Source organism: Mycobacterium sp. IDUB_5 (assembly GCF_055419565.1).
Genome location: NZ_JBVAXX010000004.1, coordinates 392,816 through 450,486, shown reverse-complemented (window position 1 = coordinate 450,486; position 57,671 = coordinate 392,816). Strand labels below are relative to the sequence as shown.

Here is a 57,671-nt window from a genome sequence, read left to right as displayed (position 1 = left end):
CAGCCGGCGGGCAGATCGATGCCGGCCAGCGGATCGTTGATCGGTTCCGGTGGGCAGACGGTGACGCCGCCGACCGCGTCGACGAGGCCCGCGAACCCGCCGAAGCCGATCTCCGCGTAGTGGTCGATGCGCAGCCCGGTCGCCTCTTCGACGGTCTGGGTGAGCAGCGCGGGGCCTCCGAGGGAGAACGCAGCGTTGATCTTGTCGCTGTCGTATCCCGGGATCGGCACGTAGGAGTCGCGGGGAATCGACACCATCGTCGCCGGGGTGCTCGACCCGAGCCCGGGCAGATGGACCAGCAGGATCGTGTCGGTGCGCGCGGAGCCGCCGAAGCCCAGATCGCCGCCGGTCGCGAGCTCGGCCTGCTGCTCGGGCGTCAGGTCCGACCGGCTGTCGGAACCCACGAGGAGCCAGGTGGTTCCGGCGCCCTGGGCGGGTCGGTCGGCGTAGTCGGCCAGTGCGGGGACGCGTCGCAGCGTGGTGTCGATCCAGGCGCCGGCGCCGATCATCGACAGCACTGCCACCAGCAGCACGATCGGGATGAGACGCAGCCAGTGTATGCGGCGTCGCGGGGTGCGGCGCTGGGGCGGGACGGGCAGGGCCGGCGGGTGCGCGGCTGGTGGCCGCGCGGCTGGCGGGGGTCTGCGCACCTGGGCGGGGGGCGGAGCCGGGGGTCGGCGCGGCGGGACCGGAGGAGGCGCGGGGGGTCGGCGCGGCGGGGGCGGCGGAACGGCCTGCGCCGGGGGTGCCGGCGGACGGTAGCGCGGGTCGCGTCGCAGCTGTGGCGGCGGCTCCCGCCGCGGCGGATAACCACGCGGCGGGGGCGGTGGCGCCGGCCGGGGGACGGGCGGCCGCTCGTCGTTCACAGCAAGAACCTACTGCAGCCAGGTCAATCGACCGGCCAGCAACGAATACCCGACGTAGGCCACCGCGTCGATCAGCGTGTGCGCCACGATCAGTGGCCACAGCCGGCCGGTGCGTTGCCACGCATAGCCGAACACCAGGCCCATCGCGACGTTGCCCAGTCCCGCACCGAAGCCCTGGTAGAGGTGGTAGACCCCGCGCAGCAGGCTCGACAGCGCGAGCGCCGCCCACGGGTTGACCTGCAGCTGACGCAACCGGGTCAGCAGGAAGCCGACGACGACCACCTCCTCGGCCCACCCGTTGCCGAACGACAACAGCAGGAGCACCGGGATGCGCCACCAGGTGTCGTTGAGTTCGGCGGGTTCAACCGAGGCGTTGACGCCGAGGACACGAGCGAGCTGGTAGAGCGCCAGCCCGGGAATCCCGATCATCAGGGCCAGTCCGACGCCGCCGAGAAAGTCTGTGCGCCAACGGAATCGGGCCAATCCGATGCGTGCGGGGCTGTCGCCGGCGCGCCAGAGCAGGTACAGCGCGAGACCGCCCCAGGCCAGCAGCTGGAACAGTCCGGCGAGGTTGAGGCCGAGGTCGATCAGGCTGAACGGCGACCGGCGCGGGTTGAGTGCCACCGTCTGCCCGGACAGTCCCAGCAGGACCGCTTCGATCAGGCGCAGGAGCGCGGTGTAGCCGCTGAGCCCGAAGGTGACGGCCAGGACCACCGCGATCTCGATGCGCAGGGCGCGCCGCTGCGCATCGGTCGGCGGTTCGCTCACCGCAGCTACGGTAGCGGTGCGCCGGGCCTTTCGATCCGGGCGCGCGTCAGACGCGGCGGGCGCGCAACCCGTTGAGGAACGGGCACCCCATCAGGATCCGGATCGCCCGGCTCAGCCCCGTCACGTCGTCGACCGGCTGCGGGAACGGCAGCCGCACGTCGTGGTCACCGTCGGCGGACTCCACACGCAGCGCGACGCCGTAGCGGTCGAGTCCGAGCGGACGCACGTGGCCGTTGCGCAGCGTGCCGGGCAGCCGGCTCGCCAGCCGGTCGACGACGTCGCGGTGCTCGGCCTCCAGATGCTGCAGCCAGGCGGACTCCATCGCGCAGAACGGGTCGGGAAGTGCGCCGAGCAGACTCGCGACCGAGATCGATTCGGCGCCGGTCGAGTCCGCGGCGACCACGGACTCGATCTCGAGGCGCATCAGCTCGTCCTGCGCCTCGTCGCTGTTGACTTCCAGCAGAGCGGGGTGGGGGTTGGACGCGGCGATCAGATCGAGCAGCGCGGGCACCTCGCGGTCCGGAACGGTCCACAGCCGGCCCTGGATCCAGACCAGCGAGCGGACGGGTTCACGCAGCGGCAGCGGTGCGTAATCGGTCAGTTCGAGCACTGCCTGCACGCCGGCGGCACCGGCCGCGGCGACGGTCGCGGTGAGCGCGCTCGCGGCGGGGACGGTCAGGGCGACCGACCCGTCGCAGAGCAGGTGGACCACCGGGGTGGGAGTCGGGTCGATCCCGTCGGTGGCGACCATCGCGCCGGTTGCGCGCGCACACGCGCTGCGAATCCGCTCAGCCGTCGTCGGTGCCTGCACAGTCATCCCGCCTCCCAAAGTAAGGTGAGGCTAACTTATTCAAGTCAGGCAGATCTCGCAAGGCGTTCCGTCGTCGACCAGGACAACTGCGCCCACCCGATAGGCTGACCCCGTGTCCCGCATCGCTTACCTCGGCCCTGAGGGGACGTTCACCGAGGCGGCATTGCGGAAGCTCGACGCCGACCAGCTGATCCCCGCATCGGGCCCCGTCACCCGAATCGCCATCGACAGCACCCCCGCGGCCGTTGCCGCCGTGCGCTGCGGCGAGGCCGACTTCGCCTGTGTCCCGATCGAGAACTCCATCGAGGGATCCGTGCTGCCGACGCTGGACAGCCTCGCCGACGGACCGCCCGTGCAGATCTATGCCGAACTCACCCTCGACGTGTCGTTCACGATCGCGGTGCAGCCAGGAGTGACCGCCGCGTCGGTGCGCACCGTCGCGGGCTTCCCGGTCGCCACCGCCCAGGTCAAGAAGTGGCTGGCCGAGAACCTGCCCGACGCGACGCTGCTGCCCGCCCTGTCCAACGCGGCGGCCGCCGCGGACGTGGCAGCCGGGCGGGCCGACGCCGGGGTCACGACGGCGCTGGCCACCGAGCGGTACGGCCTGGACACGGTGGCCGCCGGCGTCGTCGACGAGCCGAACGCCAGAACCCGCTTCGTCCTCGTCGGAGCGCCTGCCGCGCCTCCGGCGCGCACCGGTGCCGACCGGACGTCGGTGGTGCTGCGGCTGGCGAACGTGCCGGGCTCCCTGGCGATGGCGATGACCGAACTGGCCATCCGCGACATCGACCTGACCCGCATCGAGTCGCGGCCGACCAGGACCGAACTGGGCAGCTACAAATTCTTCCTCGACTTCGTGGGCCACATCGACGACGGCCCGGTGGCCGAGGCGCTGCGTGCGTTGCATCGGCGCTGCGACGACGTGCGCTACCTGGGGTCGTGGCCCACCGGTGATCCGGCGGGCACCCCGCCCCCGACCACCGACGAGGCGACGACGTGGCTGGGGCGGCTGCGCGAGGGCACGCCGTGAGTGGTCGACTCCTGCTGGTGCGCCACGGACAGACGCACAGCAACGTGGCGCGACGGCTCGACACCCGCCCTCCGGGTGCCCATCTCACCGACCTCGGCCGCGAGCAGGCCCGCGGCTTCGCGAGCACGCTCACGCACGAGCCCGGTCTGATCGCGCACTCGATCGCGACCCGCGCCGTGCAGACCGCCCAGGAGATCAGCGCGGCGCTCGGCGCCACGCGACCGCCTTCGGAGTTCCACGGCCTCCACGAGGTACAGGTGGGCGACCTGGAAGACCGCTCCGACGAGGCTGCCCACGACCAGTTCACCGAGATCTACCGGCGCTGGCAGGAGGGGGAACTCGGTCTTTCGCTACCCGGCGGCGAATCCGGCCACCAGGTGCTGGAGCGGTACGTCCCGGTGCTCGACGACCTCCGGATGCGCTACCTCGACGACGACAGCTGGGGCAGCGACATCGTCGTGGTCAGCCACGGCGCGGCCATCCGGCTGGTGGCCGCCGTGCTCGCCGGCGTGGACAGCACCTTCGCGATCGACCACCACCTTGCCAACACCGAAGCAGTGGTGCTGGCGCCCGTCACCGACGGGCGCTGGAGCTGCCTGCAGTGGGGTGCTCTGACGCCGCCGTTCGGGCCCGATGTTTCGGTGGCGGCCGCAGGCGACGGTGGCGAGGCGTCAGCCGACCCGATGGGCTGAGACCCGCATGTCGTCGCACGCGCAGCCGACGGCACCGCAGTCGAGATGCATGTCGTGGGCGGCGGGTGGAGTGAGGCAGCCGTCCTCGGTGCACTCTTCCCGGCGGTAGGCGTGGTGGATCAGCGCACCGTGGCAGTGCTCGAGACCCGCCGCGCAGGCACGGCACTGATCGCTCATGGTCCGTTCATAGCACCGATCGCCGACAGGATCGGGTTGCCGCGCTCGAGTGACGTTCAGCCCCAGCCGAGTTCGTGCAGGCGCTCGTCGTCTATGCCGAAGTGGTGGGCGATCTCGTGGATCACCGTGATCGCGACCTCGTCGATGACCTCGGCGTCGGTGTGGCACATGTCGAGCAGCGCGTCGCGATAGATCGTGATGGTGTCGGGCAGCGCGCCGACGTACCACGAGTCGCGTTCGGTGAGCGCCACGCCCTCGTAGAGCCCGAGCAACTCCGGCTCGTCGGGATGGCGATCGGCCACCAGGATGACCACGTTGTCGATCGCCGCGGCCAGCTCGCCGGGAATCAGGTCGAGCGCGTCGCCGACCAGCTCGCCGAACCGCTGCGGACTCATCCGCACGGCCATCACGGGGCAGGCGGTGGGAACGGCACGGCCGGCGGAGGTACCTGGTCGACCGGAGCCGGCGCAGCCGGGGGTGCCTGCTCGGCGGGCGGCAACGGCACATCTGCCGGTGGCGCGGCCGGCGGGGGCGGTGGGCCGCCCAGGAACGTGTTGCCCTGCGGCGGCAGCTGATCGGTGGCCGGCGCCTGCTGGGTGGCCGTCGGCGCGGCTGTGGTCGCCAGCTGGGGCATGTGCTGCGTCTGCTGGCTGCTGTCGTCCGATTGGGTGGACTGGGAGCTCGAGCTCGACCCTGAACTGGAGCTGGAGCTGCTCGACTGCGACGACGTGTCCGGCACGTCCGGCACGTCGATCGGCGGCAGGTTCAGACGTTCCTCGGGGATGTCGGGCGGCGGCACCGGCGGCTGCCCGTTGATCATCAACGGGCCTTTCGCGCTGTTGAGCAGCGTCGACCAGCCGCCGTTGCCGAGCGTGGCGCCGATGCTGCACGACACCTGCCTGCTGCCGGCGGACCAGCTGGGCAGCGAGACCGTGCTGTAGATCAGCGTCAGCGTGGTGTTGCGCAGCTGGATCGGCGCCAGATAGGCGTCGGTCATCTTGGTGCAGGTGTCCTTGATGAAGGTGTCCTGCTCGGCCTCGAGCGGCAGCCCTCCAGGGAACTTCTCGGCGAGGTTCACCGCGCCGGTGACCTCCATCGCGTGCGGGGCCGCACAGTCGACGGGGATGTCGGTGGGCTGGTTCGTGGTCGGATCGATGCCCAGGCAGGTGCCGGCGGCCCACACCTTGGACTGGTCGATGTCGGCGACCTTGCCGGTGAAGGCCAGCTGCTGGTTGTTCGGGCCGGGCAGCTGCAGGCCACACAGCATCCGGCGCTCGCCGGACTGCTTCCAGGCCTTGTCGCCGGACCACAGCATGCTGATCGTGAACTTGCTGTTGGGGTCGAACTTCGCGCCGAGGTAGCGCCGGACCGCGGCCGTGCACTGTTCCTGGCTGATCTGCTGGATGCGCGCGGTCGACGGCGGCGCGGCGTCGGGACCGTACTCGCTCCCCGGGAACGTGCGCATGTCGACGGATTCGGCTACCTCGAAGCGGTGCTCGGCAGTGCAGTCGACGACCTCGGCGGCGTCGGGGGTGCGTTCCGGCCAGTTCAGGCAGTCGCCGCTCTTGGCGTGGTCGAACGTGTCGTTGCCGCGCGGGCCCAGCGAGATCGAGTTGGCGGTCAGTCCCCCGGCAGGGTCGGCCTGCGGAAGAGCGGTGATGACTCCCGCGATCAGCAGGCCACCCAGGGCGGTCAGCAGCAGAGCGCGGCGCGTCGACTCGGCCTGCAGGCTGTGCCACCAGCGCGTCGAGCGCCGCTCCGGGCCGGCGGGCGGTGCGGAAGGCTGGTTCGACGACGACGAGAACATTGCCCACCATTGTGGCAGGCGTGTCAGGTGCTGTGACAAGTGATGCAGTTGTAACGTTATGCGGCTGACGCCGCGGCCCGTAGGGTTGCGCGATGTGATCGACCTGAAAGTGCTGCGAGAAAACCCTGACGCGGTGCGGGCATCCCAGCGAGCGCGCGGTGAAGACCCCGGCCTCGTCGACGCCCTGGCCGATGCCGACGTCGCCCGCCGAGCCGCCATCTCCGAGGCGGACACCCTGCGCGCCGAGCAGAAGACCGCCAGCAAGGCGGTCGGCAAGGCCTCACCTGACGAGCGCCCCGCGCTGCTGGCCACGGCCAAGGAACTCGCCGAGCGTGTGCGGGCCGCCGAAGCCGCCCAGGCCGAGGCCGAGAAGGCCTTCACCGCGGCGCACATGGCGATCGCCAACGTCATCATCGACGGCGTGCCCGCCGGCGGCGAGGACGCGTTCGTGGTGCTCGACACCGTCGGGGAACCCCCCGCACTGGACAATCCCAAGGATCACCTGGACCTCGGTGAGTCGTTGGGTCTGATCGACATGGATCGCGGCGCCAAGGTCTCCGGGTCGCGGTTCTACTTCCTCACCGGCTACGGCGCGCTGCTGCAGCTGGCGCTGTTCCAGCTCGCGGTCCGCACCGCGACCGAGAACGGCTTCACGCTGATGATCCCGCCGGTGCTGGTGCGCCCCGAGATCATGGCCGGCACCGGGTTCCTGGGTGCCCACGCCGACGAGGTGTACCACCTCGCCGACGACGATCTCTATCTTGTCGGGACCTCCGAGGTGCCGCTGGCCGGCTACCACTCCGACGAGATCCTCGACCTGTCCGCCGGTCCGCGCCGCTACGCCGGATGGTCGTCGTGCTTCCGGCGCGAAGCGGGCAGCTACGGCAAGGACACCCGCGGCATCATCCGGGTGCACCAGTTCGACAAGATCGAAGGCTTCGTCTACTGCCGGCCCTCCGACGCCGAGGCCGAGCACGACAGGCTGCTGGGCTGGCAGCGCCAGATGCTCGCCGCGATCGAGGTGCCCTACCGGGTGATCGACATCGCAGCGGGCGACCTCGGATCGTCTGCGGCCCGCAAGTTCGACTGCGAGGCGTGGGTGCCCACCCAGCAGACCTACCGGGAGCTCACCTCGACCTCGAACTGCACCACGTTCCAGGCCCGCCGGCTGGCGGTGCGCTACCGCGACGAGAACGGCAAGCCGCAGATCGCCGCGACGCTCAACGGAACGCTGGCCACCACGCGCTGGTTGGTCGCCATCCTGGAGAACCACCAGCAGCCCGACGGCAGCGTGCGGGTGCCCGAGGCATTGGTGCCCTACCTCGGCACCGAGGTGCTCACGCCGAACTAGTGCCCGTCGAGCAGATTTTCGAGTAGCGCGACGAACGCCTTCGGATCCACCGGTGTGCACGCGGGCCGAGGGAACGCCCCGCGGACGTCGAGGGTGACCAGCGTGGACTTTCGCGGCCGGTTCACATCTAGCGGTAACCAGCACCGTAAGTCGGTGCCCCACAGCCGGAATCGTGACATGAACATGCCGAGCGGGCTGACCTCGTAGCCGCGGATGTCGCGCAGCGGGATGATCTTCGAGGTGCCTGACGGGAAGTGGTAGCGGCGCAGTGTCAGCGCTTCCCGGTCGAGCTGGATGAGCCCGTCGTCGTAGAACGGGCTCGAGATGGCGCCGGCGCTCACAGCTTCTGCGACCTGAGCTCGTGGCCCTTGGTGGTCAGGCACCGGCCATTGTCCAGATTCCACTGCCAGCCGTGCAGATTGCAGGTCAGCGTGTTCCTCTCCACCACACCGAACTTCGACAGATCAGCCTTCAGGTGGGGGCAGCGCCGCTGAATCTCCCAGCCGTCCAGCGTGATCGATGCCGTGTCGTCGTGCGCCTCGGCGAACCACCCGTCGGCATAGGCGATGCGCTCGTCGGTCAGACACTTGAAGAAGGTGTAGAGGTATTCGTTGTATCCGCCGACCCGCCAGGCCCGGAACCGCGTGGACAGGAAGATGGTGTTGACCCAGTCCGGTTCGTGATCCCGCACGACCGTGCGCACCAGCTCGGCCGGGATCTCGAAACCGTAGCGGAACTTCTCGTCCGAGACGGGTTCGCGCACAGCACGTTTGGGAAAGTCCAGCACCACTGTTTCTTGATGGCCTCGGGATGACAGGCGCAGCTCGACGGGATAGCCGATGCCGTCGCAGATCTGATCGGAGGCCGACATGATCGGCTCGAACAGTTCCCGCAGCGGCTCGAGCAGCGGTTCACCCTCCGCCGGCGCCCAGGACGCCTTCACGGCGGCCAGCACCGGCGCCATCCGCTGGGCGTACGCCTCGATGTAGTCAGCTTTGCCGGTGGTGAAGATCGCCCGGACCTCGTCGTCGGGCAGCGGGTGGTTCAGCGAATCCAGTTGCGAGCCTGTGAAAGTCGCCGTCGATCCCGGAATCATCAACAGGCCGCCGGTGTGTCCGTGACTGGCCATCTGGTCCAGGAACACCACCTGATCAGGGAAGATGTTCGCCGGATCGCCGTGGTCGTCGTTGAGATCGCGCAACTGAGGATCGAGGAAGCAGGGCGGACCCGCCGACGGGACCACCCACGTGGCGCCGACCTGCGCGATGTACTGCCGGCAACGGTCCATCTGTCGTTGACGCTTCTGCACGCCGAATGCGTGCTTGGCACGGTCGGGCATGTCGTAGACCATCGGGTACCAGATCGCCCCGGAGTACTGCAGCATGTGCACGTCGATGTCACCGAAGTCGGCGGCCAGCACGTCGAGGTCGACCGGTCGGGCGTCGTTCATGTTGAACGCCACCGTCTCGCCGTCGGAGACGACCAGCCCGGAGTCGCCGATCGGACCGTCGGCGGGGGCGCGCAGGGCGATGATCATCACGTCGAGATCGCCTTTGGGTCCGCTGACGCGGTGTTTCACCGAATCGGTGGTCTCGAAGAACCGGTGGAAGCCCAGCTTCTCCAGCTCACGGCGTAGGTCCGGGACGGGGTAGTCGGGTAGCAACACCACCGCGTCCTTGGTGACGTGCTCGCGCAGGATCACCGGGTCGAAGTGGTCCTTGTGCAGGTGCGAGACGTAGAGGTAGTCGACATCGCCCAGCGCCGTCCAGTCGAGCTGACCGTTGTCCGGGAAGGGGAACCACGACGCGAAGTACGCCGGCGTCACCCACGGATCACACAGGATGCTCCCGGCCTTGGTATCGATGCGAAAGCCGGCGTGCCCGACACTGGTGACCTGCACAAATACCCCTCTGACGACTGCTTGCTCGCCTGTCAGCTTAGCCCGGCGGCGACGGCTCGTCGTTCCACCGCTGCCGGTAGAACGCGATGCGTTCGACATCGGGGCGCACCCCGTACGCGTCGAGCAGGAGAGCCTGCCAACCGTCCCCCGGATAGTTCCAGTCCAACGACATCGTCGCGATGGCGAGGTCGGCCCACCGGTCGGCGACACCGAGGTCGCCGAGGTCGACGTGGCCGGCGAACGAACCGTCGTCGGCCATCAGGGTGTTGGGGGCGCAGGCGTCGCCGTGGCAGACCACGAGCCGGTCTGGTGGGGGAGCGTCGGCGCCGATCCACGACGGCGGTCCGAACGGGCAGTCGGGGACCGGTAGAGCCTCGTGCAGCGCGCGCAACCCGGCGCCGATGGCCCGTGCGGCGTCGGCGGGCCTGTCGGTCCACCGCGCGTCGACAGCCGAGCGGCCGGGCAGCGCCGCGGTGCGCAACCAGCCGTGACCGCTGGCCAGCACCTCGGGCACGGGGTGGCGCGCACGTGCCCACCTCAGCCGCACCGCCTCGTCGTCGAGCAGATGGGCAACCGCATAGGGGTAGGTCTTGACGAACTCGCAGGGCGGGTCGCCGCCGACGGAGAAGGTCACCCCGCCCAGCTCGTTGACCCACACCGCGGTCACCGGCCGACCGCCCGCGATGTGGGACACGACGGCAGGGACGGGCATCGGGTGGCTCGGCGTACTCACGGCGAGCCCCACTGTGCCACGCACTACGCTGGCGCCTGTGGTGGAACCGGTATACGGCACAGTCATCCAGCTCGCCCGCCTCGTCTGGCGGGCGCAGGGCCTGACGTTCACCGTCACCGGCGTCGAGAACCTGCCGCGCACCGGTGGTGCGGTGATCGCGATCAACCACACCAGCTACTTCGACTTCACGTTCGCCGGGCTGCCCGCCTACCGGCAGCACCTGGGCCGCAAGGTCCGGTTCATGGCGAAGAAAGAAGTCTTCGACCACAAGATCACCGGGCCGATCATGCGCAGCCTGCGGCACATCGCGGTCGACCGCGACAGCGGCGCGGCGTCCTACGCCGAGGCGGTGCAGAAGCTCGCCGACGGTGAGTTCGTCGGCGTCTACCCCGAGGCCACGATCAGCCGCAGTTTCGAGATCAAGGACTTCAAGTCCGGTGCGGCCCGGATGGCGATCGACGCCGGCGTGCCGATCGTGCCGCACATCGTGTGGGGCGCCCAACGCATCTGGACCAAGGGTCATCCGAAGAAGATGTGGCGACCCAAGGTGCCGATCTCGATCGCGGTGGGTGCGCCCATCTACCCGACGCTGCCCGCCGCCGAACTGACCGCTCTGCTGCATTCGCGGATGCAGCATCTGCTGACCGAGGTGCAAGACGCCTACGGGCCGCATCCGCCCGGCGAGTTCTGGGTGCCCCACCGCCTCGGCGGCGGCGCGCCGACCCTGGCCGAGGCCAATCGGATGGACGCCGAAGAGGCAGCCGCCAAGGCCGCCCGTCGCGCCGGGCCGTCCACCGAGGCGCCGGGATAAGCCGTGGAGCCGGTCTTCCGCTCGCTCGAGATCACGGCGATGCTGGCGGTGCGGGCCACCGGAACGACGATCACCTTTCGCGGGGTGGAGAACCTGCCTGCCGCCGGGGGCGCCGTCATCGCCATCAACCACACCAGCTATGTCGACTGGCTGCCCGCCGCATTGGCGGCCATGCGCCGGGGCCGCCGGATGCGGTTCATGATCAAGGCCGAGATGAACGAGGTGAAGATCGTCGCCTTTCTGATCAAGCACACCAAGACCATTCCGGTGGATCGCAGGGCCGGCGCGAAAGCCTATGCCCATGCCGTGCAGGCACTTCGGGCCGGCGAGATCGTCGGGGTGTATCCCGAGGCCACCATCAGCCGCAGCTTCGAGCTGAAGGAATTCAAGAGCGGTGCGGCCCGAATGGCGCGTGAGGCGCAGGTACCGATCGTGCCGCTGATCGTGTGGGGCGCGCAGCGAATCTGGACCAAAGATCAACCACGAGCGTTGGGCCGCAACAAGATTCCCGTCACCGTTGCGGTGGGTGCACCGATCGCCCCCGACAAGGGTGTCGACGAACTCAATGGCCGGATGAGGGAGGCGATGACCGGGCTGCTGCACGACGCTCAACAGGGGTACCCGGCGCCGCCCGGGGCGCCGTGGCTGCCCCGGCGGCTCGGTGGAAGCGCGCCCACGCCGGTCGAAGCCGCCCGGCGCGAAGAGGCCGAGCTCGCCGAGCGGGCCCGCAAGCGGGGAGGGTCCGCATGACACCAGAACTGGTCGCGACCGACGTCGACGGCACACTGCTCGACGAGGACGAGATCGTCAGCCCGCGCACCCGCGAGGCCGTGCGCGCCGTCGTCGACTCGGGTGCACAGTTCGTGCTCGCCACGGGCAGGCCGCCGCGCTGGATCACCCCCATCGTCGACCAACTCGGGTTCGCGCCGATGGCGGTGTGCGCCAACGGCGCTGTGATCTACGACCCGTCCGCGGATCGCATCGTCAGCGCACGCACGCTGTCCGCCGATGACTTGGCCGAGCTCGCCGAGATCGCCGCGCGGGTGATCCCCGGCGCCGGTCTCGCGGTGGAGCGGGTGGGCCGATCCGCGCACGACGCGGCGACTCCGCAGTTCGTCAGCTCGCCGGGTTACGAACATGCGTGGCTCAATCCGGACAACACCGAGGTCTCGCTGGACGATCTGCTCAGTGCGCCCGCGGTGAAGTTGCTGATCCGCAAGGCGGGTGCGCGCAGCGCCGACATGGCGGCGGTGCTGCTCGAGCACGTCGGCCGCGCCGGCGACATCACCTACTCGACCAACAACGGGCTGATCGAGATCGTCCCCACCGGCATCAGCAAGGCGACCGGCATCGCGGAATTGAGTGCACCGCTCGGCATCGACGCCGCGCACATCGTCACCTTCGGCGACATGCCCAACGACGTCCCGATGCTCGCGTGGGCGGGGCTGGGGGTCGCGATGGGCAACGCTCATCCCGACGCGGTGGCAGCGGCCGACGAGGTGACGGCCACCAACGCCGAGGACGGGGTCGCGCGCGTCCTGGAGCGGTTCTGGGGCTGAGTGATTGGGCCTGATTCAGGCCGGGTTGATCGGGGGAGTGAAGCGCTCGAGTTGGACCGGCGCGTCACCCCGGCGGGTCAGCTCGACCGGGATGCCGTCGAGCACGCGGGTGACGGTGCCCTTCTCCCTGTCGAAGTTGAGGGTGCCGTGCTGGAAGTTCTGCACGATCCACAGCGGTTCGGCGATCTCTGCGCTGGTCGGCAGGCCCAGCGCTCCGCGCTCGAATCCCAGTGTGCCCCAGGCGTTGTATAGCTCGCCCGTGATGGGCTCGGCACCCGTGGCCGGTGACCAATAGACCGCGCCGTGCTCGAAGGTGGCATAGCGGGTCGGGCCTTCGCCGAACGCTTCGGGTGAGGTCGGCTTCCCGAGGTAGCTGCGTACCCCGCCGAGCTTCTCCCACGTGGTGAAGATCGCGCCGCCGCGCAGCTGCTCGATGAGCATGTCGGCACCGGGTGGCTCGTTGAATGCTGCTGCCATGTTGCGGATCTGGTCCATCACCGCGTAGGCGGCGTTACCCGGGCATTCGGTGTTGCCGACGTCGCGGTGGGTGAAGATCGTCGGCAGCGTCGGTGACGAGCCGAACGGGAACTTGGTGAACGCCCCGCCCTCGGACGGCAGCACCACGGTACCCTTCGGGTCGACTCCGGCCTGCCCCAGCACCCAGCCGAGAAGCCTTGCTGTGGTGCGCAATTGGATCGGAGTCGGGGGCACGTCGGTGAAGTTGCCGAGCATCGCCACGCCCCACGTGTTGTGGTTGAACCCGCCGGTGTGGCTGCCTTCGACCGGTCGCAAGATGCCGCCGGCGCGGCCCTCGAACACCTGCCCGTACTTGTCGACGAGCGCGTTGTATGCGATGTCGCACCAGCCCAGGGTGCGGGTGTGGTACTCGTAGATCGAGCGGACGATCCCTGCCGAATCTTGGGGCGTGTAGTCGTTACTGCCCGCGGAGTGGTGCACGACGCCGGCTTGGATCTTGTTGTCGTAGCGCGGTTCTCCGCAGCGCATCGACTCGTCGGCGCCCCATGCGGCCCGGTTGATGATGCTCGGCGGCTGCCCTGGCGGGGTCGCGGCGTTGGGCAGCGGGAGCAGATCGACCGGCGTCTGTGGAGGGCTGATCAGCACGGCGTTGATGTTCTCGCCGAACGGTTGCTCGACGGTGGCCGGGATGTAGCCGAGTCCCGGTCGCGCGCCCTGCGGAGGTTCTGCGCGTCCGGTGACGGGGGCGTTCGGGGGACGAGTGACCTCGATCTGCACCGTCGTGGTTTTTCCGACGAAGACGGGTTCGGTGCCGCGGGGGGCCTCGTGGCTGGTCGGGCCGACGCCTTCGAGTGTCTCGGCGTCGTACCACGGCCCCCAGCTGCCGTCGGCCTTCTTCGGCCGCACGCGGGCTGTGGTGCCCGTCAGGTCACCTGACGTGAGCGCGACCATCGAGAACGGGGTGTCCTGGTGGATCTCCCGGACCGTGCGGCCTCCGCCGAGCTCGGCCAGGGGCTGGGAGGCCATCTGCGGAGCGGCGATTGCGGGGGTGGGCGACGGGGCGGCGGTGACGATCGCGCGCACGAGCAGCGCGGTGAGCAACACCGTCCCCGCCAGCGCGGCGATCAGTGTCGACCTCGGGCGACGACACAGCACGGGCTGATGTTACGTATGTGTCAGCTGTTACTGGTGTTCCGACACGCAGGACACGCCGACGGCACCGCAGAGCGCAAGGCTTCTGCGGTGCCATCGTCGTGGGTGGCTCGGGTCGTGGGTGGCTCGGGTCGTGGGTGGCTCGGGTCGTGGGTGGCTCGGGTCGTGAGTGGCTCGAGGGTCAGGCGCCGGAGTCGAGCGCCGCTTCGGCAGCGCCGAGCCCGGCCTGGGCCGGGGCGGCCGCGGCACCGGCCGCGTCGACCGCTGCCGCGGGTGCGGCGGCCGCCGCTGCGGCAGGAGGCTTGACGGCCGACATGATCGCCGGCATCAGGACGCCCTTGAGCAGGTCGATGGCCTCGCCCGCACCCAGCGAGTTGGCCGCGCTGCTCAGGTCACCGAGCAGACCGCCACTGCTGGAGGCCACCGGCTGGGTGGCTGCCAGCGACGGGTCGCCCAGGATCGGGTAGCCCGCGCCCAGCGCCGGGTCGAGGCCGATGGGAGCCGAGATCGGCACCTCGCCCGCGGCAGGCAACCCGGCGGTGGAGATCGGGGCTGCGCCGAGTACGGGATCGGTGAGCGCCGGGGGAGTGCTCAGCCCCGGCGTGGTGAGCCCTGCGGGTGTGGTCAGGCTGGGTGTGGTCAGCGACGGGGTCGTGAGGCCGGGTGCGCTCAGTGCTGGATCGGTGAGCGACGGCGTCGTCAAACCAGGCGTCGTCAAACCAGGCGTCGTCAAACCAGGCGTCGTCAGGCCGGGTGCGCTCAGCGCCGGGTCGGTCAGCGACGGGGTCGCGCCGATCGGGCTGGTCAGCGCGGGGTTGGCCAGACCGGGGTCGGTGAGCGACGGCGTACCGAGGCCCGTACCGAGGCCTGTTGTGCCCAGGCCGGTGCCCAGCCCGGGGGACAGGGTGGTGGGTGACGCGGCTCCGGTGCCGGTCAACAGGCCGGTGGGCAGCGGGGGCAGGTTGATTCCGAACTGCGAAAGACCCTGCGTGAGCGCGGAAATCAGCTCGCCGGGCAGATCGGTGATGGTGGCGGCCTGGCGGAACTCGCGGTGCTGCGGTTGCTGCGGGGACGGCGAGGTCAGCTGGGTGGTGGCGACAACTGCAACGGGACCTGCGACGGCCAGAGCGGCGACTGTGCTCAGGGCTGTCGAGAGCCGGCGGCGACGTCGGTTCGGCACGGAAGTCTCCTCAATACATGGACTACAGGCGGTAGATCGCGGATTTGTGCTACGCGATTGATGGTACTGATGTGACTGATGAGACTAGAGTGACGATATGGAATCGTGAGCTAATTGCGACCTCCGCCGTTGCGCCACCGCGGGGCGCGCACCCACCGTCAGATACCCTTGCTGCCGATGTTCTCCTCTGATTCCCGCCTGCCCGAAGGTGCCTTCGACCTCTATGTCGTCGGCTCCGGGTTCTTCGGTCTGACGATCGCCGAGCGGGTGGCCACCCAGCTCGACAAGCGCGTCCTGGTCCTGGAACGGCGTTCGCACCTGGGCGGCAACGCGTACTCCGAACCAGAGCCGCAGACCGGTATCGAGGTGCACCGCTACGGCGCCCACCTCTTCCACACCTCCAATCAGCGGGTGTGGGACTACGTGCGGCAGTTCACCGACTTCACCGGCTACCAGCATCGGGTGTTCGCCCTGCACAACGGGCAGGCCTATCAGTTCCCGATGGGCCTGGGGCTGGTCAGCCAGTTCTTCGGGCGCTACTTCACCCCGGACGAGGCGCGGGCGCTGATCGCCGAGCAGGCAGGCGAGATCGAGACCGCCGACGCGCAGAACCTCGAAGAGAAGGCCATCTCGCTGATCGGGCGCCCGCTGTACGAGGCGTTCGTCAAGGACTACACGGCCAAGCAGTGGCAGACCGACCCCAAGGAGCTGCCCGCCTCGACCATCAACCGGCTGCCGGTGCGCTACACCTTCGACAACCGCTACTTCAACGACACCTACGAAGGTCTGCCGGTCGAGGGCTACACCGCCTGGCTGGAGAACATGGCCGCCGACGACCGCATCGAGGTGCGCACCGACACCGATTGGTTCGACGTGCGCGAAGAGTTGCGCGCCGCCAACCCCGACGCGCCGGTGGTCTACACCGGTCCGCTCGACCGCTACTTCGACTACAGCGAAGGCCGGCTGGGTTGGCGCACGCTGGACTTCGACCTCGAGGTGCTGCCGACCGGTGACTTCCAGGGCACCCCGGTGATGAACTACAACGACGCCGACGTGCCGTTCACGCGCATCCACGAGTTCCGTCACTTCCATCCAGAGCGGGCCTACCCAGAAGACAAGACGGTGATCATGCGGGAGTACTCCCGGTTCGCGGAGGCCGATGACGAGCCCTACTACCCGATCAACACCGAGTCCGACCGCGCGCTGCTCGCGTCCTACCGCACCCGGGCCAAGGCCGAGACCGCCTCGGCGAAGGTCCTTTTCGGTGGGCGGCTGGGCACCTACCAGTACCTGGACATGCACATGGCGATCGCCAGCGCGCTCAACATGTACGACAACACGCTGGCGCCGCATCTGCGTGACGGTGCGCCGCTGGCCGAGGAGACAGACACATGACAACCACCGACATCCCGTCCGGTGCGCTCGCGTCAGGCCAGTCGCAGGCGGTGAGCCCGCTGTCGCGCGTGATCCTGCCGCGGCCAGGTGAGCCGCTCGACGTCCGCAAGCTCTACATCGAGGAGTCGGACACCAACGCCCGGCGCGCGCACGCCCCCACCCGCACGACGCTCGAGATCGGCACCGAATCCGAGGTGTCGTTCGCGACGTACTTCAACGCGTTCCCGGCCAGCTACTGGCGGCGCTGGTCCGTGCTGGAGAGCGTGGTGCTGCGGGTGGAGCTCACCGGCAGCGCCCGGGTCGACGTCTACCGCAGCAAGGCCACCGGTGCCCGCATCACCGTCGGCGGCGCCCCCGTGGTCAGCGTGGGTGACGAGCCGGCCGTGGCCGAGTTCGAGATCGATCTCACGCCCTTCGAGGACGGCGGCTGGATCTGGTTCGACATCACCACCGACGCGCCGACGACGCTGCACCACGCGGGCTGGTACGCCCCGATCCCGGCGCCCGGCCGCGCCAACGTCGCCGTCGGTATCCCGACATTCAACCGGCCGTCGGACTGTGTCAGCGCGCTGGCCGCGTTGACGTCCGACCCGCTGGTCGACGAGGTGATCAGCGCTGTCATCGTCTCCGATCAGGGCACCAAGAAGGCCAAGGACCATCCCGGCTTCGCCGAGGCCGCCGCCGCGCTGGGCAACCGGCTCTCGATCCACAACCAGCCCAACCTCGGCGGGTCGGGCGGCTACAGCCGCGTGATGTACGAGGCGTTGAAGAACACCGACTGCGAACAGATCCTGTTCATGGACGACGACATCAGGATCGAGCCGGACTCGATCCTGCGGGCCCTGGCGATGAACCGCTTCGCCAAGGTGCCCACCCTCGTCGGCGGCCAGATGCTCAACCTGCAGGAGCCCAGCCACCTGCATGTGATGGGTGAGATGGTCGACTCCGAGAACTTCATGTGGACCGGGGCGGTCAACACCGAGTACGACCACAACTTCGCGAAGTACCCGCTCAACGACGAGGACGAGTACCGCAGCCGCTTGCTGCACCGTCGCATCGACGTCGACTACAACGGCTGGTGGATGTGCATGATTCCGCGCCAGGTCGCCGAGGAGCTGGGTCAGCCGCTGCCACTGTTCATCAAGTGGGACGACGCCGACTACGGTCTGCGTGCCGGCGAGCACGGCTACCCCACGGTGACGCTGCCGGGTGCGGCGATCTGGCACATGGCGTGGAGCGACAAAGACGACGCGATCGATTGGCAGGCGTACTTCCATCTGCGCAACCGGCTGATCGTGGCGGCCCTGCACTGGGACGGCAACATCCGCGGCCTGCTGCGCAGCCACCTCAAGGCGACGCTGAAACATCTTCTCTGCCTTGAGTATTCGACCGTCGCGATCCAGAACAAGGCGATGGACGACTTCCTCGCCGGACCCGAGCGACTCTTCTCCATCCTGGAGTCCTCGCTGCCCGACGTCCGCGCGATGCGCCAGGAGTACCCCGACGCGGTCGTCCTGCCCAGCGCCACCACGCTGCCGACCCCGTCGGACAAGCGCTGGCGCAAGAAGGTGGAGATCCCGACCAACCCGCTGGCGATCTCGCTGCGGCTGGGCCGCGGTGTGGTGCACCAGCTCAAGCCCCACGATCCCGAGCACCACGAGCGTCCGCAGGTCAACGTCGCCACCCAGGACGCGCGCTGGTTCTCACTGTGCAACGTCGACGGCGTCACCGTGACCACCGCCGACGGCCGCGGCGTGGTCTACCGCCAGCGTGACCGGGAGAAGATGTTCGAGCTGCTGCGCGAGTCGCTCAAGCGGCAGGCGCTGCTCGCTCGGAAGTTCAACAAGATGCGCAAGGTGTACCGCTCCGCCCTGCCGATGTTGACCAGCACGCAGAAGTGGGAGAGCGTGCTCCTGGACTCCAGTCCAGAGACCAGCCGTGGCTGAGACGCCGCGCGGCGAGGACGCCGTGTTGGTGGCCGTGCAGTCGGCCGTGGCACAGCGCCCCGGCGTACTGCCTGCGGCGCGGGCACTGTCCCACTTCGGTGAGCACAGCCTCGGCTGGCTCGCCGTCGCCGCGCTCGGTGCGTGGCTGGTGCCTGCCCGGCGGCGGGAGTACGTGACCGCCGGTGTCGGCGCGTTCGCCGCGCACGCCGCCGCGGTCCTGATCAAGCGCGTGGTCCGCCGTGCCCGCCCACACCACCCGGAGATCGCGGTGAACGTCGGCACCCCCAGCCGGCTCAGCTTTCCGTCGGCGCACGCCACGTCGACCGCGGCTGCAGCGGTGCTGCTGGCCCGGCCGACCGGTCTGCCGCTGCCTGCCCTGCTGGTGCCGCCGATGGCGTTGTCGCGCTTGGTCCTCGGTGTGCACTATCCGAGCGACGTCGTCGCCGGTGTCGCCGTCGGCGCAGCCGTCGCCGGTGCGGTCGCCAAGGCCGCCGAGGTGTTCGAAGGAGGGTCGCGATGAGTACATCCCAGGTTCGCGAGACGGGATCGGCGGCAGGACCGCCCAAGAACCTGCCGGCCGGCATCATCAAGGCGATCCGGCCGCGGCAGTGGGTGAAGAACCTCCTCGTGCTGGCCGCTCCGATCGCGGCGTTCGGCGGCACGGCACGCTACGACTACGACGTGATGGCGGTCAACATCGTGATCGCGTTCGTGGCGTTCTCGCTCGCGGCCTCGTGCATCTATCTGGTCAACGATTCGCGGGACGTCGAGGCCGACCGGCAGCATCCGACCAAGAGATTCCGGCCGATCGCGGCGGGCGTGGTTCCCCAGTGGCTGGCCTACACCCTGGCGGTGGTCCTCGGTGTCGCGTCGCTCGGTCTCGCCTTCCTGGCCTCCCCCAACCTCGTCGTGGTCATCGCCGTGTACATCGCGATGCAGCTGGCCTACTGCTTCGGGCTCAAACACCAAGCCGTGCTGGACATCTGCATCGTCTCGTCGGCGTACCTGATCCGCGCGATAGCCGGCGGCGCGGCCGCGGGCATCCCGCTGTCGCAGTGGTTCCTGCTGGTGATGACGTTCGGCTCGCTGTTTATGGTGGCCGGGAAGCGGTATGCGGAACTGCAACTCGCAGAACGCACGGGCGCCAAGATCCGCAAATCACTGGAGAGCTACACCGCCTCGTATCTGAGGTTCGTGTGGACGGTCGCGGCCACGGCGATGGTGGTCTGCTACAGCCTGTGGGCCTTCGAACGCGACGGCACCAACGCCTCGTGGTACGCGATCACCATCATCCCGATCACGATCGCGATCCTGCGCTACGCCGTCGACGTCGACGGGGGACTGGCCGGTGAACCGGAGGAGATCGCACTGAAGGACCGGGTTCTGCAGCTGCTGCTGCTGGCGTGGATCGGGACCATCGGTGCCGCAATCGTCTTCAGCTGACCGCATCACCTCCGCGGCGGCGGACCGGCTGAACCGGTGGCCCGCCTTTCCGTACCACGCGTGGGGGCGGATCAGCCTCTGGGTCAGTGTGGCCGCGGTGGCCGCTCTCTTCGGGTGGGGCGCCTGGCAGCGCCGGTGGATCGCCGACGACGGCCTGATCGTGCTGCGCACCGTGCGAAACATGTTGGCAGGCAACGGCCCGGTGTTCAACGCCGGCGAGCGGGTGGAGGCCAACACCTCGACCGCCTGGTCCTATCTGGTGACGCTCGGCGGATTCGTCTCCGGGTCGGCCCGGCTCGAGTACGTCGCGCTGGTGCTGGCTCTCGTGCTCAGCGTGCTCGGTGTGGTCTTGGTGATGCTGGGCACCGCGCGCCTGTACGCCCCGGGTCTCGGCGGACGCCGCGCGATCTTCCTGCCCGCGGGCGCGCTGGTGTACATCGCGGTTCCGCCGGCACGTGACTTCGCCACCTCCGGGCTCGAAAACGGTCTGGTGCTGGCGTATCTCGGGCTGCTGTGGTGGATGATGGTCTGCTGGTCGCAGGCCCCTCGTCGCGGGGGCGCATCCCGCGGCTTCCAGATCGCTCTCGCCTTCGTCGCGGGATTCTCGGTCCTGGTGCGTCCCGAGTTGGCGCTGATCGGCGGCGTCGCCCTGGTGATGATGCTGATCGCAACCACCGGATGGGCCGCCCGGGCGATCCTCGTCGTCGCCGGCGGCCTGATTCCGGTGGTGTATCAGATCTTTCGCATGGGCTACTACGGGCTGCTGGTGCCTGGGACCGCGCTGGCCAAGGATGCCTCGGGCGCGAAGTGGGATCAGGGCCTGGTGTACCTGGCCAACTTCAATCGGCCCTATTTGCTGTGGGCGCCGGCGATTCTGCTGATCGGGTTGGGCCTGATGGTGCTGCTGCTGCGCGGCCGGCCCCGATGGGCGCAGCGCACCCCGACGGGCAACGCTCGCAGGGAATCCGGCTGGGTGGCCCGTACCGTCCAGAGCCCGCCTGCGGTCGTGGCGTTCATGCTGGTGTCCGGTCTTTTGCAGGCCGTCTACTGGATCCGGCAGGGCGGTGACTTCATGCACGGCCGGGTGCTGCTGACCCCGATGTTCTGTCTACTCGCGCCGGTCGCGGTGATCCCGCTGCTTCTCCCCGACCGCACCCGGATGGCGCGCGGCGCCGGCTATCTCTATGCCGGCGCGACCGCGGTGCTGTGGCTGGCTGTGGCGGGATGGGCGCTGTGGGCGGCCAATTCGCCGGGTCTGGGCGCCGACGCCACCCGGGTGACCTACAGCGGCATCGTCGACGAGCGCCGGTTCTACTCCCAGGCCACCGGGCACGCTCACCCGCTGACCGCGGCCGACTATCTGGACTATCCGCGCATGCGGGCGGTGTTGACCGCGATCGACAACACCCCCGACGGGGCGCTCCTGCTCCCGTCGGGCAACTACGACCGCTGGGACGTCGTGCCCGCGCTGCCGCCGCCTCCGGAGGTCCGCAAGGCGGCGGTCGGCGGCTACGTCGGCCCGCACACCGTGTTCTTCACCAACCTCGGCATGCTCGGCATGAACGTCGGCCTCGACGTCCGCGTGATCGACCAGATCGGGTTGGCCAACCCGCTGGCCGCGCACACCGCGCGGCTGACCGACGGCCGGATCGGACACGACAAGAACCTGTTCCCCGACTGGGCGGTGGCCGAGGGCCCGTTCCTCAAGGAGCCGCCGTGGATTCCGCAGTATCTGGACGAGGACTGGATTCGTCAGGCAGAGGCCGCACTGAAGTGCCCGGAGACCGAGAAGGTGCTCGACGCGATCCGTGCGCCGATGGGGGTTCGGCGGTTTTTGTCCAACGTCGTGCACGCCGCGGAGTACACCCGCTACCGCATCGACCGCGTGCCGCTCTACGAGCTCGCCCGGTGCGGTCTGCCCATCCCGGAGCCGGTGAACCCGCCCTACAAGGGGCTCCCGCCGACCGGCCCGTGAGCCCCACGATTTGGCCAGGCGTCATGGAGTCTGCTTTCGTAACATAAGGACTCCCTGGCGAAGATATGCCGGATAGGCATGGGACGACGGGTCGCGAGCGCGTATCGCGGCGACAAGAGACGGCCACAAAGGTGTGGTTGACTACACGAGCACGAGGCCGGGTCGGGGACCGGCGGCTGGTTGCTGCTGTACGAAAAGATGGGACACAACAAAGCATGAAGTTCGGTTCAAGGCTGCGCGCCAATGCGCGACGGCTCACGATCGCGGCCCTGGTGGCAGCCGTGTTGCCCGCCGTGATCGGTGTCGTGGGCGGCTCCGCAACGGCGAGCGCGTTCTCACGCCCAGGTCTGCCGGTGGAGTACCTGATGGTGCCCTCGGCCGGTATGGGTCGCGACATCAAGGTGCAGTTCCAGAGCGGCGGACCCAATGCGCCCGGCCTCTACCTGCTCGACGGTCTGCGTGCGCAGGACGACTTCAACGGCTGGGACATCAACACCCAGGCGTTCGAGTGGTACCTCGACTCGGGCCTGGCCACGATCATGCCGGTCGGCGGCCAGTCCAGCTTCTACAGTGACTGGTACAAGCCGGCGTGCGGCAAGTCCGGTTGCCAGACCTACAAGTGGGAGACATTCCTCACCCAGGAGCTTCCCGCCTACCTCGCGGCCAACAAGGGCGTGAACCCCAACCGCAACGCGGCCGTCGGCCTGTCGATGGCGGGCTCGGCCGCGCTGACGCTGGCGATCTACCACCCGAACCAATTCCAGTACGCCGGTTCGCTGTCGGGCTTCCTGAACCTCTCCGAGGGGTGGTGGCCGGCACTGGTCAACATCTCGATGGGTGACGCAGGCGGCTACAAGGCCAACGACATGTGGGGCCCCACCGAGGACCCCAACAGCGCCTGGAAGCGCAACGACCCGTACGTCAACATCAACAAGTTGATCGCGAACAACACCCGCATCTGGATCTACTGCGGTAACGGCAAGCCGTCCGAGCTGGGTGGCAACAACCTGCCCGCCAAGTTCCTCGAGGGCCTGACGATCCGCACCAACCGGACGTTCCAGGAGACCTACCTGGCCAACGGTGGGACCAACGGTGTGTTCAACTTCCCGTCCTCGGGCGCCCACGACTGGGGCTACTGGGGCCAGCAGCTCCAGCAGATAAAGCCGGATGTGCAGCGCGTGCTCGGCGCGGTGCCGCAGCCGTCGGCTCCGCCGGCGCCGGTCGAGGCTCCGGCCAACGGCGGCTAGTCCGTCGCGACGTCACTGACGGCGGTGTCCCCTCGCGGGGGCACCGCCGTCAGTCGTATGCGGCACGACCCGTCGTGGTGATGTGGTTCACTACGTTGCGGTCGGTGCGATTCGAGAGGTGGGGTTGATGCGTGGGCTGATCCGGACATTCATGGCTGTCGTGCTGGCGGCCGCGGCAGGCTTCGCCGGCGGGGTGGGCACCTCCCACGCCCAGGGCGTCGAGATGCTGATGGTGCCCTCGGCGGCGATGGGCCGCGCCATCCCCGTCGCGTTCCAGGGCGGCGGTCCGCACGCGGTCGTGCTGCTCGACGCGTTCAACGGCGGGCCCGACGTCAGCAACTGGGTGACGGCAGGCAACGCGATGAACACCCTGGCGGGCAAGGGCATCTCGGTGGTCGCCCCTGCCGGCGGCGCGTGGAGCATGTACACGAACTGGGAGCAGGACGGCAGCAAGCAGTGGGAGACCTTCCTGGCCGACGAGCTGCCGAACTGGCTGGCCGCCAACAAGGGCCTCGCTCCGGGCGGGCACGGGATCGTCGGCGCGGCGATGGGCGGCACCGGTGCGGTGACGATGGCGGCGTTCCATCCCGACCGCTATCGCTTCGCGGGTTCGCTGTCGGGCTTCCTGACCCCGTCGAACACGACGATGAACGGCGCGATCACCGCCGGTTTGGCGCAGTTCGGTGGTCTGGACATCCGCAACATGTGGGGTCTGCCGCAGCTGGGTCGGTGGAAGTGGCACGACCCCGACGTGCACGTGCAGCTGCTCGTCGACAACAACACGCGGCTGTGGATCTACAGCCCGGCGACCACCACCTGCACCGACGTGCCGGCCATGATCGGCTACTGCGACCAGGCCCAAGGCAGCAACCGGACGTTCTACCAGCACTACCGCTCGGTCGGCGGCGGTAACGGGCACTTCGACTTCCCGACGTCGGGCTCCCACGACTGGGGAACCTGGAGCGGGCAGTTGGGCGCGATGAGTGGAGAGCTCGTCACGACGATCCGGTAGCCGAGCGCCGGTCCGGGGCCCCGGTACGTTGGAGACCGTGCATCACAGGTCACGGACCGCGGTGGCGGGCGCAGGTGTGGCGGGGTGCTTGCTGGTCGCCTCCTCATGGCTGGCCGGGTGCGGGGCCAGCGACGAGATGGTCGCCGGGCCGGCCTCGGAGATCGAGCCGTCACCCGCACACGGTCAAGCCGGTGCGCAGCCGCCCGGGTTGCCCGCCGGGGGAGAGAGCTCCAACGCACTGGTGGTCACGCCGCGCCAGCGCTCCTTCCTCGACGCCCTACGGTCTGCGGGCGTGGCTCCGTCCAGCGATCTCGCGGCCCTGAGCATCGGCTCCTACGTGTGCCAGGCGCGTGCTGCCAGGCAGTCCGATCAAGCGGTGTGGGATTACGTGGCGCCGCTGGTACGCAATGACGTCGGCGAACCGGCGTCGGGCGGTGTGATGAACTCCGGCGCCGCGCCGCCGTCGGCGAGCCGATTGGATGACGAGACCGCCGACTACATTCGCATCGCCACCGATCAACTCTGCTAGGAGCTCCGAAAACCATGGCCAAGACCAACCGGCGTAAACGCCACCGCCTGCTGGCGCTCTTCGCTGCGGGCGCGGTGGGCCTCGTCGTCGTGCTGATCGTCGCCGTCGTCATCGTCGTGCTGCGTCGGCCGGACGGCGGGTCGACCGCCATTCCGCCCACCGCGCTGCCGCCGACAGGCGTGCCCTCCGGGCAACCGGGTCCGAGCAAGCCGCGGCCGGAGTTCCAGGACGCCAGCTGCCCCGACGTCCAGGTGATCTCCATCCCGGGTACCTGGGAGTCCTCGCGGGCGCTGGACCCGTTCAATCCGGTGCAGTTCCCCAACGCGCTGCTGCTTCGCGTCACGAACCCGATCCGGGCCGAGTTCGGCACCGACCGTGTCGAGGTGTTCACGGTTCCCTACACCGCGCAGTTCCACAATCCGCTCTCGGCCGATCAGCAGATGTCCTACAACGACAGCCGGGCCGAGGGCACCCGGGCCGCGGTGCAGGCGATGACCGACATGAACAACCGGTGCCCGCTGACCAGCTACGTGCTCATCGGGTTCTCGCAGGGCGCGGTGATCGCCGGCGATCTCGCCAGCGACATCGGCAACGGGCGTGGTCCGGTGGACCAGGATCTGGTCCTCGGCGTGACGCTGGTCGCCGACGGCCGCCGCCAGGACAGCGTCGGCCAGGACATCGGACCGAACCCGGACGGCCAGGGTGCAGAGATCACGCTGAACGAGGTGCCGACGCTCTCCGCGCTGGGTCTGACGATGACGGGTCCGCGACCAGGCGGCTTCGGTGCGCTCAACGACCGCACCAACGAGATCTGCGCGCAGGGCGATCTGATCTGCGCGGCACCCTCGTCGGCGTTCAACATCACCCAGCTGCCCAAGACGTTGGAGGTGCTTAGCGGTGGGGCCGGGCAGCCTGTCCATGCGATGTACGCCACTCCCCAGTTCTGGAACATCGACGGCCAGCCGGCCACCGATTGGACCCTGAACTGGGCGCGGCAGTTGATTAGTAACGCTCCGCAGCCGAAACATGGCTGACATGTGACCGTGAAGATTTGGCGGCGGTCAGGCCGTCACCTAACATTAAGGGAAATCTAAGACCGTGGTCATCGAGGCGCGGTCTCAGAGGACTCGGTTGGCGGCTCAGGGGCGGGGCGCCGTCACCCCGGTACGATTTGGGGGTTTGGGATTCATCCCATGTGATTGGAGTTGAGATGGCGTTCCACAACCCGTTCATCAAAGACGGGCTGATCAAGTTCCCTGACAGCGGCAACCTGGTCAAGCACGTCGAGCGATGGGCCAAGGTGCGTGGCGACAAGCTGGCCTACCGGTTCGTGGATTTCTCGACCGAGCGTGACGGTGTCGAGCGTGACCTCAAGTGGGCGGACTTCGGCGCCCGCAACCGTGCCGTCGGCGCCCGGCTGCAGCAGGTCACCCAGCCCGGCGACCGCATCGCGATCCTGTGCCCGCAGAACCTCGACTACCTGGTCGCGTTCTTCGGCACCCTCTATGCCGGCCGGATCGCCGTGCCGCTGTTCGACCCGAACGAGCCCGGTCACGTCGGCCGCTTGCACGCCGTCCTCGACGACTGCTCGCCCGCGGCCGTCCTGACGACGACCGCGGCCGCCGAAGGTGTCCGCAAGTTCTTCCGCACCCGTCCGGCCAACCAGCGGCCGCGCGTGATCGCCGTCGACGCGGTGCCCACCGAGGTCGGCGCCACGTGGGAACCGGTCGAAGTGGACCACGACACCATCGCCTACCTGCAGTACACGTCCGGCTCGACCCGCATCCCGACCGGCGTGCAGATCACCCACCTCAACCTGGCCACCAACGTCGTGCAGGTCATCGAGGCGCTCGACGGTCAAGAAGGTGACCGCGGAGTGTCGTGGCTGCCGTTCTTCCATGACATGGGGCTCATCACCGTGCTGCTGTCCCCGATGCTGGGGCACTACATCACCTTCATGACGCCGGCCGCGTTCGTCCGTCGCCCCGGGCGGTGGATCCGGGAGATGGCGCGTAAGGAAAGCGACACCGGCGGCACCATCTCGGTGGCCCCGAACTTCGCCTTCGATCACGCGGCAGCGCGAGGCGTGCCGAAGGAGGGCGAAGAGCCCCTCGACATGTCGAACATCAAGTGCATCCTCAACGGCAGCGAGCCGATCTCGGCCGCCACGGTCAACCGGTTCAACGAGGCATTCAGTCCGTTCGGGTTCAAGCCGCAGGCCATCAAGCCGTCGTACGGTCTGGCCGAGGCGACGCTGTTCGTCTCGACCACACCGATGAACGCCGAGCCGCGGATCATCCACGTCGACCGTGATGCCCTCAACGAGCACCGCTTCGTCGAGGTGGCGGCCGACTCGCCCAAGGCGGTCGCGCAGGCCGGCGCCGGCAAGATCGGCGTCGCGGAGTGGGCCGTCATCGTCGACGCCGACAGCGCCACCGAACTGCCTGATGGCCAGATCGGCGAGGTGTGGATCAGCGGGCAGAACATGGGTACCGGTTACTGGGGCAAGCCCGACGAGACCACCGCGACCTTCCACAATCTCCTCAAGTCCCGTACCGAGCCGTCGCACGCCCAGGGCGCCGCCGACGACGCGACCTGGGTCCGCACCGGTGACCTCGGCGCCTATCACGATGGCGAGCTGTTCATCACCGGCCGCACCAAGGATCTGGTGATCATCGACGGCCGCAACCACTATCCGCAGGATCTGGAGTACTCCGCGCAGGAGGCGACCAAGGCGCTGCGCACCGGCTTCGTCGCCGCGTTCTCCGTGCCGGCCAATCAGCTGCCCGACGAGGTGTTCGCCGATGCCCACTCCGGGCTCAAGCGTGACCCCAACGACACCTCCGAGCAGCTGGTGATCGTCGGTGAACGGGCACCGGGTGCGCACAAGCTCGAGATGGGCCCGATCGCCGACGACATTCGCGCGGCGATCGCCGTGCGGCACGGCGTGACGGTTCGCGACGTCCTGCTCACCCCCGCCGGGGCCATCCCGCGGACGTCGAGCGGCAAGATCGGCCGGCGGGCGTGCCGCTCGGCCTATCTCGACGGAAGCCTGCGCAGCGGCAGGGTGGCCAACGCCTTCCCGGACCAGACGGACTGACGCCCAACTACAGCAACGGCAACGGCGGCCCGTGCGGGCCGCTTGTCGATCGTGAGGTTAAGTGAACATGGCTGACTCGCAAGAGAATTCGCGCGTACCGCACATGACCGTGAACGAGATGCGGGAATGGCTGCGCAACTGGATCGGCAATGCCACCGGGCAGTCGCCGGACTCCATCAGCGAGTCGACGCCCATGGTCGAGCTGGGGCTGTCCTCGCGTGACGCGGTGGCCATGGCCAGCGACATCGAGGACCTCACCGGTGTCACGCTGACCGCGACCGTGGCGTTCCGCCATCCCACGATCGAGTCGCTGGCGACGGTGATCATCGAGGGTGAGCCCGAAGCGGACATGGCCGCCCTCGATGCCGAGGACTGGTCGCGCCACGGTGACGAGGGCAAGCTCAACATCGCCATCGTCGGTGTGGGCACACGCTTTCCGGGGGACATGAACACCCCCGACCAGACGTGGGAGGCGTTGCTCGAGGGCCGCGACGCGATCACCGACCTGCCCCAGGGGCGGTGGTCGGAGTTCCTGTCCGAGCCGCGCATCGCCGAGCGGGTGGCCAAGGCCCGCACCCGCGGCGGCTACCTGAAAGACATCAAGGGCTTCGACTCCGAGTTCTTCGCGCTGTCGAAGATGGAAGCCGACAACATCGACCCCCAGCAGCGCATGGCGCTCGAGCTGACGTGGGAGGCGTTGGAGCACGCCAGGATTCCCGCGTCGAGTCTGCGCGGCGCCAATGTCGGCGTGTTCATCGGCAGCTCGGTCAACGACTACATGTTCATGTCGGTCGCCGATCCCACCGTCGCGCACCCCTATGCGATCACCGGTAACTCCAGCGCGGTGATCGCCAACCGCGTGTCCTACTTCTTCGACTTCCGCGGCCCGTCGATGGCCATCGACACGGCGTGTTCGTCGGCTCTGGTCGCCGTGCACGAAGGCATGAAGGCGCTACGCGCCGGGGACGCCGACGTCGTCCTCGCCGGCGGGGTCAACGCGCTGATCACCCCGTTGGTCACCCTCGGGTTCGACGAGGTCGGTGGCGTGCTGGCCTCCGACGGCCGGATCAAGTCGTTCTCCTCCGACGCGGACGGGTACGCCCGTTCCGAGGGCGGCGGCATGATCGTGCTGAAGCGTCTCGAGGATGCCCGCCGGGACGGCGACGACATCCTCGCCGTGATCGCCGGCGGTGCGGTCAACCACGACGGCCGCTCCAACGGCATGCTGGCGCCCAACCCGGATGCCCAGGAAGCGGTGCTGCGCAAGGCATACAAGGACGCCGGCATCGACCCGCGGTCTGTCGACTACGTCGAAGCCCACGGCACCGGCACGATCCTCGGTGATCCGATCGAGGCCGACGCGCTGGGCCGGGTCATCGGCCGCGGCCGCGCCGCCGACAAGCCGGCCCTGCTGGGCGCGGTGAAATCCAATGTGGGACACCTGGAGTCGGCCGCCGGTGCGGCCAGCTTGGCCAAGGTGGCGCTGTCGTTGCGCAACAACAAGATCCCGCCGTCGATCAACTACGCCGGACCCAACCCCTACATCGACTTCGACGCCGAACACCTCAAGGTGGTCGACACGGTGGCCGACTGGCCCCGCTACAGCGGCCGGGCCATCGCCGGTGTGTCCGGGTTCGGTTTCGGCGGCGCCAACGCACACCTGGTGGTGCGCGAGGTGCTCGCCAGCGATCTGGTCGAGCCGGAGCCCGAGCCCGACGTCGCGGTCGTGACGCCCGCCAACGACGACGCGAAAGCCGTGTACGTGGGCGGCGTGCGGATGGACGAGTACGGCGAATTCGTCGATGAGCCGCTTGCGCGAAGAGAATCAGGCTTCGACGATGAAGACGACGATGACGACGCGCTGGACACCCCGGCCGTGGCCGCCGAGGGCGACTACGAACTGCCAGGCTTGACCGACGAGGCGCTGCGCCTGCTCGAGGTCGCCCGCGAACAGCAGGCCGCCGCCGACGCCGAGAATCCCCCGAATCCGATTGTCCCGCTGGCAGTCTCGGGCTTCCTGACCTCGCGCAAGAAGGCCACTGCCGCGGAGTTGGCAGACTGGATCGACAGCCCCGAGGGCCGGGCGTCGTCGCTGGAGTCGATCGGCCGCTCGCTGTCGCGGCGTAACCACGGCCGTTCCCGCGCCGTGGTGCTCGCCCACGATCACGACGAGGCGATCAAGGGTCTGCGGGCCATCGCCGACGGCAAACCCACCCCGCTGGTCATCAGCGCCGACGGCCCGGTGACCAACGGTCCCGTGTGGGTGCTCGCCGGCTTCGGCGCGCAGCACCGCAAGATGGGTAAGAGTCTGTACCTGCGCGACGAGACGTTCGCCGAGTGGATCAACAAGGTGGACAGCCTCATTCAGGACGAGCGCGGCTTCTCGGTCCTCGAACTCATCCTCGATGACGCGATCGACTACACCGACGAGACCACCGAGCTACCGATCGAGAAGGTGCAGCTCGTCATCTTCGCGATCCAGATCGCGCTCGGCGAACTGCTGAAGTCCCATGGCGCCACACCCGGTGCGCTGGTGGGGCAGTCGCTCGGCGAGGCGGCCGCGGCCTACTTCGCCGGCGGGCTCTCACTGGAGGACGCGACCCGGACCATCTGCTCGCGCAGCCACCTGATGGGTGAGGGCGAGGCGATGCTCTTCGGCGAGTACATCCGGTTGATGGCGCTGGTGGAGTACTCGGCGGACGAGATCGACAGCGTCTTCTCGGATTTCAAGAACCTCGAGGTGTGCGTGTACGCCGCGCCGGGGCAGACGGTGATCGGCGGTCCGCCCGACGAGGTGGACGCGATCATCGCCCGCGCCGAATCGGAGGGCAAGTTCGCGCGCAAGTTCCAGACCAAGGGCGCCAGCCACACCTCGCAGATGGATCCGTTGCTCGGTGAGCTCGCCGCGGAACTGCAGGGCATCGAACCGCACCCGCTGCAGGTCGCCTACTACTCGACGGTGCACGAGGGCAACCTCGTTCGCGCCGGTGGCGAGCCGATCCACGACGTGGACTACTGGAAGAAGGGGCTGCGGCACAGCGTCTACTTCACCCACGGCATCCGCAACGCCGTCGACAACGGGCACACCACGTTCCTCGAGTTGGCGCCCAACCCGGTGGCGCTGATGCAGGCCGGGCTCACCACGGCCGACGCGGGTTTGCATGACGCGCAGCTGATTCCGACGCTGGCGCGTAAGCAGGACGAGGTCGACTCGATGACCACGGCCATGTCACATCTGTTCGTCTACGGCCATGACCTCGACTTCCGCACCCTGTTCCCGCGGAAGTCGCGCGGGTTCGGCGGGGCGCTGGATTTCGCGAACATCCCGCCGACCACGTTCAAGCGCAAGCCGCACTGGCTGGATGCGCACTTCACCGGCGACAGCTCCGGCGTGATGCCGGGCAGCCACGTGGCCACCCCGGACGGCCGGCACGTGTGGGAGTTCTCGCCGCGTCTGGGCGAGCGAAGCGACGGGACAGGTGTGGGCGAGGTCGACTTGGCGGCTCTGGTGAAAAGCGCTGCGGCGATGGTTCTCCCGGATGCCAAGCTGGTCGCCTCCGAGCAGCGCGCCGTTCCCGCCCAGGGTTCGCGCCTGGTGACCACGCTGACCCGCCACCCGGGCGGTGCGAGCGTGCAGGTGCATGCCCGGATCGACGAGTCCTTCACCCTCGTCTACGACGCGATCGTCAGCCGCGGTGGCGCGCAGACCGTGCTGCCGACCGCCGTCGGCGCCGGCACCGTTGCCGAGGTGTCGGTCGCGACGCCGGTCGAGGAGCCGGAAGAGACACCGGCGTTCGAGGCCGACAACCTGACCGCCGGGGCGAACCTCGGTGCGAGCTTCGCGAAGTGGTCCCCGGAGTCAGGCGAGACGATCGGCGAGCGGCTCGGCACGATCGTCGGCTCGGCCATGGGCTACGAGCCCGAGGACCTGCCGTGGGAGGTTCCGCTGATCGAGCTCGGTCTCGATTCGCTGATGGCGGTGCGCATCAAGAACCGCGTCGAATACGACTTCGACCTGCCGCCGATCCAGCTGACGGCGGTACGCGACGCCAACCTGTATGCGGTGGAGAAGTTGATCGCCTACGCGATCGAGCACCGCGACGAGGTCGACCAGCTCGCCGAGGCCCAGAAGGGCAAGACGGCCGAGGAGATCGCCGCCGAGCAGGCCGAGATGATGGGCGGCGCGAGCACGGTCGCCGAACTCGAGGCCAAGCTCGCCGAGGCAGGGCACCCGATCGCGGCCGAACAGTCGCCGGCGGAGAAGATCGCCACCGATTCCGTGGAGGCCCAGCAGGATCTGACGATCCCGCCGCCCCTGTCCGATGTCGCGGTCCCCGCTCCGCCTACGGACCCGTCGGGCCCGGGCATCCCGCCCCCGCCCACCGACCCGAGCGGCCCGGCCGGTCCACGTGCCGAGAAGCCCAGCGCCGCAAGCCTCGCCGCGAAGGTCCTCACGCAGGAAGCGGTCACCGAGGCGCTCGGCGCCGACGTGCCGCCGCGTGACGCCGCGGAACGCGTCACGTTCGCCACGTGGGCGATCGTCACCGGCAAGTCGCCGGGCGGCATCTTCAACGAGCTGCCGTCGATCGACGACGCGACCGCGCAGAAGCTGGCGGAGCGGCTCTCCGAGCGCGCCGACGGCGAGGTGACCGCCGACCAGGTGAAGGCCGCCGGCACCATCCAGGACCTGTCCACGGTCGTTCGCGATCTGATGGACGCCGGTGAGGTCGACGGCTTCGTGCGCACGATCCGGGCGCGGCCCGAAGGGTCGACGCGCATCCCGGTGTTCGTGTTCCATCCGGCCGGCGGGTCGACCGTGGTCTACGAGCCGCTGCTGAAGCGGTTGCCGCCGGACACCCCGATGTACGGGTTCGAGCGGGTCGAGGGTTCGGTCGAGGAGCGTGCCGCCGAGTACCTGCCGAAGCTGCGGGAGATCCAGGGCGACGGTCCGTACATCCTGGTCGGTTGGTCGCTCGGCGGGGCGTTGGCCTACGCGTGCGCGATCGGACTGAAGCGTGAGGGCGCCGACGTGCGGTTCGTCGGGCTGATCGACATGGTGCGTCCCGGCGAGGAGATCCCGCAGACCAAGGAGGAGACCCGCGCCCGGTGGGATCGCTACGCGTTGTTCGCGCAGCGCACCTTCAACGTCGAGATCCCCGAGATCCCCTACGAGGAACTCGAGGCGCTCGACGACGACGGTCAGGTCCGCTACGTCCTCGACGCCGTACAGCAGGCCGGGGTCGAGATCCCGGGCGGCATCATCGAGCACCAGCGCACGTCGTACCTGGACAACCGGTTGCTCGAGACCGCGGAGATCCAGCCCTACGACGGCCACGTGACGCTGTACATGGCCGATCGCTACCACGATGACGCGATCTTCTTCGAGCCGCGCTACGCCGTCCGCCAGCCTGACGGCGGGTGGGGCGATTACGTCGAGGATCTCGAAGTGGTGCCGGTCGGGGGCGAGCACATCCAGGTCATCGACGAGCCGTACATTGCCAAGGTCGGGGCTCACCTGAGTGAGGCGATCACCGTGATCGAGAGCGAGAGCAAGTGACCACGAAAACGACGGCGGAATTGCTGACCGAGCTTCGCGAGAAGCTGGAGCTCGCCAAGGAGCCGGGCGGTGAGAAGGCCGTCGCCAAGCGCGCGAAGAAGGGCATTCCGAGCGCGCGGGACCGCATCTACGAGCTGCTCGATCCGGGCAGCTTCCTCGAGATCGGTGCGCTGGCCAAGACTCCGGGCGACCCGGACGCGCTCTACGGCGACGGCGTGGTCACCGGCCACGGCACGATCAACGGCCGCCCGGTGGGTGTCTTCAGCCACGACCAGACCGTCTTCCAGGGCTCGGTCGGCGAGATGTTCGGCCGCAAAGTCGCCCGGCTGATGGAGTGGGTGGCGATGGTCGGCTGCCCGATCATCGGCATCAACGATTCGGCGGGCGCGCGCATCCAGGACGCGGTGACGTCGCTGGCCTGGTACGCCGAGCTGGGCCGTCGCCACGAGATGCTGCGCGGACTCGTGCCCGAGATCTCGCTGATCTTCGGCAAGTGCGCCGGCGGCGCGGTGTACTCGCCGATTCAGACGGACCTCATCGTCGCGGTGCGCGACCAGGGCTACATGTTCATCACCGGCCCCGATGTCATCAAGGACGTCACGGGTGAGGACGTCACGTTCGACGAACTCGGCGGCGCCGACGTGCAGGCGCAGCGCGGCAACATCCACAAGGTCGTCGACTCCGAGGCCGCCGCCTACCAGTACGTGCGGGACTACCTGAGCTTCCTGCCGGCCAACCACTTCGACGACGCCCCGATCATCAACCCGGGGCTCGAGCCGGAGATCACGCCGCACGACCTCGAGCTGGACACGATCGTGCCGGACTCGGACAACCAGGCCTACGACATGATGGAGATCCTGCTGCGGATCTTCGACGACGGCGACGTGTTCGAGGTCTCCGATCAGCGCGGGCGCGCGATGATCACCGCGTTCGCCCGGGTCGACGGCCGGCCCGTCGGCGTCATCGCCAACCAGCCGATGGTGCTGTCCGGCGCGGTGGACAGTGAGGCGTCGGACAAGGCGTCGAGCTTCATCCGGTTCTGCGATTCGTTCAACCTGCCGCTGGTGTTCGTCGTCGACACCCCGGGCGCCATGCCCGGTGTCGAGGAGGAGAAGAACGGCATCATCAAGCGTGGCGGCCGGTTCTTCAACGCGATCGTCGAGGCCGACGTCCCGAAGGTCACCATCGTGGTCCGTAAGGCGTACGGCGGCGGCTACGCGGTGATGGGCTCCAAGCAGCTCTCGGCCGATCTGAACTTCGCCTGGCCGACGGCGCGTATCGCGGTGATCGGCGCCGAGGGCGCGGCGCAGCTGTTGGTGAAGCGCTTCCCGGACCCGACGGCGCCGGAGGTGCAGAAGATCCGCAAGGACTTCATCGAGGGCTACAACCTGAACATGGCCACCCCGTGGATCGCGGCCGAGCGCGGCTACATCGACGGCGTCATCGAACCGCACGAGACGCGGCTGCTGCTGCGCAAGTCGCTCAAACTGCTGCGCGACAAGCAACCGTTCCCCAAGGTGCTGCGCAAACACGGCCTGACGCCCATCTAGAACTGCAGTGCGGTTGGATAGAGCTCGTGTCGACTGACTTCACCGGGCTGCGTCGGGGTGCGCCGCTGGGCGATCCGCGCCTGGACCTGTGCGATTTGTATGTGTTCCCGTCCCCCAGGGACCCGGGCCGTACGGCGCTGATCCTGACCGCGAACCCGAACGCCGATGCGATGCATCCCGACGCGGTCTATCGCATCGCGATCGACAACGACGGCGACCTGCGCAACGACATCGCGTTCAACTTCGTCTTCAGTGAACCGGTGAACGGCAGGCAGAAGGTCGACGTCCGCCTCGCCCTTCAGGCCGAGGCACGCGTCGACGCCGCGGTGGGGTCGGAGATCTTCGGCGGCACGGACGTGTCGTTCGAGGACGAGCCGCATCTGTGGCGGTCGCGCTCGGGGTCCTTCTCGTTCTTCGCCGGGGCCCGCAGTGACGCCGCGTTCGAGGGCTCGAAGGTCATCGCGATGGCCGTGGAGCTGCCGACGGCCTACCTCGGTGCCGTGCCCGACGTCCGCATCTGGGCGCGGTGCAGCGTGAACACCGACGGTCGGTGGGTACACGCCGACCGCGTTGCACATCCGTGGGTCAGCGGCTTCTTTCCCGACGACTCCGAACTCGCCGAGTTCAACGCCGGTGAGCCGAACCGGGACCAGGGTCGCTGGATGGGGCATCTCATCGAGTTGATGGCCGAGACCGGCGGCTACACCCGTGCCGAGGCCATCGACGCGATCGCCTCCGAGGGCACACTGCCCGACGTGCTGACGTACAACCCACGCAAGCCCGCCGGGTATCCGAACGGCCGCACGCTGCGCGACGACGTCGCCGACTACCGGTCGAAGTTCCTGACGAACGGCCGGACCAGCCTGACCGACTTCGCGCCGCGTGAGGAATTCCTGCCCGACTTCCCCTATCTCTGCGCGCCGTAGGGGTCTCGCGATGCCGCTGACCGACGGAGACGTGATCGCGGGCTACACCGTCATGCGGCTGCTGGGCTCGGGGGGCATGGGTGAGGTGTATCTGGCGCGCCATCCTCGGCTGCCGCGCAACGACGCCCTGAAGGTGCTCTCGGCCGCGGTGTGCGCCGACACCGAGTACCGGGAGCGCTTCAACCGGGAAGCCGACATCGCGGCGACGCTGTGGCATCCGCACATCGTCTCCGTGCACGACCGCGGGGACTTCGACGGCCGGTTGTGGTTGTCGATGGACCACGTCGAGGGCACCGACGCCGCGCGGCTGCTCGCCGAGCGCTACCCCGACGGGATGCCGCCGGATCTGGTGGTCCGCATCGTCACCGCGGTGGGGGAGGCGCTGGACTACGCGCACGCGCGCGGCCTGCTGCACCGCGACGTCAAGCCCGCCAACATCCTGATCGCCGACCCTGATACCGATGAAGAGCGAATTCTGTTGGCGGACTTCGGTATTGCGCGCCGTGTAGGTGAGGTGAGCGCGCTGACGGCCACGGACATGACGGTCGGCACGGTCGCCTACTCCGCGCCCGAGCAGCTCACCGCCGACAAGGACATCGACGGGCGGGCCGACCAGTACGCTCTGGCGGCGACGGCCTACCAGCTGCTGACGGGTTCGCCGCCGTTCCAGCATTCCAACCCGGCGATCGTCATCAGCTCGCACCTGTCGGCGCGTCCGCCGTCGATCGCGCAGGCGCGCCCGGACCTGTCGGGGCTGGGCGGAGCGTTGGAGAAGGCGCTGGCGAAATCACCGGCAGACCGGTTCGAACGCTGCATCGACTTCGCGAGGGCACTGGCCAACCGGACGGGGACGATGGCCCCGGCGCTCGGTGCCGATCCCCACGCGACGATGCCGGCGCAGGCGGCGACGGCCGGTCCGCGTCATGCCAGGACGGGGCGGGCTGCCGCGCGGTCCCGCGGGCGCATCCTGGCGGTGCTGGCGCTGGTGCTGTCTGTGCTGGCGGTGGCAGCGACGTTGTTCGTGGTGCTGCGCGACGAGCCGACGAAGACGGCCAGCGTGGCCGTGCCGGTGGTGGTGGTCGGCGCGGACTGCGGGACGCTGGGCGGGGCGGGCATCACCGAGCAGGGTGCACAGGCCTACTGCGCGCGGGTGAGCGGGTCGGATCAGCAGCTGTGGTCTTTGTATTCGTCGGACATCGCCAAACCCACCGGCACCGGCGACGTCCCGGTGCAGGTGTGCGTGCAGCAGACCAAGCTGTCCCAGGGCGACTGCCAGGGTGACATCGCTCGGGAGAATGCCGACCCCGGCGCGAACGACGAGACGAACTAGGTCAGACGCGGCGGTACAACCGGATCGACACCGCGCAGAGCCACGCCCAGCTCAGCACGACGGCGACGGTGAACGTCAGAAGCGCGGGGGTGCCGCCCTGCCCGGAGGACAGCCACAGGAAGCTCACCGCGAACACGAGCCCCACGATCCGCGACGGCCACCCGCCGTAGGTGAAGCACGCCGCGACCAGGCATGCGAAGCCCACACCGGCGACGGCGAAGTGGGTGATTCCGTGCCAGGTCACCACTCCCGGGCCTGCCGGGGTGCCCGGCGGGAAGCCGTCGGACGGGTCGGCGCGGAACATCCCGGCGAGGATCAGCGCCGCCCCGTAGACGCCGAGCAGGCCAGCCGTCCACGGCGCCCGTCGTCGCGCTCCCAGGGCACGGCCGACGCCGACGGCGGCGGCGATCGTCATCGCGCCGCAGATGATGAAGGTGGCGATCTGGATCCAGCCGAGGCTGCCGTTGGCGAGTTGGCTCGCCGCGTGCCGGGTCGGGTCGAACCCGTCGCGGGTGGCGGCTTGCGCGGCCACCGAGATCACGTAGACGGGGCCGGCAATAACTCCGTAGCCGAGCAACGATTTGGTGATGCGGTCCGCCAGTGGCGGGCAATCCGTCGTGGTCACGGCGTCCTCCGTGTCAGAATGGAACTAGACCGTACAGTACCCAAAACTGGACTGTCCAGTACCAGCGAGGTGAGATGCCGGAACCGACGAGCCGCTCGGCGCGCAAGCGTGCGACGATCCTGGCCGAGGCGCGGCGGCTGTTCCTGGCGCACGGCTACCAGGGCACCAGTGTCGACGCGATCGCGGCCGCCGCCGCAGTGTCCAAGCAGACGGTCTACAAGCAGTTCGGCGACAAGCACGCGCTACTTCTGGCGATCGTCGACGAGGCCTTGACGTCCACCGTCGGCAGCTTCGAGGCGCGCGTCGCAGAGCTCGCCGCCACGGCCGATCTCGAACAGGATCTGACGTCGCTGGCGCGTGACTACCTGCACGCTGTGCTGGCCGAGCCGGTCGTGCAACTGCGGCGCCTGGTGATCGGAGAGGCCACCCGCGTACCCGATCTCGCCGAGGCGTATCTGCAGCGCGCGCCGGGCCGGATGCTGGCCGCGTTCGCCGACTGCTTCGCGGCGCTGGATCGCCGCGGCCTGCTGAAGGTTGCGGACACAGCGCTCGCCGCAGAGCATTTCGCGTTCCTGATCGTCGGCCGGTGTATCGACGAGGCGTTGTTCCGTGGCGGTCCCGCGGTACAGGAGAGTCTCGACCTCGACCGCCAGGCGCGGAACGGGGTGCGGGTGTTCCTCGCCGGCTACGGCACCGGCTAGATTCCCCGGTCAGATCTCGGTCAGCGCCAGCCAGTCCTGGACGCCGAATCCGTTGTCGCGGGCCGAGATCCGTGCGCCACCGTGGCCGGGATAGTGCGCTGGCACGACCGCAGCTCCTCGGCGAGCGGCCTCGGTCAGCACGCGGTGGCGGGTGCGCGCCGCGGCAGCCGGGTCCTCGTCGAACGCGCACGGATCTTCGGGTCGGATCAGCTGGATCGGGCAGTGGGTGAGATCGCCGACGAACACGGCGGGTACGCCGGCGTCCAGCCACACCACCGACGAACCGGGCGTGTGTCCAGCCGCGGGCCGCAGCCACAGTGAGTCGCTGAGCTGATGGTCACCGGAGTACAGCTCGGTCTGGTCGGCGACCGGAATCACACTGTCGGCGAAGACGATCTGCATGCCCTCGTTGGCGCTGTCGCCGTCGGGGGAGAAGTGGCGGTAGTCGAGTTCAGGCATCAGGTAGCGGGCGTTCGGGAACGTCGGCACCCACTCTCCGTCGACCTGGCGGGTGTTCCATCCGACGTGGTCGGTGTGCAGGTGTGTGTTGACCACGACGTCGACGGATTCCGGGGTGACCCCGGCCGCTGCGAGCGCGTCGAGATATCCGGTCTGCAGCTGGTGCAGCGGCGGGAAGTGTGGCCGGTGCCGGTCGTTGCCGACCCCGGTGTCGACGAGCACGGTCAGCCCGTCGACCCGCAGCACCCACGTCTGCATCGCGATCTTCCACTGGTCGGCCTCGCGGTCCCAGAACAGCGGCTCCAGGAGGTGGGCGTTGTCGGCCCAGGCCTCGGTGGGGGTCTGGCCGAACAGATCGGTGCGCATCTGGACCCGCAGCTCGACCACCCGGGTCAGCGTGGCCCGGCCGAGCTGGACGGAATCGGTCACGGCTCGATGCGCATCGGACCGGGCGACCACAGCCCGGAGCGGCTGGCTTCACCGAGGTCGATCTGCGCCGGCTGCGCGTCGACGATGGTGTCGAACCGGCGTAGTGAACCCCAGTCCTGCCCCCAGTCGTGCGACAGGTAGGTCGACATGACCGACGCCCGCAACAGCAGGTCCGTGATCCCGAGCAGGCCACCGTTCTTGCCGTCCTGCCACGTGTCGGTGCTCTGAAGTTTGGCGAAGTAGTCGGGCGAGATGCGGAACTTGGGGATGTCGGTCACGCCGTTGGCATGCAGCATCGGCTGCTGGCACGGGAACACCAGCCCCACCGCCCAGTCCATCAGCACGGGCTGGGTCGATCCGACGTACTCCTGCACCGAGCGCACCTCGGGGACCCGCGGCGGGGTGACGGCGACCCAGTCGCCCTGGCCGAGCGACAGGTCTTCGGCGACCACCCGCACTGCCACGGCGTCGGCCGGGATCTCCGAGCGCGGGTAGCGCAGGTTGCGCCACGACGGAGTGGGGCCGATGTCGTAGGGCTGTACGCGGCCGGCGGGCACCGGCGCTCCGTCGGCGCCGCGGGTGGCGTATTCGAGTTCGACCTTCTGCCCCGACGTCAGACCGTTGGCGACACTCGTCCCCTCGATGGTGCCCGCCGCCGTGATCACCACGAGAGGATGCGCGTCGTCAGGAGCGGGCAGTGCGTACCAGGCCGAGGTGAGGCGGCTCTCCTGTTGTGCGGCAGTCGAGTACGAGCCGGCGACCGGGACGCGGGCGGGGTCCAGGCCGTAGGGCAGCGGGACCGTGGACCCGTTCAGCCCGGGCCGGGACAGCTTGATCGGGCGGTTCCAGTCGTAGTCGGTGCCAGGTTGCGGATTGTTCAGCCTGATCGCCTCGGCGATGATCTTCTCCGGAACCCCGTTGGGGGAGAAGCCCGTTGGCGTCGCACCGCCGAGCGGTCCGAGAGGTCCGTAGTCGCCAGGCAGTGGTGCCAGGAAGCCCGCGTTCGAATCCGGTTCCACCAGAACGTCGTCGGCCAACCCGCAGCCGCCGGCCAGCGCCCGCACGTTGGCCCATCCGTTGGAGTAGGTCGGGTATTGGCGCGCCACGCCGATCGCCATCGAGGCGACCGACACCACGACCATCAGGCCCGCCGCGATCGGGATCGGCGCGGCGGTCAGCAGCCGCACCACGCGAGGTTCGCGCCGCGGTCTCAGATGGAGCCAGAAGGCCCACAGCGCAGCCACCGCGAACAGCGCGAAGAACATGGTGCTGACGGTCACGCCGCCGATCTTGGGTACCGAATTGTTGAACGGCACACCGAAGTTCGACACGTACCACCAGCCGTTGGTGGAGGCGAAGCACAGCGCCAGTACGAAGAAGACCAGCGACAGGAACGCCATCCGGTTGCGGGCCGAGCGCAGCACCACCGGCGACACCATGACCGTGGCCAGCGCCGCCATCGCGCCGCCCACCGCCGCGAACAACCCGAAGTGGTGGATCCACTTGGTGGGGGTGAACATCAGGAAGAAGATCGTCGCGAAGATCACGCCCATCAGGCGCCAGGCCGGCCCGCGGGCGACGCCGGGAACACGCTTGCGGCGCAGCATCATGAACAGCGACGGGAACAGACACATCGCGGTGAACAGGAACGCCACCCGGCGTTCGATGGCGCCGTCGGTGGTCGGCAGGATCAGGTAGTAGTACCGCAGGTTCTCGGTGTACCACTCCTGACTCGGCCCGATCGCGGTGCGGATCTTGGTGGCTTCCAACACCGTTGCGATCGTCTGGTCGGCGAACACCACCGTCAGGATCACGGTGCCTGCTGCCAGGAGAGGGGCGATCAGTGGCCACGTGCCCACCAGTGCGCGTCGCCGCATCACGATGCGCAGGATCGGGCGGCCACCGGCGACCAGGGCGGCCACGGCGATCAGCCCGGTCGGCTGGATACCGAGGGTGAACGCGGCGGTGAGCGTGGCGAGTGCGGCCGGGGTGAGCCGGCCCGAGGTGATGGCCCGCTCGATCAGCACGTAGGTGACCAGAGCACCGGTGGCGATCTGCCCTTCGGGACGCAGCCCGTTGTTGAACGGCATCCACGCCGCCAGCAGCACCAGACCGGCCGCCCACATCGCGGCCCGGCTCGATGACACCGCGGGGCCGAGTCGCGGCAGCACCTCTCGCGAGAGCAGCAGCCAGCAGATCATCGAACAGATCAGGTCGGGCAGCCGGATCCACAGGCTGGCGTCGCTGACATGGGTCATCAGCGCGAGCACGTTGTAGTACCAGCCGAACGGATCCTCGGGGCTGCCGAACCAGCGGAAGTAGTTGGCCATGTAGCCGGCATGGTCGGCGGTGCGCGCCATCTGCATCTGGTAGCCGTCGTCCGAGGAGCCGGCTCCGATCACGTACCAGAGCAGGAACCCGCCGACGACGACGATGTCGACCACAGTGAAGGTGCGCCACCGGGTGGGGATCACGCGATGCATGCGGTGCCCGTCGAGGCGATCCAGCCGCCACAGCGCCAGCAGGGCGATCACCGTCGACACCATGGCCAGCAGCATCGCGGTGAGTTTCAGCGCGCTGGGGTGGGTGGTGTAGCGGGTGTCGATCGTCGCCGAGAACTGCAGCCCGGGCGGCGCCGGGCCGACCAGATCGGTGAACACCCCCACGATCGCCGGCCGCAGGTTGGGGTCGGCATAGCCGGTGCGCTGGGCGGACCCGTCGGACTTCTTCAGCCCGACGAATTCGGCGAACGTGCCGTCGTGCGAGGACGTGATGTCCAGGCGCTCGCAGCCGCCGATGCGGTTGCGGTTGACGCTGGCCACCACGACGTTGCGGACGATGACGTCGACGCGGGAGGCGGTGACGTTGACCAGCATCGCGTTCAGCGCGGCGTCGCGGCCCTGCGCGGGTGCGGTGCCCAGCACCAGTCCGCCCCTGGCCGGCATGTCGGCCAGCACCGCGCACGGAATGGAGGCGGTGAGCGTGACGGGGGCCTGCGCGATCAGCGGCGCGGTGACGTCGTCGGCCCGGCCCTGCTGCGGCCAGTTCAGCGTCGCTGTGGTCTGCGTGACCGGCAGCAGAGGAGTCGCCACGGCCAGCACGAAGCCGAGCAGGCCGGCGATCGTCGCGACCCAGCGCGCCACCTTCACGTCGTCGCGCATCACGGGAGGGCCCTAATGGGTCCGCCACGGCTCCAGCCGAACACGCGTGTCGATCCTTCCTCGACGACGGCGTCGGGCGCCTCGTCGCGCGGTACGACGCGGATGTAGCGCTCCAGTGAGCCCCAGTCGCGGTACCAGTCACCCTTCAGGTAGGTCGGAATCGTCGCGGTGCGCAACAGCGCCTGGATGAACAGGAACGGTCCTCCGGATTCGGCGGATTGCCACTGGTTCGACGAGACCACCATCTGCTTGAAGTTCGGGATGATGCGGTACTGCGGCAGCTCGGCGATCCCGAGGTGCTCGGCGAACGGGCGCTGGCAGGGGAAGTTCGCCGCTGTGGCGATGTCCATCATCACCGGGGTGTCCGACCCGAGGAACTGTTCGGCGGTCTCCAGCACCGGAACCCGCGGCGGGGTGAACCCGAACCACTGGTCCTCCGACAGGTTGGGGTCGTCGGCGACGATGCGGGCGACGTTGGCCTCCGGCGGTGCCGTCGTCATCGGGAAGCGCAGGTTGCGCCAGGCCTTCTGCTGGAAGATGTCGATCGGCTGGACCTCATTGAGCGCCTGGTAGGACCCGTCGGGCCGGTGCACTCCCCACTGCAGCTTCAGTGACTGGCCGTAGTTGAACGAGCCGTCTTCGTTGTAGTACCAGATGGCTCCGGCGGCGGCGACGCTCACCAGCGGCCGGTCCGGGGTTCGGGGCGGCAGTTGGTACCAGGCCGAGGTGGCTTTCGCCGCGATGGCGTTCTCGCCGTAGCTGCCCATCACCGGCGTGCGCTTGGGGTCGAGGCCGAACGGCAGGAAAACCCGGGAGCCGTTGACGCCTTCCGGTCCGTAACCACCGCCGGTGCCCGCCGCGTATCCGATGCCGATGTTCGGCTTGTCGACGGGGCCGTCGGAGTTGACGGTGCCGGGATTGGCGGCGACCGGCTCGGCCGGTTCGAGGGTGTCGCTGACGCCGTTGGGCGTGAACCCGACCGGGTCCTCACCGCCGAGCGGCCCGTACTGCCCCCATCGCTGGCCCGGAACGGGTTGCAGCATGCCGGCATTGGTGTCGGCTTCGACGAGGACGTCGTCGGCCATCGCGCAGCTGTCCGTGCCCAGGCCGGAGCGCAGCGCGGCGATGTTGGCGGAGCCGGTGGTGTAGACGGGGTAGCGCCCCGCGGTCGCCTTGAGCATGGAGCCGAGCTCGAGGACGACCATGATGATCGCGACGATCAGCATCGGCGTCGAGGCCAGCGCACGGTTGCGGCCGGTGTCGGCGACCTGGGTGTGACCGGCGTAGTCGATGCGGAAGTGCAGCCAGGCCGAGAGCAGACCGCCGGCGATGGCCAGCACCAGGAAGATCGTGGTGACCGGGAAGTGCGCGATCACGGGCTGTTTGTCGAACCAGGGCACCCCGTAGTTGCCGACGTAGAACCAGCCGTTGATGCCGGAGGTCGCCCATGCCAGCACGAACAGCAGGGCCGTCACGTACAGCGCCAGGTTGCGGCGGCTGTGCAGGCCGACCCGGGCGAACGCGAACGCCGTCACCCCGCCGAGCGCGCCGGCCAGCCCGGCGAACGCGCCGAACTGCGCGGCCCACTTGGTCGGGGTCAGGGTCAGCAGCAGCAGACCGATCGCCGCACTGCCCGTCAGCCGCCACACCGGTCCGCTCACCGCACCGGGCACACGGCCGCGGCGCAGCAGCACCACGATCAGCCCGAACACGCACAACAGCAGCAGGAGCACGGCGAAGCGGCGGGTCAGGGAGCCGTCGACGCTGTCTTCCACGGTGAGGTAGTAGTAGCGCAGGAACTCCTGGTACCAGGGAATGGTCGGCCCGACGGTGTACTTGATGCGCACCGACTCGGCGACGGTGGCCAGCGTCTGGTCGCGGAACACGATCACCGAGACCAGCGAGAGGGCCGCCACCAGCGGTAGCAGGGTCGCGGCGAATCCGTCGGTGCGGCGGCGGGCGGAGACGATCTGCGTGATGCCGCGAGCGCCGACCAGCAGGGGCGCCAGCGCAACCAGACCCTGCGGCGCCAGCGTCACCGAGAACATCGCAATCACGATCGCCACGGCGGCCGGCCACAGCCTGCGCGTGCCGAGCGTCCACTCCACCAGCATCAGGACCGCGACCACCGCGAAGGCGATCAGCGGTTCAGGGCGCAGCCCGTTGTTGAACGGCAGCCACGCGGCCAGGAACACCGCCGCGGCGGTCCAGGTGGCCACCCGGTTCGCGGCGACGCGGCGGCCCAGCCGCGGCAGCAGGCAGCGGCTGACGATCAGCCAGGTGCCGATGCCGGCGAGCAGCGCAGGCAGCCGCATCCACACCCCGGCGGCGCTGATCGAGGCCAGGTGGGCGAGCACGCTCTGGTACCAGTCGAACGGCGCCTCGGATGCCCCGAAATAGCGGTAGTAGTTGGTGGTGTAGCCGGCCTCACCGGCCACCCGCGCCATCGTCAGGTTGTAGCCGTCGTCCGACGACGTCGCGCCGACGACGTGCCAGGCCAGCAGCCCGCCGATCACGCCCAGGTCGGCCACCCAGGTCGCCCAGCCGACGCGGCGACGGGTGCGGGGCGGGCGCCGTCCGGACACCCGGTCGAGCAGCGCGAGCGCGATGATCGAGCCGACCACACACACGACGCCGAGCGCCATCACGAGTGTCTTCAGCGCCGACGGGGTGGTGATGAAGCGGGTGTCGACGTCGATACGGGCGTTCAGGCCCGCAGTGACGGGGACACGAAGGTCGGTGAACACCCCCGCCACCTGCGGGCGTTTGTCGACGCTGAGCGTGCCGGTAGCGCCCGGGATGCCGACGAAATCGGCGCCGACCGCACCGATGTTGGCCCACAGGCGCAGCTCGCTGCAGGCGCCGCGGTTCACGTCCTGCCGGGGTGCGACGGCGGCGACGGTGTCGCGGAACGCGACGTAGACGACGTCGGCATTGGCGCGCACGAACAGGCCGTTACGGCCGGCGTCGATCCCGTTGGCCGGAATCGTCGAGAACACCACGCCGCCGTCCGCGGGCAGGCTCGCCACGGCCGTGCAGGGGATCGTGACGTCGAGCGACTTGGGGGCACCGGAGACCAGCGGTGCGGTGATGTCGCTGACGAAGCCGTCGGCGTCGGCGCCCTGCGGCCACAGGACCGTCGCGGTCTGCTGGGTGACCGGAAGCAGCGGTGCGACACCGCAGCACAGGATGCCGACGAGTCCCAAAACTCCCGCGAGGATCGCGACGAGACGGGGACTGCGGGCAGGCACGAGGCTCGATGGTAGACGGGTCTAGGACAGACGCAGCGGTGCCGGGCTCCACAGTCCGCTACGCGTTGCCGAACCGAGATCCAGGCGGGCCACCTCGGCGCCCGGGTAGTAGGGCGTGAGCTGCTGCAGCGCACCCCAGTCGCGGAACCAGTCGTACTTCAGATATGTCGGCACGGTGGTGGCGCGCAGCAGTAGTTCGGTGATGCCGAGCGGGCCGCCGCCCAGGTAGTCCATCACCGGCGAGTTGGCCTCGGCGCCGAAGCGGTCCGGCAGGATGCGCCACTTGGGTACCTCGATGACGCCGTTGCGGTGCCCGTACGGACGCTGACACGGGAACGCGAGCCCGACCAGCCAGTCCAGCAGCACCGGATCGCTGGAGCCGACGACGTCCTGCAGCGTGCGCAGCGCCGGGATGCGGGGCGGGGTCACGGCGATCCAGTGGGTGGGGCTCAGATCGTCGTCGGTGGCGACCAATCGGATGCGGGTCGCGTCGGAGGGGATGGCCGACAGTGGCGCCCGCAGGTTGCGCCACGCGGGGGCCGCGCCGACGTCGCCGAAGCCGATGCCGCCGCCCGGGGTGTCGTCGCCGTCGCGGGCCCACTGCACGATCAGATCGCTGGGATCGAACCGGCCCGCCGCCGACACCACCAGCAGCGAGTCGGAGCGGTCGCCCTCGTTCCAGCCGGCGGGCAGGCGGTACCAGGCCGATCGCAGGAACGCGGGCGCCTGCGTGCCGCTGCGCCAGCTGCCGAGCACGGGGGTGCGGGCCGGGTTCAGGTTGTAGGGGAGGCTGGCGCGCGAGCCGTTGATCCCCGCTGCGGCGGTCGTGCCACCCTCGGTACCCGCTTCGCTGCCGGTGACCACGCCGCTGTCGGAGTCGGCGAAGTTGTCCGAGCCGGGTTGTTCCATCACCGGGTCGGCGGAGACGTCAGCGGGAATTCCGTTGGGGGTGAACCCTTCTGATCGACCGGCGCCGAGCGAGATGCTGACGGGTGTGTCGATCGGGGTGAGGATGCCTTCATTGGGATCCTGCTCGACCATGACGTCTTCGGCCATGCCGCAGGTCTTTCCGGCCAACGCCTCGAGGTTGGACCGGCCGACGGTCCAGGCCGGGTACTGGCCGGTCATCGCCAGCGTGAGGGAGCCGACCTCGAAGATCACCAGGGCCCAGGTGGCGATCGCCAGCGGGGCGCGCGCCACGGATCGCCAGCGCCGCGGCGGGGCCTCCGGGGCGGCGTCGCGGCCGGAGAAGTGCACCCAGGCGGCCACCAGCAGGGCGAGCACGGAGAGTCCCAGCAGCATGGTGGTGAAGCCGAAGTGCCATTCGGGGAACGAATTCGACCACGGCACACCGAAGTTCGAGACGTACCACCAGCCGTTGACGGTGGCGAACGAGAGTGCGGTGAGGAACAGCACCGCCGCGGTGAACAGGGTGCGGTTGCGCCGGGACCGCATGGCCGCCGTCGAGATCGCCACGGCCGCCAGTGCGCCGAGTGAACCAGCGAGTCCGGCGAACACGCCGAAGTGGTGGGTCCACTTGGTGGGGGTGAACATCATCGCCAGGAACGAGATGATCGTGATGCCGACGATGCGGCGGCTCGGGCCGAGCGCGGTGCCGGGAATGCGGCCCTTGCGCAGCGACATCGCCACCGACACCGCCAGGGCGAGTAGCAGCGTGACGACCGCGAACCGGCGTGCCACCGAGCCGTCGGGGCTGGTGGTGAACAACCGCGAGTAGCGGATGTGCTCGTCGAACCAGGCCAGGCTGGGCCCGACAGCGGACTTGAAGCTGCTCGCCTGCAGTTCGGCGGCCAGGGTCTGGTCGCGGAAGATCAGGAAGATCGTGACGGTGCCCGCGGCGGCGATCGGCGCCAGCAGCGCCCAGTAGCCGAACCGTGAGACATGGGCGGCCACAATGGTTTTCAGCGGCCCGATGGCGACGAGCAGAGCGCCGACCGCGGCGATGCCGGTGGGCCCGGAGAACAGCGTGAGCGCGCCGATGATCACGGCGATCGCGACGGGCAGCAGCCGGCTGGTGGCCACCCCGCGCTCGACCGAGCACCAGGTCAGCAGGATGCCCAGCGCGATGATCGGCTCCGGACGCAGACCGTTGTTCAGCGGCAGCCAGAACGCCAGGAACAGTCCCGCGGCCGTCCACGCCGCGGCCCGGCTGTGTTTGACCGAGTCGCCGAGGCGGGGGATCACCTCGCGGCTGATCACCCACCAGCAGGCCAGCCCCATCAGCAGCGTGGGCAGTCGCATCCAGACGCTCGTGGTGCTGACGTGCGCCCACAGTGCGAGCAGGTCGTAGTACCAGCCGAACGGCGCCTCCGGGGTGCCGAACCAGCGGTAGTAGTTGGCCATGTAGCCGGCGTTCTCCGACACCCGCGCCATGGTCAGGATGTAGCCGTCGTCGGCGGTGTTCGCGCCGACGAAGTGCCACCACACCATCACCGCGGTGACCAGCCCGTCGAGCGGGGACAACGACCACCAGCGCTGCGGCAGGAAGCGCTTGTTCCGCCGACCGTCGGCGCTGTCGAGCACGTGCAGCGCGCCCAGCGAGACGATCGTCATCGCGACGCCGAGGATCATCGCGACGAGCTTGAGCAGCGTCGGCGAGGTGCTGTAGCGGGAGTCGACGGTGGCCGAGAGCTGCAGGCCGGGAGGGGCGGGGCCGGACAGGTCGGTGAACACGCCGACGATCTGCGGGCGGAAGTCGTAGCCGCTGCGCTCGCCCCGCAGAGGTTCGCCGGCGTCGGACGAGTCGGGTGGCTGGGTGAGCCCGACGAACTCGCCGGTGACCTTGTCGGCGTGGGCGGTGAACGTCAGCTCCCGGCAGGCCGGGCTGAGCACCTGGTCCAGCGGTGCGCTGACCACCGGGGTGTTGCGCACGATCACCAGGACGTCGTTGTTGACCCGCTCGATGAGCAGCCCGCGGTCGACGGCTTTCGGCGCCTGTCGGGGCACGGTGGACAGCAGCACCGAGCGACCGGGACGGTCCAGGCCCGCGGCGGCCTGGCAGGGGATCGTGATCTCGAGGTCGGTGGCGACGTACCCGATGAGGGGGGCGTCGACGCTGGCGAGCACCCCGTTCTGCGGCCAGTTCAGCTGCGCGGTGGTCTGGGTGACCGGCAGCAGTGGGGTGGCGATCGCCAGCACGGTGCCCAGCAGGCCCGCCACGATCGCGATCAGGCGCGCGGTGCGGTGGTTGCCACTCCTCGCCCGCTGCTCCGCCACGGAGCTAGATCGTAGAGGGCTTGCGGATGGCCAACACGAACGGCCCGATCGTGGACACGTCGAAGCGTGGATCGTCGAACAGCGCGTCGTCGAGGGCGGCGTGATAGCGCCGCACGTTGGGCTGGTTGGGGTAGACGTCGGCGGCCAGCCGCAGCGTGTAGGTGTCGTTGGCGCCGCGACGCATCAGGAAGACGGTGGGCGGCGGCCACGGCAGGGCGTCCAGGGCTGTGACGAACTGGTCGGCGCTGGTCAGCATGGACCAGCCCTCGATGGCGCCGGCGCGCTCGGTGAACTGGGCGAGCGGGTTGGCGTAGTGCGACGTGAGGCCCTGGAAGCCGTAGTACGGGTAGTAGGACAGGAAGCTGTAGTCGGCGGTCATCACGACGGTCTCGTTGCGGGGCCGGCCGGTCACCTCCTGGATCTTCGCGTCGACCTCCCGGTAGTACTGCTCGGCTCCCGGGGGCCTGCGGTCGGCGCGCTGACCGGAGCCGTCGGTGTCGGTGTAGGCAACGACGATGTCGGAGCGCAGCACGTCGGGGATGTCCTGGCTGAACGTGACGGCGCCGAGGGCACCGACCACGGTGGCGACGGCGACGACGCGGTGCGTGTTCGCGGTTCTCACCCGCGCGGCCAGGGCCCGGGACGTCTCGATGAACCCGAACGCCCCGGCCGCGGTCAGCAGCACCGTCAGCGTCGGCTGCAGACGGAAGGACAGCAGCGTGGTGCCCACCAGCGTGGTGAGCATCGACAGCAGCGACCAGGCGTACACGGCCAGCACGGCGACAGCCAGCGCGGGTGCCGTCTGCTCTTCGCGCAAGCGCTCATCGCCCGCACGCGTGGAGCTGCGCGCCCGCACGACCAGCCACAGCGTGCCGAGCAGGCACAGCGCACCCAGAAGCGTGAACTGCAGCATCGGGAACGACAGCTGAGCGCCGTCGACGGGCAGGTAGTGCTGCGCGGTGCCGCGGTCGGCGGGAGTGCCCTTGGCGGCGGCGATGAGATAGGGCCCCCACCCGATCAGCGCAATCAACCCGGAGATCACCGCAATGACGGCGAGACGGGCCAGCGGGTCCCAGTGCCTGCGGGCGACGGCGAGCAAGGCGGCCATGATGGTCAGCGTGAACGCCGCGTACGCCAGCAGCAGCGTGTAGAACAGGGCCGCGCCGCCGAGGAAGATGCCGACCGCGACGACGGCGGCCCAGCCCCCGTTTCTTGATTTCCCCCGCAGGCCCGACCACCCCAGCACGAAGATCGGCGGCAGCAGCACGGTGATGATCGCGGCGTAGGGCTCGGCGGGGGTGTAGGCGAGCGCAGCCGCGGCGGTCGCGGTGCTGACCACGAGCGCGTATTCGAAGCGGACCATCGCGGCCCAGAGCGCGAAGGCGATCACGATCGCGATCGCGATCGAGGTGACCGACCACGGCTTGAACATCTCCCACGCCGGCGTGCCCGTCAGTGCCGCGAGCCGGCCGCCGAGCCAGAACCAGCCCGGCGGGTAGAACGGCGGCAGACCGATGTAGGTCATGTCGTGCAAGCTCGCCGAATCCGTGAGCCGGGTCAGATATTCGGTGCGGAACTGCTGGTCGACGGAGATGCCGAAGAGATACAGCTTCGTGGCGCCCAGCGGCATGGCCAGGGTGACGACGGAGAAGGCGGCAAGGAACAGGGTCGCGCCGAGGCGGGCCAGGGTGTGACGGCCGCGCCGCCACAGCAGCCCGGCCGCGAAAAGCCCTGTCAGACAAACGACCTGGCCGACCGTGGTCAGCGCGTGCAGCTGATTGGATGAGTTGTAGGCCGGCCATTCGACCCGGGCGATCGCAGCCAGGCTCACGACAGCGACCAGGGCGGCGATCGCGGCCGCGACGGTCATCTGGCCGGCCACTCGAACCGGCGCGGCCAGCACGCCTGGCATCAGATGGGGAGCTTGCGGAAGATCGGGCGCGGGATGTGGCGCAGCACCATCATCACGTAACGGAACGCGCCGGGCGCCCACACCAGATCCTTGCCCTTGGCCGACGCGGTGACTGCGAGCTCGGCGACGTACTCCTTGTCGACGGTCAGCGGCGCTTCCTTGACGTGCGCGCTCATTCGGGTGCGCACCTGGCCGGGGCGGATGACGAGCACGCGAACGCCGTGCTCGCGCAATGCTTCTCCCAGGCCGAGGTAGAAGCCGTCGAGCCCGGCCTTGGTGGAGCCGTAGACGAAGTTGGAGCGCCGCACGCGTTCACCCGCCGCGGAGCTCATCGCGATGATCTGGCCGGAGCCCTGCGCGCGCATCTTCTCCCCGACGAGCACGCCCACCGACACGGCGGCGGTGTAGTTGATGTCGGCGATCTGGACGGCCTTGCGCTGGTTCTGCCACAACTCCTCGGCATCGCCCAACAGGCCGAACGCGACGATCGCGACGTCTATGTCTCTCGGGGCAACGGCGCCGCCCCATGCCTTCTCGATGACGCCGGGGTGACTGTCGGTGTCGAGGGCGTCGAAGTCGATGACTTCCACTGCCTTGGCGCCGGCGTCACGCATCTGCGTTGCGGCGGCATCGCGCAGTGGATCGCCGGGCATGCACGCCAGGATCACCCGGGCCGAGGCGTTGCGCAGGTAGCGCGCGCAGATCGCCAGGCCGATCTCGGAGGTTCCCCCGAACAGCAGGATGGTCTGAGGATTGCCGGTGGCGTCAAACACCATTTAGAGGAGCTCCAGTCGTCGAGCCATGTCGGAGGCGAAGACCCCGGCGGGATCGACCTTGCGGCGCAACGCGATCCATTCGTCGATGCGGGGGTACATGGCGTGGAAGGTCTCGGCCGTGGTGCGGGAATCCTTGGCGGTGTAGAGCCGCCCGCCGAATTGCAGGACCCGCTTGTCGAGTCCGTTGAGAAACTCGTTGAGGCCCGGCTTGATCGGAAAGTCCACGCACACGTTCCAGCCGGGGATCGGGAAGCTCAGCGGCGCTTCGTTTCCCGGCCCGAATAGTTTGAACACGTTGAGGAACGAGTAGAACCCCGAGCGCTGGATGTCGACGAGGATCGCCTTGAACTCCTCGACGGCGTCGGTGGGCACCACGAACTGGTACTGGCCGAAACCCAATGAGCCGTAAGCGCGATTCCACTCTCCGAACATGTCGAGCGGATGGTAGAACTGCGTCAGGTTTTGGACTTTGCCGCGGTAGGTGCCCGACTTGCGGTACCAGAGTTCGCCGATCGGCATGAACGTGTACTTGTTCGCCAGCCCGTTAGGGAAGACATCGGGCAGCGTGAGCAGTTGCGGCGCATCGAATTTCAGCGGGTTCTTCTGCAGCTTGGAGGGCAGCTGGTCGAGGGTTGCCAGCGAGCCGCGGGAGATGGCCGCGCGCCCGAGCTTGGGCGGGGCGCTGATCGCGTCGAACCACGCACTGGAGTAGGTGTAGTTGTCCTCGGTGCCGTCGCTGTGGAAGGCGATGGTCTCGTCGAGGCTCGCCGTGACGTCCCCGTCGGCGATGAAGTACGCGGTCTCGGTCGGCGTCATCGCGATGGTGGCGCGCAGGATGATGCCGGTCAGTCCGTTGCCTCCGACGGTGGCCCAGAACAGGTCGCGCTCGGGGCCGTCGGGGGTGAGGGTGCGGACCTGACCGTCGGCGGTGAGCAGGTCCATCGAGCGGACGTGGTTGCCGAAGCTGCCGGCACTGTGGTGGTTCTTGCCGTGGATGTCGCAGGCGATGGCGCCGCCGATGGTGACCTGCCGCGTGCCCGGCAGCACAGGCACCCAGAGTCCAAGAGGCAGGGCTGCGCGCATGAGCTGGTCGAGATTGACGCCGGCATCGACGTCGACGAGTGCATCGTCGGTGTTGATCGAGTGAATGCGGTTGAGCGCATTCATGTCGATGACCAGGCCGCCGCCGTTCTGGGCGTTGTCGCCATAGGAGCGGCCGAGGCCACGGGCGAGAACACCACGGTCAGGGTCCTCGGCGGCGCGGGTGACGGCCTTGACGATCACCTCGGGATCCGGCGTCGTCAGCACCTGCGCGACGGTCGGAGCGGTGCGGCCCCAGCCGGTCAGGCGCTTGGCGGTGGTCGGAAACTCGGTGCGAAACATCGTCACAGAGGGTACCGCTTCGCGGCGGCCGGTCGGTGCAGCGCGAGTGTGGCGCGGACGTCGTCGAGCAGCGGGTCGACGAAGTCCGCGCGGTGCTTGGCATCGGTGGCCGCGCGGGCGCTGAGGTACATGAACGTCATCGCGGCCAGGACGATCGTGATGTGGGCCAGCGCCTGGTCGACCGGCAGCGCGATGTCCAGCCACTGGCTGCGCGCGGGATTGCCGTCCGTCAGGTGGTCGAGCACCGTGGAATTGAGCACCACCAGCCCCATGACGAAGAAGATCACGCCGGTGACCAGGGCGAGGACCAGCGCCTGGATGCACTGGGCCAGTGACACCACCGCGACGACTTTCACCTGGTCCGTGCGCCGCAGTGCAGGTTCGGCCTCGGCGAGCAGCGGGCGGCAGGCGTGGCGCGACTCGGTGACCGTGAAGGCCAGCGCGATCGCAGCCATGCCTGCGACCAGCAGCCAGATCCGGGTGGTCTCGAGGTTGGCGGAGATGTACCAGACGGTGTTGTTGAAGAACACCAGAAGGGTGAGCAGGACCACCGGCAGCGCCCGCGCGAACAGTTGGCCCGCCGAGCGCAGGTGGGTGAAGGTGGTGCGCAGCGCCCACCCGAGGATCGCGCCGAGCCCTGAGCCGGTCGCGGCCAGGATCACCAGGATGACGACCACGTCGACGGCCTCGGTCCCGAAGGCCGTCCACCCGCCGGCCTGGTAGGTGTCCGATGCGAGGCCGACGGCTATCGAGCCCCACGCGATCAGCGCACGCACTCGCGGACTCGCGACGCGGCTCACGGCGAAGGCGACGACGGCCATCAGGGGCAGCAGCGCCGCCAGCACCACGAGCACCGACCAGTCGGCAAAGGAGGGAGAGGTGCTGATGTCGATGTCCTGGTCACCTGAGGCGATCAGGACGTAGAGCTCGAGCAGCATCAGCGTGGCCCAGGCGGCCAGTGCCGGTGCGGACCGGCGCACGACGGCGTGCCAACCGTCCGTGACGAGCGCAGTGTGCGCTGCCGGGCCGGCGGTCATCGCAGCCGGAAGATGACTGCGCGCTGCACGATGAAGTTGATCACGGTCGCAGTGCCCTGAGCGATGACGAACGCGACCGGCACCCGCCACGGCTGGTTCTCGAACTGCATGTAGAAGACATAGTTGATGCCGACCTGCACGGCATAGGTGACGGCATACAGCAGCACCACCGCGATGAAGCGCGATCGGCTCGGCGGTGCCTGGAACGTCCATCGTCGGTTGATCAGGTAGGCCGTCGTCGTCCCGGCGATGAAGCTCAGCGTCTTGGCGACGTTGACGTGCAACCCGGCGGCGAGCAGCGCGACGTACAGACCGAAGTCCACGATCGCCGACAGCCCGCCGGTCAGGACGAAGCGCCAGATCTGCGTCGTCAACGGCAGCTGCGGTGACAGCGGGGGCTCGGCCACCCGGGCAGCTTACGGCCACCACCTGTTCAGATCGGTGGTGGTGCGTGGGCGTGCGCTCCGTGTTGCTCGTTCAGGCGGCGGGCGGCAGCGACCGCACGGGCACGGTTGTGAGCGCGGGTGTACCGGCGCCTCGGCATCATCACGCCGCGCGCCTCGCACGCCGACGGTCGTGGCGGGTCGCCGTCCCACAGGACGCCGCTCGGCCGACACAGCGACGGGAACAGATCCCGACTGCCCGGATGCGTCGAATAGATGTGTCCGGTGGGGCTGGTCCAGATCACCGTGCCGTCGGGAAGTTGGCGGTCCTGCCATCCCTCGGCGCCAGCCCAGAATGTCTTCAGAAGATGATGAAAACGGCACAGCGCCTTGAGGTTCGACGCGTGGGTGGGCCCGACGGGATAGGGGACCGTGTGGTCGATGTCGGCCTCGGTGGCGGGCACGTCGCAGCCGGGGAAGCGGCACGTCACATCGCGGCAGCGGATGAACTCCGCGAGGGCCCGAGACGGCACGTAGTGATCTTCGGGCGGAGCGTCACCGGGATGGGTGACCTGACGCAACCTCGCGCGCGCCAGCAGCGGGTCCAGCGCTTCTGACGGCGTGATGCCGGACCCGAAGATCAGGGCCGGCTTGTCCTCACGGGCGGGTGCGGGCTCCTGCGCGGCTGCGTGGTCCACGGTCGCGCTGTCGGCGATTACGTAGATCGTCGTGTTGCGCGTCGGCCTGGGTGCCGCGGCGGCGTCGCAGTCGTCGAGACCGCACTGGCACGCCAGAGCCTCGAGCCCGGCGCCGACGGCGGCAAGTGCCTCGGCTCGGCGGGTCTCCAGGGTGCGCGGGTCCGCAGCGCATACGGTGTGCGCGATCGCCTCGAGGCGATCCTGCAGCGCGACGGCGTCGGCGGCCGGTAGCAGCGCCCAGACGCTGGTGAAACCCGGCGCGTCCGAGGGCGAGCCGAACTCGACACGCCGCCGCGCCAACGATTCCACCACCTGGCGCACGGCGATCGGATCGTGAGCCAGCACGGTCGCGTCGATGGCTTGCTCGAGCTTCTTCTCCGAGAGCTGCCCCCAGCGACCGACGTGGGCTGCGATCGCCGCATCGACCTCGGCCATCACCGCGGGGTCGGTGACCAACCCTGTGCGATAGACGATCTTGCGGATCAGCAGATCGCTGATCAGTCCGTCGGCGAACAGTGCCGCCACCCGGGGCATCCGGTCTCGCAGCGCCACCGCGCGATGGATCTGGTGCAGTGCCAGCTCCCGAGTGATGCCCACGGCCGGTGCCACCTCGGCGGCGACCGCGGCGTCGGGATCGAGCCACCATCCGGAGCGGTCCTCGGCGTCGACGCCGGTGCGCCGGGTGAACAACTCGGCCATCACCGCCATCTTTCGCGCCGCGGCCGCGTTCTCTTCGCGTGCCCAGTGCTGGGCGGCGTCGATCAGATCAGCGGCGCTGAGCCGACGCAGATCCGGTTCTTCGAACACATGTTCGAGTATACCGGCGCCCCCGACAAGTCTCAGTCATGTGTTTCTGCCACCGATGATCAAATTCCTGCCACCCGAAATGTTTTGGGGGACGGGCGGGTTCCAGATATCAGATCACCACGATCGAAAACCAGAAGAGGGCAAGACAATGAAGAAGTTCACCATCACCACCGTTACCGCCGCCGCCCTGACTGCCGGAGTCCTGGGCTTGGCCGCCCCCGCGTTCGCCGCTCCGACCGGAGGCGACGCCGAGCAGACCATCAGTGCGCTCGAAGCGCAGGGCAATCGCGTTGTCGTCACCCGCCAGTCCAGTGCACCGCTGGATGAGGCGTCGGTCGTCTCCGTCACCCGCGGCCCGATCCAACGCGGCGCCGAACCGTTCGGCACCTCGAATGGCGACTCGAACCGCTCGACGATCAACCAGACGATCTACGTCACGGTGAAGTAGTCCTCCGAGATCCCCCCTCGGAAACGCAAAGGGCGCCCCCACGAGGGGCGCCCTTTGTCATGTCGACGGCCTCAGCCGGATCAGGGGAATGATCCGATTCCCGGCTCGCACTTCGTAATCGGCGTATCCGGCGTAGACGTCCAGCGCCTTCGCCCAGGCTTCGGCGCGCTCACCGGGGTCGGTGATCTCGGACGCGAGGTATGCGCCGCTACGGCTGCCGGCCAGAACGTCGACGCGGGGGTTGGCTTTGAGGTTGCGGTACCACGCCGGATGGCCCGGACGACCGTAGTTGGACGCGATCACGAGGAGGGAGCCTTCCTCCACGACGTAGAGCAACGGCAGCGTCCGTCGGAGGCCTGTCTTGGAGCCCGTGGTCGTCAGCAACATCACCGGCACAGGGAAGATGCTGCTGATCCGTCCGCCGGTGAGCCGCAACAGCGGCGGATCGATGTGCGGCGCAAGCTGCGTCACGTACCAGTAGCCGACCGGGGTCGGGCGAAGCGTTCCAGGGTGCGTTCGTAAAGCCTCATCGGGCGCCGATCCGCCATGGACAGACGCTACAGCCCCGCCGCCTCGAGCACGTCGCATAGCGCCGCAATCGCCGCGCCGAAGGCGTGTTCGGGCGGTGCGGCGTATCCGACGACGATGCCGTCGCGGTCGTCGATCTCGGCGTCAGGGTGACGCAGGATCGACAACCCGGTCAGGGCGATGCCGGCCTCACCGGCCCGGCGCATCACCTCGGCCTCCATTCCGTCGGGCAACGTCACCAACAGGTTGAGCCCGGCCGCCAACCCTGCCGTAGCCACGTCGAACGGCGCGAGCGCAGCAACCGTGAGGTCCCTGCGTCGGCGGTATCGTCCGCGCATCCGCCTGATGTGGCGGTCGTAGTGGCCGTGCGCTACGAAATCAGCGAGGGTCAGCTGGTTGATCACGTCCACGGAGAACTGTTGCCCGCCAGCGGCTTCGACGACCGGATCGACCAGTTCCTCCGGCAGAGCCAGCCAGCCCAGCCGCAAGGCGGGCGAGAGGCTCTTGCTGAC

At 68.9% G+C, this 57,671-nt stretch carries 46 protein-coding genes (2 of these 46 running past the window's edge); 22 read left to right on the top strand and 24 right to left on the bottom strand.

What is annotated here, in order from left to right; genetic code table 11:
- The 3 genes in view from ACZY1G_RS15250 to ACZY1G_RS15240 are tightly spaced (at most 46 nt apart) and all read right to left on the bottom strand, a layout consistent with a single transcriptional unit that may run on beyond the window.
- On the bottom strand, positions 1–866 hold the 5' portion of the coding sequence (locus ACZY1G_RS15250) for an LCP family protein (protein ID WP_463822843.1). 403 nt of this gene lie to the left of the window's left edge; the window shows 866 of its 1,269 coding nt (coding positions 1–866); the start codon lies at positions 864–866; its stop codon lies off the left edge, out of view.
- Between the two features lie 9 nt (positions 867–875).
- Positions 876–1,634, bottom strand: coding sequence for a CPBP family intramembrane glutamic endopeptidase (locus tag ACZY1G_RS15245; RefSeq protein WP_463822842.1), 759 nt, complete (start codon positions 1,632–1,634; stop codon positions 876–878).
- A 46-nt stretch (positions 1,635–1,680) separates the two neighbouring features.
- A complete protein-coding gene (locus ACZY1G_RS15240) occupies positions 1,681–2,451 on the bottom strand; it encodes a DUF2470 domain-containing protein (protein WP_463822841.1) in 771 nt (256 codons plus the stop codon).
- Positions 2,452–2,557: 106 nt separating this feature from the next.
- Between ACZY1G_RS15240 and pheA the strand changes: the two genes are divergently transcribed.
- Both pheA and ACZY1G_RS15230 read left to right on the top strand, forming a co-directional pair.
- Positions 2,558–3,475: a prephenate dehydratase gene (pheA, locus tag ACZY1G_RS15235; RefSeq protein WP_463812675.1), complete on the top strand. Its 918-nt coding sequence runs from the start codon at positions 2,558–2,560 to the stop codon at positions 3,473–3,475.
- Positions 3,472–4,167: a histidine phosphatase family protein gene (locus tag ACZY1G_RS15230; RefSeq protein ID WP_463812674.1), complete on the top strand. Its 696-nt coding sequence runs from the start codon at positions 3,472–3,474 to the stop codon at positions 4,165–4,167. Before pheA ends, ACZY1G_RS15230 begins: the two co-directional genes overlap by 4 nt.
- On the opposite strand, the gene ACZY1G_RS15225 is transcribed toward ACZY1G_RS15230, so the two are convergent.
- The 3 genes from ACZY1G_RS15225 to ACZY1G_RS15215 are packed head-to-tail and all read right to left on the bottom strand — an operon-like array spanning position 4,147 to position 6,151.
- Positions 4,147–4,344 (bottom strand): hypothetical protein, encoded by a 198-nt coding sequence (locus ACZY1G_RS15225; protein WP_463812673.1) that lies wholly within the window; start codon positions 4,342–4,344, stop codon positions 4,147–4,149. The two genes, ACZY1G_RS15230 and ACZY1G_RS15225, sit on opposite strands and share 21 nt — an antisense overlap.
- A gap of 56 nt (positions 4,345–4,400) precedes the next feature.
- Entirely contained in the window at positions 4,401–4,751 is a 351-nt protein-coding gene (locus tag ACZY1G_RS15220) for a metallopeptidase family protein (protein ID WP_463823007.1), read from the bottom strand.
- Complete coding sequence (locus ACZY1G_RS15215; RefSeq protein ID WP_463812672.1) at positions 4,751–6,151, bottom strand: septum formation family protein; 1,401 nt, start codon at positions 6,149–6,151, stop codon at positions 4,751–4,753. Before ACZY1G_RS15215 ends, ACZY1G_RS15220 begins: the two co-directional genes overlap by 1 nt.
- A 94-nt stretch (positions 6,152–6,245) precedes the next feature.
- On the opposite strand from ACZY1G_RS15215, the gene serS reads away from it, so the two are divergent.
- Positions 6,246–7,502: a serine--tRNA ligase gene (serS, locus tag ACZY1G_RS15210; RefSeq protein ID WP_463822840.1), complete on the top strand. Its 1,257-nt coding sequence runs from the start codon at positions 6,246–6,248 to the stop codon at positions 7,500–7,502.
- On the opposite strand, the gene ACZY1G_RS15205 is transcribed toward serS, so the two are convergent.
- From ACZY1G_RS15205 to ACZY1G_RS15195, 3 genes are read right to left on the bottom strand one after another with little or no spacing between them, the layout of a single operon-like run.
- A complete protein-coding gene (locus ACZY1G_RS15205) occupies positions 7,499–7,843 on the bottom strand; it encodes a hypothetical protein (RefSeq protein ID WP_463812670.1) in 345 nt (114 codons plus the stop codon). The two genes, serS and ACZY1G_RS15205, sit on opposite strands and share 4 nt — an antisense overlap.
- Positions 7,840–9,402 (bottom strand): Rieske 2Fe-2S domain-containing protein, encoded by a 1,563-nt coding sequence (locus ACZY1G_RS15200; protein WP_463822839.1) that lies wholly within the window; start codon positions 9,400–9,402, stop codon positions 7,840–7,842. Before ACZY1G_RS15200 ends, ACZY1G_RS15205 begins: the two co-directional genes overlap by 4 nt.
- 37 nt (positions 9,403–9,439) lie before the next feature.
- A complete protein-coding gene (locus tag ACZY1G_RS15195) occupies positions 9,440–10,135 on the bottom strand; it encodes a phosphotransferase (protein WP_463812668.1) in 696 nt (231 codons plus the stop codon).
- A gap of 40 nt (positions 10,136–10,175) precedes the next feature.
- On the opposite strand from ACZY1G_RS15195, the gene ACZY1G_RS15190 reads away from it, so the two are divergent.
- Genes ACZY1G_RS15190 through ACZY1G_RS15180 form a run of 3 tightly spaced genes read left to right on the top strand, consistent with a single transcriptional unit; the run spans position 10,176 to position 12,505 of the window.
- A complete protein-coding gene (locus ACZY1G_RS15190; protein ID WP_463814759.1) occupies positions 10,176–10,946 on the top strand; it encodes a lysophospholipid acyltransferase family protein in 771 nt (256 codons plus the stop codon).
- A gap of 3 nt (positions 10,947–10,949) precedes the next feature.
- The gene (locus ACZY1G_RS15185; RefSeq protein WP_463812667.1) at positions 10,950–11,696 is read left to right on the top strand and encodes a lysophospholipid acyltransferase family protein; all 747 of its coding nucleotides are present in this window, start codon (positions 10,950–10,952) and stop codon (positions 11,694–11,696) included.
- Positions 11,693–12,505 carry an HAD family hydrolase gene (locus tag ACZY1G_RS15180; protein ID WP_463812666.1) on the top strand — a complete coding sequence of 271 codons (813 nt, stop codon included), beginning with the start codon at positions 11,693–11,695 and terminating at the stop codon, positions 12,503–12,505. Before ACZY1G_RS15185 ends, ACZY1G_RS15180 begins: the two co-directional genes overlap by 4 nt.
- 15 nt (positions 12,506–12,520) lie before the next feature.
- Here the strand turns inward: ACZY1G_RS15180 and ACZY1G_RS15175 are convergent, their stop codons facing one another.
- Both ACZY1G_RS15175 and ACZY1G_RS15170 read right to left on the bottom strand, forming a co-directional pair.
- Positions 12,521–14,137 carry an N-acetylmuramoyl-L-alanine amidase gene (locus ACZY1G_RS15175; protein WP_463812665.1) on the bottom strand — a complete coding sequence of 539 codons (1,617 nt, stop codon included), beginning with the start codon at positions 14,135–14,137 and terminating at the stop codon, positions 12,521–12,523.
- 178 nt (positions 14,138–14,315) lie between these two features.
- The gene (locus ACZY1G_RS15170; RefSeq protein ID WP_463812664.1) at positions 14,316–15,314 is read right to left on the bottom strand and encodes a hypothetical protein; all 999 of its coding nucleotides are present in this window, start codon (positions 15,312–15,314) and stop codon (positions 14,316–14,318) included.
- 177 nt (positions 15,315–15,491) lie between these two features.
- Here ACZY1G_RS15170 and glf point away from each other — a divergent pair, with 177 nt between their 5' ends.
- The 14 genes from glf (at position 15,492) to ACZY1G_RS15100 (ending at position 37,324) form a co-directional block, all read left to right on the top strand.
- Complete coding sequence (gene glf / locus ACZY1G_RS15165) at positions 15,492–16,709, top strand: UDP-galactopyranose mutase (protein WP_463822838.1); 1,218 nt, start codon at positions 15,492–15,494, stop codon at positions 16,707–16,709.
- Positions 16,706–18,655, top strand: a complete 1,950-nt coding sequence (locus ACZY1G_RS15160) for a glycosyltransferase (RefSeq protein WP_463822837.1) — start codon at positions 16,706–16,708, stop codon at positions 18,653–18,655. Before glf ends, ACZY1G_RS15160 begins: the two co-directional genes overlap by 4 nt.
- Entirely contained in the window at positions 18,648–19,175 is a 528-nt protein-coding gene (locus ACZY1G_RS15155; protein ID WP_463822836.1) for a phosphatase PAP2 family protein, read from the top strand. The genes ACZY1G_RS15160 and ACZY1G_RS15155 overlap by 8 nt, the downstream gene beginning before the upstream one ends.
- The gene (locus ACZY1G_RS15150; RefSeq protein WP_463812659.1) at positions 19,172–20,098 is read left to right on the top strand and encodes a decaprenyl-phosphate phosphoribosyltransferase; all 927 of its coding nucleotides are present in this window, start codon (positions 19,172–19,174) and stop codon (positions 20,096–20,098) included. The genes ACZY1G_RS15155 and ACZY1G_RS15150 overlap by 4 nt, the downstream gene beginning before the upstream one ends.
- Complete coding sequence (gene zomB, locus ACZY1G_RS15145; protein ID WP_463812658.1) at positions 20,076–22,073, top strand: flagellar motor control protein ZomB; 1,998 nt, start codon at positions 20,076–20,078, stop codon at positions 22,071–22,073. Before ACZY1G_RS15150 ends, zomB begins: the two co-directional genes overlap by 23 nt.
- Positions 22,074–22,288: 215 nt before the next feature.
- The gene (locus tag ACZY1G_RS15140; RefSeq protein WP_463822835.1) at positions 22,289–23,320 is read left to right on the top strand and encodes an esterase family protein; all 1,032 of its coding nucleotides are present in this window, start codon (positions 22,289–22,291) and stop codon (positions 23,318–23,320) included.
- 127 nt (positions 23,321–23,447) lie between these two features.
- On the top strand, positions 23,448–24,332 hold the full coding sequence (locus ACZY1G_RS15135; protein ID WP_463812656.1) for an esterase family protein: 885 nt from the start codon (positions 23,448–23,450) through the stop codon (positions 24,330–24,332).
- 37 nt (positions 24,333–24,369) lie between these two features.
- Complete coding sequence (locus ACZY1G_RS15130) at positions 24,370–24,861, top strand: DUF732 domain-containing protein (RefSeq protein ID WP_463812655.1); 492 nt, start codon at positions 24,370–24,372, stop codon at positions 24,859–24,861.
- Positions 24,862–24,875: 14 nt separating this feature from the next.
- Positions 24,876–25,895, top strand: a complete 1,020-nt coding sequence (gene culp6, locus ACZY1G_RS15125) for a carboxylesterase Culp6 (protein WP_463812654.1) — start codon at positions 24,876–24,878, stop codon at positions 25,893–25,895.
- 176 nt (positions 25,896–26,071) lie between these two features.
- Positions 26,072–27,961, top strand: a complete 1,890-nt coding sequence (gene fadD32, locus ACZY1G_RS15120) for a long-chain-fatty-acid--AMP ligase FadD32 (RefSeq protein ID WP_463812653.1) — start codon at positions 26,072–26,074, stop codon at positions 27,959–27,961.
- Positions 27,962–28,028: 67 nt separating this feature from the next.
- Positions 28,029–33,518, top strand: a complete 5,490-nt coding sequence (gene pks13, locus ACZY1G_RS15115) for a polyketide synthase Pks13 (RefSeq protein ID WP_463822834.1) — start codon at positions 28,029–28,031, stop codon at positions 33,516–33,518.
- Complete coding sequence (locus tag ACZY1G_RS15110; protein ID WP_463812651.1) at positions 33,515–35,068, top strand: acyl-CoA carboxylase subunit beta; 1,554 nt, start codon at positions 33,515–33,517, stop codon at positions 35,066–35,068. The genes pks13 and ACZY1G_RS15110 overlap by 4 nt, the downstream gene beginning before the upstream one ends.
- 26 nt (positions 35,069–35,094) lie before the next feature.
- Positions 35,095–35,994 carry a DUF4331 family protein gene (locus tag ACZY1G_RS15105; RefSeq protein ID WP_463812650.1) on the top strand — a complete coding sequence of 300 codons (900 nt, stop codon included), beginning with the start codon at positions 35,095–35,097 and terminating at the stop codon, positions 35,992–35,994.
- Positions 35,995–36,004: 10 nt separating this feature from the next.
- Positions 36,005–37,324, top strand: coding sequence for a serine/threonine-protein kinase (locus ACZY1G_RS15100; protein WP_463822833.1), 1,320 nt, complete (start codon positions 36,005–36,007; stop codon positions 37,322–37,324).
- A 1-nt stretch (position 37,325) separates the two neighbouring features.
- On the opposite strand, the gene ACZY1G_RS15095 is transcribed toward ACZY1G_RS15100, so the two are convergent.
- Positions 37,326–37,949, bottom strand: coding sequence for a DUF998 domain-containing protein (locus tag ACZY1G_RS15095; RefSeq protein WP_463812648.1), 624 nt, complete (start codon positions 37,947–37,949; stop codon positions 37,326–37,328).
- Positions 37,950–38,023: 74 nt separating this feature from the next.
- Here ACZY1G_RS15095 and ACZY1G_RS15090 point away from each other — a divergent pair, with 74 nt between their 5' ends.
- Positions 38,024–38,650, top strand: a complete 627-nt coding sequence (locus ACZY1G_RS15090; RefSeq protein WP_463822832.1) for a TetR/AcrR family transcriptional regulator — start codon at positions 38,024–38,026, stop codon at positions 38,648–38,650.
- A 9-nt stretch (positions 38,651–38,659) separates the two neighbouring features.
- Here the strand turns inward: ACZY1G_RS15090 and ACZY1G_RS15085 are convergent, their stop codons facing one another.
- The 10 genes from ACZY1G_RS15085 to ACZY1G_RS15040 are packed head-to-tail and all read right to left on the bottom strand — an operon-like array spanning position 38,660 to position 56,183.
- A complete protein-coding gene (locus tag ACZY1G_RS15085) occupies positions 38,660–39,538 on the bottom strand; it encodes an MBL fold metallo-hydrolase (protein WP_463822831.1) in 879 nt (292 codons plus the stop codon).
- Complete coding sequence (locus ACZY1G_RS15080; protein WP_463822830.1) at positions 39,535–42,699, bottom strand: arabinosyltransferase domain-containing protein; 3,165 nt, start codon at positions 42,697–42,699, stop codon at positions 39,535–39,537. The genes ACZY1G_RS15085 and ACZY1G_RS15080 overlap by 4 nt, the downstream gene beginning before the upstream one ends.
- A complete protein-coding gene (locus tag ACZY1G_RS15075) occupies positions 42,699–45,950 on the bottom strand; it encodes an arabinosyltransferase domain-containing protein (protein ID WP_463822829.1) in 3,252 nt (1,083 codons plus the stop codon). The genes ACZY1G_RS15080 and ACZY1G_RS15075 overlap by 1 nt, the downstream gene beginning before the upstream one ends.
- Positions 45,951–45,971: 21 nt before the next feature.
- Positions 45,972–49,259 carry an arabinosyltransferase domain-containing protein gene (locus ACZY1G_RS15070; RefSeq protein WP_463814758.1) on the bottom strand — a complete coding sequence of 1,096 codons (3,288 nt, stop codon included), beginning with the start codon at positions 49,257–49,259 and terminating at the stop codon, positions 45,972–45,974.
- Positions 49,192–51,099, bottom strand: coding sequence for a galactan 5-O-arabinofuranosyltransferase (locus tag ACZY1G_RS15065; RefSeq protein WP_463822828.1), 1,908 nt, complete (start codon positions 51,097–51,099; stop codon positions 49,192–49,194). The genes ACZY1G_RS15070 and ACZY1G_RS15065 overlap by 68 nt, the downstream gene beginning before the upstream one ends.
- Positions 51,099–51,875 (bottom strand): decaprenylphospho-beta-D-erythro-pentofuranosid-2-ulose 2-reductase, encoded by a 777-nt coding sequence (locus tag ACZY1G_RS15060; protein WP_463812641.1) that lies wholly within the window; start codon positions 51,873–51,875, stop codon positions 51,099–51,101. The genes ACZY1G_RS15065 and ACZY1G_RS15060 overlap by 1 nt, the downstream gene beginning before the upstream one ends.
- Positions 51,876–53,258: an FAD-binding oxidoreductase gene (locus ACZY1G_RS15055; RefSeq protein ID WP_463822827.1), complete on the bottom strand. Its 1,383-nt coding sequence runs from the start codon at positions 53,256–53,258 to the stop codon at positions 51,876–51,878.
- 2 nt (positions 53,259–53,260) lie between these two features.
- Positions 53,261–54,295 (bottom strand): hypothetical protein, encoded by a 1,035-nt coding sequence (locus tag ACZY1G_RS15050; RefSeq protein WP_463812639.1) that lies wholly within the window; start codon positions 54,293–54,295, stop codon positions 53,261–53,263.
- Entirely contained in the window at positions 54,292–54,687 is a 396-nt protein-coding gene (locus ACZY1G_RS15045) for a GtrA family protein (RefSeq protein ID WP_463814757.1), read from the bottom strand. The genes ACZY1G_RS15050 and ACZY1G_RS15045 overlap by 4 nt, the downstream gene beginning before the upstream one ends.
- Before the next feature lie 41 nt (positions 54,688–54,728).
- A complete protein-coding gene (locus ACZY1G_RS15040; RefSeq protein WP_463822826.1) occupies positions 54,729–56,183 on the bottom strand; it encodes an HNH endonuclease signature motif containing protein in 1,455 nt (484 codons plus the stop codon).
- Between the two features lie 55 nt (positions 56,184–56,238).
- Between ACZY1G_RS15040 and ACZY1G_RS15035 the strand changes: the two genes are divergently transcribed.
- The gene (locus tag ACZY1G_RS15035) at positions 56,239–56,631 is read left to right on the top strand and encodes a hypothetical protein (RefSeq protein ID WP_463812637.1); all 393 of its coding nucleotides are present in this window, start codon (positions 56,239–56,241) and stop codon (positions 56,629–56,631) included.
- Between the two features lie 57 nt (positions 56,632–56,688).
- Here the strand turns inward: ACZY1G_RS15035 and ACZY1G_RS15030 are convergent, their stop codons facing one another.
- Together ACZY1G_RS15030 and pdxR are read right to left on the bottom strand one after the other, a co-directional pair.
- On the bottom strand, positions 56,689–57,102 hold the full coding sequence (locus ACZY1G_RS15030) for a nitroreductase/quinone reductase family protein (protein ID WP_463822825.1): 414 nt from the start codon (positions 57,100–57,102) through the stop codon (positions 56,689–56,691).
- 86 nt (positions 57,103–57,188) lie between these two features.
- Positions 57,189–57,671, bottom strand: the 3' end of a protein-coding gene (gene pdxR, locus ACZY1G_RS15025; RefSeq protein ID WP_463812635.1) for a MocR-like pyridoxine biosynthesis transcription factor PdxR. Its footprint extends 918 nt past the window's final position; only the last 483 of its 1,401 coding nucleotides appear in the window; its start codon lies beyond the right edge, outside the window; its stop codon occupies positions 57,189–57,191.

What these genes read in the sequence shown, in the direction of transcription:
- ACZY1G_RS15240 (WP_463822841.1), bottom strand. Translation starts at nt 2,451, where the DNA reads ATGACTGTGCAGGCACCGACGACGGCTGAGCGGATTCGCAGCGCGTGT.
- ACZY1G_RS15225 (WP_463812673.1), bottom strand. Translation starts at nt 4,344, where the DNA reads ATGAGCGATCAGTGCCGTGCCTGCGCGGCGGGTCTCGAGCACTGCCAC.
- ACZY1G_RS15220 (WP_463823007.1), bottom strand. Translation starts at nt 4,751, where the DNA reads ATGGCCGTGCGGATGAGTCCGCAGCGGTTCGGCGAGCTGGTCGGCGAC.
- ACZY1G_RS15215 (WP_463812672.1), bottom strand. Translation starts at nt 6,151, where the DNA reads ATGTTCTCGTCGTCGTCGAACCAGCCTTCCGCACCGCCCGCCGGCCCG.
- ACZY1G_RS15180 (WP_463812666.1), top strand. Translation starts at nt 11,693, where the DNA reads ATGACACCAGAACTGGTCGCGACCGACGTCGACGGCACACTGCTCGAC.
- glf (WP_463822838.1), top strand. Translation starts at nt 15,492, where the DNA reads ATGTTCTCCTCTGATTCCCGCCTGCCCGAAGGTGCCTTCGACCTCTAT.
- ACZY1G_RS15160 (WP_463822837.1), top strand. Translation starts at nt 16,706, where the DNA reads ATGACAACCACCGACATCCCGTCCGGTGCGCTCGCGTCAGGCCAGTCG.
- ACZY1G_RS15150 (WP_463812659.1), top strand. Translation starts at nt 19,172, where the DNA reads ATGAGTACATCCCAGGTTCGCGAGACGGGATCGGCGGCAGGACCGCCC.
- ACZY1G_RS15140 (WP_463822835.1), top strand. Translation starts at nt 22,289, where the DNA reads ATGAAGTTCGGTTCAAGGCTGCGCGCCAATGCGCGACGGCTCACGATC.
- ACZY1G_RS15135 (WP_463812656.1), top strand. Translation starts at nt 23,448, where the DNA reads ATGCGTGGGCTGATCCGGACATTCATGGCTGTCGTGCTGGCGGCCGCG.
- culp6 (WP_463812654.1), top strand. Translation starts at nt 24,876, where the DNA reads ATGGCCAAGACCAACCGGCGTAAACGCCACCGCCTGCTGGCGCTCTTC.
- fadD32 (WP_463812653.1), top strand. Translation starts at nt 26,072, where the DNA reads ATGGCGTTCCACAACCCGTTCATCAAAGACGGGCTGATCAAGTTCCCT.
- pks13 (WP_463822834.1), top strand. Translation starts at nt 28,029, where the DNA reads ATGGCTGACTCGCAAGAGAATTCGCGCGTACCGCACATGACCGTGAAC.
- ACZY1G_RS15100 (WP_463822833.1), top strand. Translation starts at nt 36,005, where the DNA reads ATGCCGCTGACCGACGGAGACGTGATCGCGGGCTACACCGTCATGCGG.
- ACZY1G_RS15090 (WP_463822832.1), top strand. Translation starts at nt 38,024, where the DNA reads ATGCCGGAACCGACGAGCCGCTCGGCGCGCAAGCGTGCGACGATCCTG.
- ACZY1G_RS15080 (WP_463822830.1), bottom strand. Translation starts at nt 42,699, where the DNA reads ATGCGCGACGACGTGAAGGTGGCGCGCTGGGTCGCGACGATCGCCGGC.
- ACZY1G_RS15065 (WP_463822828.1), bottom strand. Translation starts at nt 51,099, where the DNA reads ATGCCAGGCGTGCTGGCCGCGCCGGTTCGAGTGGCCGGCCAGATGACC.
- ACZY1G_RS15060 (WP_463812641.1), bottom strand. Translation starts at nt 51,875, where the DNA reads ATGGTGTTTGACGCCACCGGCAATCCTCAGACCATCCTGCTGTTCGGG.
- ACZY1G_RS15055 (WP_463822827.1), bottom strand. Translation starts at nt 53,258, where the DNA reads ATGTTTCGCACCGAGTTTCCGACCACCGCCAAGCGCCTGACCGGCTGG.
- ACZY1G_RS15050 (WP_463812639.1), bottom strand. Translation starts at nt 54,295, where the DNA reads ATGACCGCCGGCCCGGCAGCGCACACTGCGCTCGTCACGGACGGTTGG.
- ACZY1G_RS15035 (WP_463812637.1), top strand. Translation starts at nt 56,239, where the DNA reads ATGATCAAATTCCTGCCACCCGAAATGTTTTGGGGGACGGGCGGGTTC.